The sequence below is a fragment of the Kinneretia sp. DJ1R-11 genome, assembly GCF_025717595.1.
Lineage (GTDB): Bacteria > Pseudomonadota > Gammaproteobacteria > Burkholderiales > Burkholderiaceae_C > Paucibacter_A.
Genome location: NZ_JAJIRR010000003.1, coordinates 113,780 through 170,280 on the forward strand (window position 1 = coordinate 113,780; position 56,501 = coordinate 170,280).

A 56,501-nucleotide genomic window follows, 5' to 3' on the forward strand; every position below is an offset into this window, starting at 1 on the left:
GTCAGGATCAGCTTGCCCAGAGAGGTCAGGCGCAAGCGATAGATCTGGCCCGCGTGTTCGATTTCGACTTCGCGGCGGTCCGCCAGCAGAACCTGGCTGCTCAATCGCGTGGGTTTTCCCAGAGGAGAACTGTTGGCCACAGGCCCGGCTATGGGTTCAGCCGGGCCTGTGGGCAGATCTGGGCTTGCGGCCAGCAGGCTTGCGGGGCTTGTGTGAGTTCGCATGGTTGCATATTAAATGAGAACGATTCGTAATTGCAATATTGATCTGAAGTTTCTTTCCCGTATCCCGGCAAAATCACGCCCGCGGCAGAAGAGGGCGGGTCGCTGAGTGCAAACGCGAGTCCTTGAGTCCGGCGGCGCGGACGCTTGCAACTGCCCGGGCTTTGTGCCCTCACAATGGCGTCTGCCGTCTCAGTTCGCTGCCGCTCTACCTGCTTGAAAGGAACCCGCCATGAAGGGTGATGCCAAAGTCATCGACTATCTGAACGCCCAGCTCAAGAACGAGCTGACCGCCATCAACCAGTATTTTCTGCACTACCGCATGCTCAAGAACTGGGGCCTGGAGCGCCTGGCCAAGCATGAGCACGACGAGTCCATTGAGGAGATGAAGCACGCCGACAAGCTGATCGACCGCATCCTGATGCTGGAAGGCCTGCCCAATCTGCAAGACCTGGGCAAGCTCTACATCGGCGAGAACGCGGTCGAGGTGCTGCACTGCGATCTGAAGATCGAGGTCGGCTCCCACCCGTTGCTGAAGGAAGCGATCGCATATTGCGAGAGCGTCCGCGACTACGTCTCTCGCGAGGTGCTGGTCAGCATCCTGGAAGACACCGAAGAACACATCGACCATCTGGAAACCCAGATCGGTCTCGTCGCACAACTCGGCGAGCAGAACTGGCTGCAGTCGCAAATGTCTTGAGCTGGTGCATGTTTGAGGCCGGCCGCTCCGGGAGGAGTGGTCGCTTCAAAGCCCGAATGAAGCAAGCCCCCTAAAGTCCAGGGGTTCTTGTGATGGCGATTGAGAAGTGTTCGCATTTGCGATAGAGTGGGCTGGTCCTTGAACGCCAGGCCTGCTCTGCCCAGGCCACCGCCACGCGCCATGATTGTCTGCCTCTGCCACCGTGTTTCCGACCGCGACATCCGCCGCCAGGTGGCCGACGGCGTGCACAACTTTGACGTGCTGCAGGACGAAACCCGGGTGGCCGCCGCTTGCGGCAGCTGCCTGGATTGCGCCCGCGAGGTGTTCGACGAAGCGCTGGCCCAGCCTACCTGTGCCGCCCGCTGCGGCGGAGCGCCTTTCAAGATGGACGGCGGCAGCCAGCCGCTGCGCCGCATGACGGTGCGCCCGGAGTTGCTGTTGCCTTGAAGGGGCGGAGCGGGGCGGCCGCGTTTGCGGTCTGTGAACCGTTGAACAGGCGGGTGGGGGCGGTCGCCTGATTGTCTTGATTCCGTCGAATCACTGACAAGAGCGCGTCATACGGGCTGCCTAGCATGGCCAGCTCATGAGCCCTGCCATTTCACCCGTCTGCGAGAGCCGCCTGCCTGATGCGCCCCTCTCGCGAGCGATGCAGCTGGGCTTCCTGTCCCTGGCCACCTTGCTGCTGGTGCTGGCCCTGGCCGTGCGCGGCTCCGGCCGTGAGCCGCTTTGGCTGGCCCAGCTGCAGCCCACGCTGGCGCAGTTCTCGCCCACGCTCTGGTCTTTGCTGAGCGTCGCCGGCCTCGGTTGGGCGGCCCTGGGTTTCGTGTCTGTGCAGAAGCCGGCCCTGGCCGAGCGCCTCTGGCCTGCCAGCTTGTTCGCCCTGCTGCTCGGTGGCTTGCTGGCCCAGGTCCTGAAGAAATGGATCAATGCGCCGCGCCCGCCCTCGGTCTTGGACGCAGGCGAGTTGTGGGTCACCGGAGATCCGCTCTACTTCAACGCCATGCCTTCGGGCCACTCGGCCACTGCCGCGACCTTGGTCTTGCTGATTTGGGCGCTGGCCCGGCCGCCGCGCTGGGGTCAGGTCTTGCTGATCTGGGCTGCGGTGTCGGTCGGCCTGGCGCGCGTCGGCGTTGGCGCGCATTGGGCCAGCGATGTGCTGGCCGGGTGGGCGCTGGGCTTGGTGGTGGGACTGCTGGCGCTGCATGCCGTGCCGCGTGCGCCGCGTTGGATGCAAGGCGTGCGGGGCGTGCGCGGGCGTGCAGCTGTGGGCTTGCTGAGCGGCTGTGTGCTGGCGCTGACGCCCTGGGGCTACCCGCTTGCCGAAGCCGGGCAATGGCTGATGGGCTTGTGCCTGATTGCCGCCGCCGGCTGGCAGCTCTGGCGTCATGGCCAGCTCGCGCGTCCTGCTGCCCTGCTGCGCGTGCTCTTGGGCCTGGTGCTGCTTTTGCTCTTGCTCGCCTGGGCCGCGCCGCAAATCGATCTGCAGCAATGGCGCGCCACGCTCGCCCGCGTTTCGGCTGCCGATTGGTTGCTGGCCGCCCTGGCCCTCTTGCTCAGCCTGGGCCTGCGCGGCTGGCGGGTGCAGCTGGAATGGCGCGCGCGGCGCGAGCAGAGTGGCTTGCCCACGGCATCCTTGAGTTACGGCGCCAGCCTGCGCCTGCTGCTGCTGCACACCCTGGCCTTGAACTGGGCGCCGCTGCGCAGCGGTGAGTTGGGCTACCTCTGGCTGGCTCAGCGTCAGTATGGCGCCACCGCCGGCGAGGCCCTGGCCAGCCTGGTCTGGCTGCGCCTGCAGGACTTGTTGGTGCTGGCCAGCTTGAGCCTGGCCGCGTTGCTGGCCTGGTGGCTGGGGCAGGGCGCAGCCCTGGCCTTGTTGATCAGCGCCTTCTTGTTTCTGGCGGGCTCGGCGTTGTTGAGCGCACTGCTTGGGCGGCTGGCGCTGCAGCACGGCGCTGCGCCCTCCGGCCGCTGGCAGCGCCTGCGGGGCGCGCTGGCTCAGGCACCGTCGCAGGGCGCCCAGCGTCCGATAGCCCTGCTCAGCCTGGCCAACTGGTGGCTCAAGCTGGCGGCGCTGGGCGGCTTGCTGATGGCCTTGCTGGACAGCTCAGCGTTGCAGGGGCTGCTGGCCGCGATTGGCGGTGAGTTGGGCGGCATGTGGCCGATTCAGGCCACCGCCGGCCTGGGCAGTTATGAGGCTGGCGTGGCTGGCGTTGCCGCCTGGCTGGGCACCGAGCTGGCCCTGCCGCTGATTCTGGCCGCCGCCCTGGCGGTCCACGGCTTGGCTCTCTTGCTCAGCACGGCCGCCGGCCTGCTGGTGCTGCTTTTCTACGGACTGCCGGCGCCCGCGTCGGCCGCCACTTTGCGAGTCGCATGACGATGAATCCACCTACTTCCCTGGTTCTTGATCCGCCGCTGGGTACAGCGTCGGTCGGCGAGCCCGCGCTGGCGGCTGCACTCAGCAAGCCGGCCCTGGCTCTTGAGCCGCTGCCGGCGCACCGGCTCAGCGTGGTCGTGCCCATGTACAACGAGCGCGAGAACGCCGCGCCCTTGATCGACGCGGTGCAAGCCGCGCTGGCGGACTATGGCCAGCCTTGGGAGCTGCTGGTGGTGGACGACGGCAGCCGCGACGGCACGGCAGCCTTGCTGAGCCAGCACGCCCGCCGCGTCGGCCCGCACATCCGAGTCATCCGCCTGGCGCGCAATTTCCGCCAGACCGCGGCCATGCAGGCCGGCATCGATGCGGCGCGTGGCGATGTCATCGTCACCATGGACGGTGACTTGCAAAACGATCCGAGCGACATCCCGCGTCTGGTCGAGCGCCTGCTGCGTGAAGAGCTGGACCTGGTGGCCGGCTGGCGCCAGCAGCGGCAAGATGGGCTGTGGCTGCGCAAGATTCCATCGCTGCTGGCCAACCGCTTGATCCGCAAGATCACCGGCCTGCAGTTCCAGGATCTGGGCTGCAGCCTCAAGGCCTTCCGCGCGCCCGTGCTCAAGCAGGTGCGGCTGTACGGCGAGATGCACCGTTTCATTCCCGCCTGGCTGGCCACGGTGACTGCGCCCGAGCGCATGGCCGAGGAGCCGGTGCAGCACCATGCGCGCCTGCGCGGCCAGTCCAAGTACGGCATCTCACGCTCGCTGCGCGTGGTGGTCGATCTGCTGGCCGTCTTCTTCTTCCTGCGCTTCGGGACCCGGCCCGGGCATTTCTTCGGCGTGCTGGGCCTGGGCGTGATGATGGTGGGCATGGCCCTGCTCAGTTATCTGGGCGTGCTCAAGCTGCTGGGTGAGTCGATTGGCGGCCGACCGCTCTTGCTGCTGGGCTTTTTCTCGATTCTGGGCGGCCTGCAGTTCCTGACCACAGGCGTGCTGGCCGAGCTCTTGATGCGTGTGTATTTCGAGGGCCGCCAAGTGCGGCCCTACCAGCGAGCCCTGCACAGCGCCGACGGTGACCCCACGCCCGAGCGCGGCTGGAGCCAGACCGCGCCATGACGGCACTCGCTCCACAGCGCTTCAGCCCGCAGGCCTGGGGTCTCTGGGCCTTGGCCATTGCGGCGCTGTTTCTGCTGCGCCTGGGCGCGGCACCGCTGTTCGACGTGGACGAGGGCGCGTTTGCCGAGGCCTCGCGCGAGATGCTGGCCAGCGGCGACTGGCTGCACACCACGCTCAACGGCCGCGATCGTTTCGACAAACCGATCGGCGTCTACTGGCTGCAGGCCAGCAGCCTGGCCTTGTTCGGCGTCAATGAATTTGCGGCGCGCCTGCCCTCGGCCCTGTGCGGCCTGGGCTGGGTGTTGGCCCTGGCCAGCTTTGCCCGGCCGCGCTTCGGCGATGCGACGGCGATGTTCGCCGCCACGGCCCTGGGCAGCAGCCTGGGTGTGCTCTTGATCGGGCGCGCGGCCACCGCCGATGCGCTGCTCAACTTGCTTTTGGTGCTGACCTTGCTGGACCTGTGGCGGCATCTGGAGTCTTCGGCTGGCCGGCCCTGGGCCTTGCGCCGCGCGGCCTTGTGGGCAGGCTTGGGCGTGCTGACCAAGGGGCCCGTTGCGGTCTTGATTCCCTTCGCCACCTTGATGTTCTGGCTGTGGCGCCAGCAGGGCCTGCGTGCACTGCCGCGCGCGGTTTGGCGGACCCTGGCCGAGCCCGGTGCGCTGGCGCTGTTCTTCCTCGCCTGGGCGCCCTGGTATGCCTATGCCTTGCAGCGCCACGGCTGGGCCTTCATCGATGGCTTTTTGCTTCAGCACAATCTGCAGCGCTTCAGCTCACCGCTGGAGGGCCATGGCGGCGGACCGCTGTACTACCTGCTGATGCTGCCTCTGCTGAGCCTGCCCTGGACGCCGCTGCTGGCTGCGGCCTTGCTGCAGATCCGCCGGCATTGGCAGCAGCCCTTGCCGAGCTTTCTGATTTGCTGGGCCGGCTTTGTGCTGGTGTTTTTTTCGCTTTCGGGCACCAAGCTGCCGCACTATGTTCTCTACGGTCTGACACCTTGGCTGCTGCTGGGCGCGATGTCCCTGAGTTCGCCGCTGAGCCGCGCCTGGCGCTGGGCCTTGGCCCTATCGGCTGCAGTTTTGGCCGTACTGCTCGGCGGGCTGATGGCGGCCGCGGCCTCGGGGCGGCTGACGGCGGGAAAGGCGGGTTTGTATGCTGAGCTGATCAGCGCCGCGCCGGCCTTGCCCAGCTTCGCGCCTGGGTTGTTGGGGCTGCTGCTGGCGATGCTGCTTCTGTTGTGGCTGTGGCCGCGTCTGAGCCTGCCGCAGGCCGCCCTCGCTACGGCGCTGCTCTTGGGTGGCCTGCTGGTGACGGTGGTGGTGCCCTGGTGGGGTCAGGTCTTGCAGGGACCGGTGCGGGCAGCTGCCCTTCAGGCGGCGCAGCGAGATGCTTCATTGCCCGGCCAGGTTTGGCTCTGGCGCAGCCAGACACCGAGCTTTGGTTTTTACCGCCAGCAGTCCACGCCGGGCCTGCCCGAGCCGCGGGCCGGTGACTGGGTGTTCACCCGCGCCGATGAGCTCAAGAGTGCGCCGCCGAGCGCGGCCTACGAAATCCTGCGCCCGGGCCCGGGCTATGTGCTGCTGCAGTGGATGGACAAAGGCGAGCGACCATGAAGCAAGTCTGGAACAGCCCCCGGGCGCGTCATCGTGAGATGCGGGCGTTTGCCCTGTGTCTGGCTCTGTGCTTGGCGCTGTTCGCGGCCTGGCCCACACTGGACCTGAGCCTCAGCCGATCCTTGTACGCCGGACAGTTCGTCCACGCGGACAAAGCCTGGGTGCGGGCTTTGTACGAAGGCGTGCCCTGGCTGACCCGGGGACTGGCGCTGTTTCTGATCTTGCGCTTGCTGGCCGGGCGCTGGCGCCTTTCGCGCCCGCACTGGCGGCGCTTGTGGGTCAGCCTGCTCCTGTTGGTCTTGGTGGTGGGTGCCCTGGTGCATGGTCCGGTCAAACAGTTCTGGTCGCGGCCGCGTCCGGTTCAGGTGCTGGAGTTCGGCGGCAGCGAGGCTTACAGCCCGCCCTTGGCGCCGGCCGGCCTGAACTCCGAACGCAAGCGCTATTCATTCGTCAGCGGCCATGCGGCTTCTGGATTTGCTTTGCTGGCGCCGGCCCTGTTTGCTGCCCCGGCACGGCGGCGGTGGTGGGGCCGTGCGGCCCTGGGCCTCGGGCTTTTGATCGGACTGGGGCGCATTTTGCAAGGCGGTCATTTTCTCAGCGATGTGCTGTTTGCCGGTCTGTTGGTTTGGGGCTCGGCCTTGCTGATCCGCCAGCTTTGGCTGCTGGGCGGCCTGCGGCGCGTGCGTGCGCCGGGGCCCCGGGCCTGGATTCAGAGTTTGAAGAAGAAAGCGGTATGACACGAGTTTCGAAACGCCTGGTAGCCAGCTTGGCCATGCTTCTGTGGGGCGCCCAACTGCCTGCCCATGCCGAAGAAAGAACCGCGCTCAAATCCATGGCCGTGGGCGGCAGCCTGATGAGCTGGGCCTGGCTGGCCTGGCAGGGTGCGCCTATCGACTCGGCCTTGTGCACGAATCAGGGCCCGCGCGGCCTGCGTTTCGAAGCGACCAAGGACCGCGAACTGCACGCCGCCAGCCTGGGCTGGCGCCTGGGCGAATGCACGGCCTGGCGCTCGCAGGCCCTGGCCCTGCAGCTGGCGCCGCGCTTGCAGCTAGGCGCCTGGCAGGCCCGCCAGGGCGAGCCGCGCCACCTTGTCGATGCGGCCTTCATCCCGGCCCTGCGTTGGGACCTGGGAGCGCCGGCGGCGGGCCTGCGCCTCGATCTGGAGCTGGGCATCGGCGCCGGCTTCATCAGCCACAGCCGCATCGGCGCGCGCCAGAAGAGCACGAACTTCCAGTTCTTCGACGTCATGGGCCTGGGCCTGCGCAGCGCCGATGCACGCTGGCGCTTGAGCTTGGACTACCGCCATGTGAGCAATGCCGACATCCGCAAGCCCAATCAGGCGGTGGACCTAGTCGGCTTGAGCCTGGAAGTCCCCATGCCTTGAGTCCCCTGACCGGGCCACAATGCAGCCCATACAGGAGACTTCGCGATGCAGGCATTCGACTGGCAGAACCCTTATCCGAGCACACGCAGCCCGCTGTTCGCGCGCAATATCGTGTCCACCTCGCACCCGCTGGCCGCCCAAGCGGGCTTGCGCATCTTGGCCCAGGGCGGCAATGCGGTCGATGCGGCGATTGCCACGGCCGCCTGCATGACCCTGGTCGAACCCTGCAGCAACGGCCTGGGCTCGGACGCGTTCTGCATCCTCTGGGACGGTCAGCAGCTGCACGGCCTCAATGCCTCGGGCACGGCGCCCCAGGCCTGGACGCCCGAATACTTCTTCAAGACCTACGGCGCGGATGCCAAGACCCCGCCCAAACGCGGCTGGGGCGGCGTGACCGTGCCGGGCGCGGTGGCCGGCTGGGTGGCTTTGAGCGAGCGCTTTGGCAAGCTGCCTTTTGCCGACCTGATGGCCCCGGCCATTGAAATCGCCGAGCGCGGCTATGCCGTTCCGGTGGTGGTGCAGAGCAAATGGGCCATGGCCGCGGAGTTGGCCGATCTGACTGGGCAGCCCGGTTTTGCCGAAGCCTTCTTGCCGCGCGGCCGCGCGCCTCAGGTGGGCGAGCTGTTCAAGTTCCCGGCCGCAGCGCGCACCCTGCGCCTGATTGCCGAGAGCAAGGGCGAGGCTTTTTATCGCGGCGAGGTGGCGGCGGCCGTCGAGGCCTTTGCGCGCAGCACCGGCGGCGCCATCACCGCGGCCGACTTTGCGGCCTACCAGCCCGAGTGGGTGACGCCGATTTCGCAAAGCTATGCCGGCCACGAGCTGCACGAGATCCCGCCCAATGGCCAGGGCATCGCGGCCCTGATCGCCCTGGGCATCCTCAAGCACCGCGATCTCCGCCGCCATGCGGCCGACAGTGTGGCCGGCCAGCATCTGCAGATCGAGGCCATGAAGCTGGCCTTCGCCGATGTGTACCGTTATGTCGCCGACCCGCGCAGCATGGAGCTCACCACGGCCGAGCTATTGGACGAGCAGTACCTGGCCCGCCGCGCCGCCTTGATCGACCCGAGCCGGGCCCAGGATTTCCAGTGCGGAAACCCGGTCAAGGGCGGCACCATCTACCTGACCGCAGCCGACGAGAGCGGCATGATGGTCAGCTTCATCCAGAGCAATTACATGGGCTTTGGCTCCGGCCTCGTGCTGCCCGGTTACGGCGTGTCCTTGCAGAACCGCGGCCACTGCTTCACCCTGGAAGCGGGTCATCCAAACGTGGTCGCGCCCGGCAAGCGCCCCTTCCACACCATCATCCCCGCCTTCCTGACTCAGAACGGCCAGCCGCTCATGAGCTACGGCGTGATGGGCGGCAATATGCAGCCGCAAGGCCATATGCAGACCCTGGTGCGCATGCTGGACTATGGCCAGCAGCCGCAGACTGCCTGCGACGCGCCTCGCTGGCGTTTCAACGAAGGCCTGTCGCTCAATGTCGAGCCGCACATGCCTCCGGCCACGGTGGCCGGCCTGCGCGAGCTGGGCCATCAGATTGGCGACATCCACGACAGCTACCAAGACTTCGGCGCCGGCCAGTTCATTTGGCGCTTGGGCGACCCGGCGGTGGAAGGGTATGTGGCCGCCAGTGACCCGCGCCGCGACGGCGCCGCGGTCGGCTTCTGAAGCGAGGGTCAGGTCTTGCCTGTGTGCCGACCATGCCCGGCCTGATCGAGCGCCTGTCCCTGGGCTGGCAGACTGATCTGATCTTTGCTCGCTTCGACGGGCAGGTGATCGAGCGGCCCGACTGCCTGGTGCTGCGCATGCCCGGCAACCCGCTGTTCTACTGGGGCAATGCCTTGATCCTGCCCGAGCCGCCGCGTGACGCCGATCTGGCGCATTGGCTGCAGCGCTTTGAGGAGGAAGTTGGGCAGCACACGCGCGAGTCCGGCCATGTGGCCATCGGTTTTGATGCGGCCGTGCCGCATGAGCCGCTCTTGAGCTGGGCGGCGGCCGGCTTCGAGATCTTTGGCAGCGCCACCCTGGCTGTGACGGCGGCGGCCTGGCGCCGCCCGCAGCGGGCTTTGGCGCCCGAGTTCCACATCCGAGCGCTGGACTTGAGTCAGGAAAGCGAGCTGGCCGCGGTGCTCGACCTGCAATGCGAAAGCAATGATGTGGGGTACGAGCCCTTCGGCTACCGCGTCCACCGCGAGCGCCAGATGCGGCGCTATGCAGCCCTGCAGGCGGCCGGCCTGGGCGCCTGGTTCTCCGTGTTTGCGGGCGAGCAGATGGTGGCCGATTGCGGCTTGTTCCGGGCCACGCAGACCGGCCGGCCCGAGCTGGGCCGCTTTCAGCATGTCGGCACCCACCCGGCCTGGCGGCGCCGTGGCCTGTGCACGGCCTTGATTGATGCGGTGGTGGGGCAAGGCTTGCAGGCCTGGGGACTGGAGCGCTTGGTCATGTGCGCCGACCCGGAGGACGTGGCCATTGGCATTTACGAGTCGCTGGGTTTCTCGCGCGCGCTCGCTGGCGAGGTACGGGCCTTCGGCGCGCAGCGAAGGCCGGCCCGCGACTTGCCGTCGACCCAAGTTTGAGGGTTCGCGCAGCGCCCCCGATGTGCGGGGGCGTGACCACACGCACTTGCCCCGCGCCGTGGGCCGCTGTTAGCATGGCCGCTCTTGATTCAGATCAGACCATGACCAAGCTCCTCGACCGCACCCGACGACGCACACCCCGTGCGGCGCTCGCCTGCGTGAGAGTCGCAGCCTGGCCCCAGGCTGCCGCCGACTGCCCGCATTGACGCGGCGCTGCCTCGGTTTTCTCCTCCCCCTCGGTGAGCCGCCGTGCCTTTGATTTGCCGGCCCGCTGCTTCGCTTCAAGCTCACCCTGTTTCCTCTCTCGTTTGTCTCTCGCGTTCCGCCGCCTGGGTGGCGTTTGAACGTAGATGCCCTGGTGTTGCCCCTGACCCCGCCCTGCGCGCGGGAGCCAGCGCACCGGGAACCGTTTCGGAGTGTGTTTCACATGGCTTCCCGTTTTTTTGTTTCCCTGTCGCGCCCCGGCCATTGGCCGGGCCTCTTGTTCGAGCGAATGCGCCGCCTGCTGACCCTGCCGCCCGGCGACCTGCTGCGTGACGCGATCTACCGCCGGCTCTGGACCTCCATCCTGATCAGCTCCCTGGGCGGGCAGATCACGATGCTGGCCCTGCCACTGACGGCAGCCGTGCTTCTCAATGCCAGCCCCACACAGATGGGCTTGCTGACCTCGATGGAAATCGCGCCCTTTGTGCTGTTTTCGCTGCCCGGCGGCGTCTGGTTGGACCGCGTGCGCAAGCTGCCGGTCTACGTTTTTGGCGAGGCTTTTCTGGGCCTGGCCGTGGCCACCGTGCCGCTGGCGGCCTGGATGGGTTGGCTGACCATGAACTGGCTGTATGTGGTGGGCTTTGTGCTCGGCACGGTCTACACCATCGCCGGCAGTGCCGCGCAAATTGTGCTGACCCAGGTGGTCAGCCGCGACCGCCTGGTCGAGGCCCATGCCAAGAACGCGCTCGCCTCCAGCGGCGCCGAAGTGGCCGGGCCTGGCGTGGCCGGTGTGCTGATCAAGCTGCTGGGTGCACCCATGGCCCTGGCGGTGGATGCCGTGCTGGTGCTGTTCTCGGCCTTGATTCTGCGTGGCATCAAGGTGCAGGAGCAGTTGGCCCCGGCCGGCGAAGCCGACTTCTGGCGCGACCTCAAGGCCGGCGTGCAGTTCGTGCGCGAACGGGCCTTGCTGGTCAGCCTGGCCTGCACGGTGGGCGGTTGGCAGCTTTGCTACAACGCCGCCCAGGTGGTGCAGATCTTGTTTGCCACCCGCAGTTTGGGGCTGAGTGCACAGGAGGTGGGACTGAGCTATGTGGCCCTGGGCGCTGGCACGGTGCTGGCCAGTGTGTTCGGCCACCGCATCAGCGCGCGGGTCGGGCCGGGCCCCTGTCTGGTGCTGGGTATTGCCAGCTCGGGCCTGGGCTGGTTGCTGCTGGGTCTGATGCCGGCCAATGCCTGGGGCGTGGCGGCCTTTGCCTTCATGCTCTTCATGTTCGGCGTCGGAGCGGTGCTGATCTTCATCAACTTCCTGTCCCTGCGCCAGGCCGTCACACCGGCGCCCATGCTGGGCCGCATGACCAGCACCATGCGCTGGTTGATCTTGATCCCGGCCGGCCCCGGCGCCTTGTTGGGCGGCTGGCTCGGTGAGCATGTGGGCCTGCGCTCCTCGCTGCTGTTCGCAGGCGTTGGCGCGCTCTGCCTGAGCCTGATTGCATGGCGCCACCCCACCATCCGCGAGGTGCGCGAGTTGCCCAAGGTTGCGGACCTGGAGGACGCGAACCCGCAAGGCGTGGCCGGTGCCAGCGGCCTGGCGCTGGATTTGGGGCCCAATAAATGAGCGAAGCAAGACCTGACCCCAGCGTGCCCGACCCCATCCTGATCGAGGTGCCCGAGACGATCACCACCGAGCGCCTGCTGCTGGCCGCACCGCGGCCCGGCATCGGCCCGGCGCTGAGCGTGGCCGTGGCCGAGTCCATCGGCCTGCTCAGCCCCTGGATGCCCTGGGCACAGCAGGTGCCCAGCTTTGAGGAATCCGAAGCGGTGGCGCGCCGTCAATGCGCCGACTTCATCGCTCGCCGTGACCTCTGCTACCAGATCTACGACCGCGCGCCCGAAGGCCGTCGCCTGCTCGGCGGCACCGGCCTGCACCGCATGGACTGGACCGTGCGGCGCTTCGAGATCGGCTACTGGCTGCGCGCCAGCGCCCAGGGCCAGGGCTTCATGAGCGAAGCTGTGGCGGCCCTGAGTCGCATGGCTTTCGAGCAGCTGCGCGCCCGCCGCGTGGAAATCCGCATGGACGAGACCAACCGCGCCAGCCGCGCGGTGGCCGAACGCTGCGGCTTCGAGCTCGAAGGCATCTTGCGCTGCGACAGCCTGTCGCCGCAGGGCGAGCCGAGGAATACCTGCGTGTACGCGCGCTTGGGCCTGTGATCGATGAGCACGGCGGATCTGATTCGTTTTGACATGAGTGGCCCGCCAGACGCCGCGGCCTTTCAGCGGCTGTACGACAGCACCGGCTGGGCCGGCGGCCTGCAGCGTGAGCCCGAGTTCTTTGCGCGCGCCATGGCGGGTTCCTGGGCGCAGTGCGCGGTCTATTCCGGTGAGGAATTGGTGGGCTTCGGTCGGGTTATCTCGGATGGCGTCTTGCATGCCTTCATCACCGAGATGATTGTTTCGCCGTCCTGGCAAGGGCGGGGATTGGGTGCGCAGCTGCTTGATCGCCTGGTTCAGCATTGCCTGCAGCAGGGCTTGCGCGACATCCAGCTCTTCTGCGCCGAGGGCAAGCAGGGCTTTTACGAGAAGGGCGGTTTCACACCGCGCCTGCCGGGGCGACCGGGCATGCAGTACACGCGATGTGCTGAGGCCTCTGAATCGCCTACACCCCCTGACTCGCCTGAATAGCCCCGGCCCAGCGCGGCCATGCCCGCAAACCTATGCTGCGCGCTGAGCGCTTCAAGGACTCGCAGGCATGGATGACGACACGATAGGCAAGAGCTGGCACCGGCCTTCGCAGGCCCATGGCCCTGGGTCGAGGGCGCCAGCACCCGCCACCGAGCCCAGCCTGGCGGCCGCGCAAGCACGCATTGCGGCGGTCGACCCGGCGGCGTATGCGCGCAGCCGCAATGCCCTCGACGGCGCGGTCACGGGCTTGTCGCCCTACATCACCCATGGCTTGGTGAGCCTGACCGAGGTCCTGACCGGCGTGCAGCGGCGCCATGCGCTCGAGGTGCAGCACAAGCTGGTGTTCGAGCTCGGTTGGCGCGCTTACTTTCGCCATGTCTGGCAGCACCGCAGCGAGGCCATTTTTGACTCCCTGCACGAAGGCCCGTTGCCCGATGCGGCCTATGCCCGCGAGTTGCCGGCCGATGTGCGCCAGGCTTGCACGGGCGTGCCGGTGGTCGACCAGGCCGTGCGGACGCTCTACCAGACGGGCATGCTGCACAACCATGCGCGCATGTGGCTGGCCAGCTATCTGGTGCACGTGCGCAAGATCCACTGGCGCACCGGTGCCGATTGGCTCTACGGGCATCTGCTCGACGGCGATCTGGCCAGCAACCACCTGAGCTGGCAATGGGTGGCTGGCACCGGCAGCCGCAAGCCCTATTTGTTCAATGCCGAGAATGTGGCGCGTTATGCACCAGCGGACTGGCACAGCACAGGCACGGTGATCGATGTCAGTTACGAGGCCTTGGATCAGCTGGCGCGTCAGTCGCAAGCGGTGCTGCCGGAGGGTGAGGGCGAGCGCCCGGCTCCGACCGAGGCAGCTGCCTTGCTGTCCGCGCCTCCGCCCGATTTGGAGGTCCAGTCGCCCGATGCGAGCCAGGTTCAAGGCCGCGACGTGTGGATCGTCCATCCTTGGAGCCTGGGCGCGCTGCCTGCCGACTTGCCGCCAGATGCTTTGGTGATCGGCCTTTGGCTGCAGGACTTCCACCAAGCCTGGCCCTGGAGCGAGCGGCGCTGGCGTTTTGTCGTGGCGCGCATGGCCGAGCTCGGTGCGCTGATGTGGTGGGGCGATGCAGCGGTGGTGGGCCAAGCCTTGGCCGGCGCGCGCCGGGTGAGCTGCCGCGCCGAGCCGCATCTGCAAGCCTGGCTCTCGCGCTGGGCCGATTGCCTGCCCGAGCCGGCCCTGTTCCCGGAGGTGTCGCCGGGCTGCGCCTCCTTCTCCGCCTGGTGGACGCGCAGCACGCGCGGCCTGGCCTCAGCCGATGATTTGTTGTCAGCACCTCGCCGATGAAACCGCAAGCTTCTGAACAGCCCAGCGATTCGCTGACCGTGCTCTTCGACGGTGCCTGCCCGCTGTGCCGGCGTGAGATCGCGCTCTACCGCGACCAGGCCGAGGGCCAGCCGGTCTGCTTTGCCGATGTCAATGACCCGAGCCAGGTCTTGCCGGCGGGGCGCACACAGGCGGAGCTGCTGGCGCGCTTCCATGTGCAGCTGCCCGATGGGCGCTTGCTCAGCGGCGCCGAGGCTTTTCTGGCCCTGTGGGCGCGGCTGCCCGGCTGGCGCTGGCTGGCCTGGCTGGGGCGCCTGCCCGGCGTGACTCGCCTGATGGAATGGGCTTACCTGGGCTTTCTGCGTGTGCGGCCGGCCGTGCAGCGCGGATTTCGGCGCTGGAAACCCGACTGAGCTGCGCGCGCAGGCTCAGTGGTCTGGCGCGAAGCGATCCACCGCGTCGGTGATGATGCCGTCCACCCCGTTGGCCCGCAGCCAGGCCACGACCGATTCATCGTTGGCGGTGTAGATCAGGGCTTTCATGCCGGCCGCGTGGATGGCTTGCACGCGCGCTGCGTCCATCAGGCGGTAGTTGGTGATGACGGCCACGCAGCCCAGGCTTTGTGCCTCGGCAAGCCAGCTTTCGCGCGGGCTGTCGAGCAAGAGGCCGCGTGGCACGCCGGGGGCGGTCTCGCGGGCGCCTTCCAGGGCGACGGGCTCGAAAGAGCTGAACAGGGGCAGGAGCGCCTGCCCTTGCCACAGGCGCAGCACCTCGCGGCCCACGACTTGGCCGGTCAGGCGCTCCTGGCCCGGCGTCGGTTTGAGTTCCAGATTGAGGCCGAAGCGGTTGGCCTGAACGAAGCGGGCCACGGCTTCCAGGCTGGCCAGGGGCTCGCCCGCAAAGCTACGGCTGTGCCAGCTGCCGGCGTCCAGACGGCTCAGGTCCGACCAGCTCTGCGCGCTGGCCAGGCCGGAGCCCGTGCTGGTGCGGCGCAGGCTGCTGTCGTGCAGCAGGAAGGGAACGCCGTCCTGGCTCAGCTTCACATCGCATTCAAAAGCCCGGTAGCCATGGGCGGCGCCGAGGCGGAAGGCGGCCAGGGTGTTCTCGGGTGCCAGCTTGCCGGCGCCGCGGTGGGCGATCCAGAAAGGCAGGGGCCAGGGTGTATTGGACGAAGTGTTCATGGCTGCAGCGTCGGTCTAGGGCGGCGCCATATTAGCCCTGGAGAGGGCGCTCCAGATGCAAGGCCAATCGGCGCCAGAGGCCAGGGCAAATGCTGCGCTGCGGTACGATCACGGCCCGAGCGCGCAAGGCCCGGCCGCGCGATCCGCCGGCGGTTGCCGGTGTGGCGCAGGGCCGGCCATGACAGGCCTGGGCCACAAGCCCGTTGCTGCCCTGGGTCCGTTCGTTCCAGCCAATTTCCCAGCCTTGCGGCTGGGCTTTTCGGGCGCCAGAGCCCGAGGGGCCAGGCCGCAGCCAACCATGGGTGTGTTGCCCGCACCTGGCCGCCATGAATGCACCGCATCCGCTGATGCTTGAAGATCCCGCTGCCCCGAACGCCGCTGCCGATGCGGCTCATGCAGCGTCGCCCCGCCTGCGCGAGATTCCCTACAACTACACCTCCTTCTCCGATCGCGAGATCGTCATCCGCCTGCTCGGCGAGCCCGCCTGGGCCTTGCTGGACAAGCTGCGCGAGGAACGCCGCACCGGCCGCTCGGCCCGCATGCTTTACGAGGTGCTCGGCGACATCTGGGTGGTGCAGCGCAACCCCTATCTGCAAGACGACCTGCTGGACAACCCGAAACGGCGCGGCCAGTTGATCGAGGCCTTGCAGCACCGCCTGAGCGAGGTGGAGCGCCGCCGCGACCCGGGCACTGATCCGCAGCGCGATGCCGATGTCGGCCAACTGCTGGCCGCGGCCCAGGCGGCGGTGCGTCAGTTCGCCGGCCAGTTCGAGGTGGTGGCCGAGCTGCGCCGCCGCACGACTCGGCTGCTGGGCAAGACCACGGCGCGCGACAACATCAAGTTCGACGGCCTGTCGCGCGTCTCCCATGTCACTGACGCGACCGATTGGCGTGTCGAGTACCCCTTTGTCGTGCTGACCCCGGACAGCGAGGCCGAGATGGCCCAGCTGGTCAAAGGCTGTGTGGAGCTGGGCCTGACCATCATCCCGCGCGGCGGCGGCACCGGCTACACCGGCGGCGCCGTGCCCCTGGTCTGGAACAGCGCGGTCATCAACACCGAAAAGCTCGAAGGCCTGCGCGGCGTCGAGATGCTGACCCTGCCCGGCATGGACCGCGAGGTGGCCACCATTTGGAGCGAGGCCGGCGTGGTGACGCAGCGCGTCGCTGACCTGGCCGAGCAGCATGGCTTTGTCTTCGCCGTGGACCCGACCAGTGCCGAGGCCTCCTGCGTCGGCGGCAATGTGGCCATGAATGCCGGCGGCAAGAAGGCCGTGCTCTGGGGCACGGCCCTGGATAACCTCGCATCCTGGCGCATGGTCACGCCCGAGGCCAAATGGCTGGAGGTGACCCGCCTCAACCACAATATGGGCAAGATCCATGATGTGGAGACGGCCATTTTCGAGCTGCGCTACTTCGACGCGACCGGCAAGAAGCTGGAGCGCACCGAGCGGCTCGACATCCCGGGCCGCACCTTCCGCAAAGAAGGCCTGGGCAAGGACGTCACCGACAAATTCCTGGCCGGCCTGCCCGGCATCCAGAAAGAGGGCTGCGACGGCCTGATCACCAGCGCCCGCTGGGTCGTGCACAAAATGCCGGCCCATGTGCGCACGGTCTGCCTGGAGTTCTTCGGCAACCCCAAGGACTGCGTGCCCTCCATCGTCGAGATCCGCGACTTCATGTTCGCCGAGGCGGCCCGCCCGGGCGGCGCCATCCTGGCCGGCCTGGAGCATCTGGACGATCGCTACCTCAAGGCCGTCGGCTACTCGACCAAGAGCAAGCGCGCCCATGCAGCCGGTGCTTCGTCCAACGGCTTGCCCAAGATGGTGCTGGTCGGCGACATCGTCGGGGAGGACGCCGACGCCGTGGCCCGAGCCACCTCAGAAGTGGTGCGCCTGGCCAACAGCCGCAACGGCGAGGGCTTTGTCGCCATCAGCGCCGATGCGCGCAAGAAGTTCTGGCTGGACCGCAAGCGCACGGCCGCCATCTCCAAGCACACCAATGCCTTCAAGGTGAACGAGGATGTGGTGATCCCGCTGCCGCGCATGGGCGAGTACACCCTGGGCATCGAGCGCATCAATATCGAGCTCTCGCTGCGCAACAAGCTGGCCTTGGTCGGCGCGCTGCAGCAGTTGTTCGGCAGCAGCAAGCTGCCCCTGGGCAAGAGCGATGACGCCGGCGAAATCCCCAGCGCCGAGCTGCTCGGCGACCGCGTGCAGCAGGCCCTGGCCCTGCTGGCCGAGGTGGGCGCGCAGTGGCAGCTGTGGAAAGATGAGCTGGATCTTGCGAGGCCCGAGGAGGCTGGCAGTTACTTCGACCAGCTGCAAGACCACAGCCTGCGTGCGTCCTGGAAGACGCAGATCTTCAAGCCCCTGCAAACCATCTTCAGCGGCGCGGCTTTCGCGCAGATTCTGGAGGAATGCAAGCGCATCCACCAGGAGGTGCTGCGCGGCCGGGTCTGGGTGGCCCTGCACATGCATGCCGGCGACGGCAATGTGCACACCAACATCCCCGTCAACTCCGACAACTACGAGATGCTGCAGACGGCGCATGAGGCGGTGGGCCGCATCATGAAGCTGGCACGCAGTCTGGACGGCGTGATCTCGGGCGAGCACGGCATCGGCATCACCAAGCTGGAGTTCCTCAGCGATGAGGAGCTGGCCGATTTCGCCGACTACAAGCTGCGCGTCGACCCGGAAGGCCGCTTCAACAAGGGCAAGCTGCTGCGCCCGAATGCGTCCACCCACGGCACTTTCGCCGACCTGACCAATGCTTACACGCCCAGCTTCGGCCTGATGGGGCATGAGTCGCTGATCATGCAGCAGAGCGATATCGGCGCCATCAGCGACTCGATCAAGGACTGCCTGCGCTGCGGCAAGTGCAAGCCGGTTTGCGCCACCCATGTGCCGCGCGCCAATCTGCTTTATTCACCGCGCAACAAGATCCTGGCCACCTCGCTGCTGGTCGAGGCTTTCTTGTACGAAGAGCAGACCCGCCGCGGCATCTCGATCAAGCATTGGGAAGAGTTCGAGGATGTGGCCGACCACTGCACGGTCTGCCACAAATGCGCCAACCCCTGCCCGGTCAAGATCGACTTTGGCGATGTGACCATGAATATGCGCAACCTCTTGCGCAAGATGGGTCAGAAGAGCTTCCGCCCCGGCAATGCCGCGGCCATGTTCATGCTCAACGCCACCAACCCCGAGACCATCAAGATGGCCCGGGCCGCCATGGTGGGTGTGGGCTTCAAGGCCCAGCGCCTGGCGCACGATGTGCTGAAGACCTTTGCCAAGAAGCAGACTGCTGCACCGCGCGCCACCTTGGGCCCGGCGCCGATCAAGGAACAAGTCATCCACTTCATCAACAAGAAGCTGCCCGGTGGACTGCCCAAGAAGACGGCGCGCGCGCTCCTGGACATCGAGGACAAGGACTACGTGCCCATCATCCGCAACTCGGCCGTCACCACGGCCGAGACGGAGGCCGTGTTCTATTTCCCCGGCTGCGGCTCCGAACGTCTGTTCAGCCAGGTCGGCCTGGCGACGCAGGCCATGCTCTGGCATGCCGGCGTGCAGACCGTGCTGCCTCCGGGTTATCTGTGCTGCGGCTATCCGCAGCGCGGCTCGGGCCAGTTCGACAAGGCCGAGAAGATGATCACCGACAACCGGGTGCTCTTCCACCGCGTCGCCAACACCTTGAACTACCTGGACATCAAGACCGTGGTGGTTTCTTGTGGCACCTGCTATGACCAGCTGCAGGGTTACAAGTTCGAGGAGATCTTCCCCGGCTGCCGCATCATCGACATCCACGAGTACCTGCTGGAGAAGGGCATCACGCTGGGCAGCGACAAGAGTTACCTCTACCACGACCCCTGCCACACACCCATGAAGCTGCAGGAGCCGATGAAGACGGTCAAGGCCTTGGTCGGTGACAACGTGGTCGAGAGCAAGCGCTGCTGCGGCGAGAGCGGCACCCTGGGTGTGACTCGGCCGGACATCTCGACCCAGATCCGCTTCCGCAAGGAAGAAGAGCTGCGCAAGACCGAGACCCAGCTGCGCGAGAGCGGCAAGGTCGCGGCCGCCGACAACCTCAAGATCCTGACCAGCTGCCCGAGCTGCCTGCAAGGTCTGTCGCGCTACGGTGGCGACCTGCAGAACGGCTTGCTGGAGGCCGACTACATCGTCGTCGAGATGGCGCGTCAAATCCTCGGCGAGAACTGGTTGCCGGAATACGTGGCCAGGGCCAACAACGGCGGGATTGAGCGCGTTCTGGTTTGAGGGCGGAGCAGGTGAATGGGTGAACGGGTGAATGGTGAATGGTGAAAGGTTCACCAGGCGCGCAGCGCCGCTCACCTGTTCACCTGTTTACTTCTTTCGACCGCCTCACTCCGCCGCCAGCTTGCGCTCCCGTATCAGCCGGTGCCAGATTTCGGTTTCTTGCTGCACAAAGCGGCTCAGGCCGGCGGCGTCTCCGGGCGTCACCTCAAGGCCGAACTCCTCCAGCCTGGCCTTCAGCTCGGGTAGCGCCAAGGCCTTTTGCAGTTCGGCACCTAGCTTCTGGTTCACCGGCTCGGGCGTGCCCCGGGGCAGGAACAAGCCTTGCCAGGCCGACACATCGACGCCCTTGAGCCCCAGCTCCTCAAAAGTCGGCACATCGGGCAGTTGGGCCACGCGCTTGCTGCTCAGCACGGCCAAGGCGCGCAGCTTGCCGGCGCGGATCTGCGGCAGACTGGCGGCGGTGTCGAGGATGGCCATGGGCACGACACCGGCCAGCAGGTCTTGCACCGCGTTGACGGTGCCGCGGTAGGGCACGTGGACGATGAAGCTGCCGCTTCGATCCTTCAGCAGTTCCATGGCCAGGTGGTGCGGGCTGCCCACGCCGGGTGAGGCATAGCTGAACTTGCCGGGGCTTTTCTTCACATCCGACAGCCACTGGCCGACGCTGCTGAAGCCAGCCTGCGGGTTGACCACCAGCAACAAGGGGAAGCGCGCCATCAAGCCCACGGCTTGGAAGTCGCTGACGGCATAGGGCAGCTTCTTGTACATGGCGCTGTTGAACACCATGGCGCCGTTGTCGCCGCTGAGCCAGGTGTAGCCATCGGCGGCTGATTTGGCGGCGGCGTCGGTGCCGATGCCACCGCCGGCACCGGGCCGGTTGTCGATCAGGATCTGCTGCCCGAGCTGCTTGCTCAGCTGCGGCGCCAGCTGGCGGGCCAGGAAATCGGAGCCACCGCCGGCCGGGTAGGCCACGATCCACTTGATCGGCCGGTTCGGCCAGGCCGCCGCGCTGCCGTTCTCTGCCTGGGCGCTAGCAGCCAAGCTCAGCAGACCGAGCAGGCCCAGGCGACGCAGGCTGGCGCGCCGAGCTGGCGACAGATCTTGTGGGTGTGATGACATCGGGCGCGCTCCTCGCAGGCATTGCTACAGTCGGCGCATCTTAGTCAGCCCGGGCTCGCGCTTATGTCGCTTTGTCTCAGTGATTGCCCTTTGTGCCGTGACCCAGTTCATGCGCCACCCGAAGCCGGTGTGCAGCTGCTGCTGCAGCGCCCACTCTACCGCGTGGTGCGGGTGCTGGATGACGCCTTTCCGGCCTTTTACCGCGTGATCTGGCAGGCGCATGTGGCCGAATTCAGTGACCTTGAGGCCGCTGAGCGCAGGGCTTGCATGGACGCCGTCATCGCGGTCGAGCGTGCCTTGCGCGAGCAGCTGCAGCCCCGCAAGGTCAATCTGGCCACACTGGGCAATGTGGTTCCGCATCTGCACTGGCATGTGATCGCCCGTTTCGACTGGGACAGCCATTTTCCAGCGCCGATATGGGCGGCTGCCCAGCGACCGGCCGACGCAGCCCAGCTGGCCACGCTGGAGCAGGCCTTGCCGGCGCTGGACCGGGCAGTCTTGGCCGCGCTGCAGACCCTGCCGGACTGAGCCGTCGCTGTCAGCCCCGGTTTGACCCCATGTCCCGCGCCGCTTGCGGCGCCTAAACTGCCAAGCCATAAGAAGCAGGGCAGGGTGTAGGACCACGAGACTTGGGGCCTGCCATGGCATTGGGATCAGAGTTGGGATCGCCTGCGGCGATCGAAGCGAGTTTGAACGAGGCCGAGGCCCTGTTGGCGGCCGAAGCCTATGAGGCGGTGCTCAGCCGTACGCGCGGCTTGCTGGATGCACTCGAAGCCGCTGCTTCGGTCAGCTGGCGACCGCTGGCGCGCCGCATCTACCAGCTGCGCGGTGACTGCCTCACCCGGCTGGACCGCTTCAGCGAGCTGCTGCAGGACAGTGCGGCCATGCTCGATCTGCTGTCGGTGGACCAGGCCTCCCCCGAGCGCGCCGAGCTGATGATCAAGATGTCCTTCGCCCACGCCAACCTGGCCATGCCCGAGCAGGCCTTGCGCGCCGCCCATGTGGCGCTGCAGGACGCCCTGGCCCTGGGCCAGCGCATGACGGCGGCACAGGCCCTGGAACGGGTGGCCATGGCCTACCTGAGCATGGGGGACGGCGTGGCCGCCGAACGATTCATGTTCGAGGCCCTGGAACACAGCGACGACAGCAGCCCGCCGCTCGAGCAACTGCGCCGCACATCCAATGCCATGCATCTGCTTTGCACCCTGCATGATGCTTATCTGGACATGGGCTTGAGCGAGCTGGCCGATGCGGTCTTGGCGCGCGCGCGTGGACTGCCGGCGCGGGCTGAGCTTTGGCTGCCGCAGGTGCCGGGGCGCTATATGGTCTGCATGTGGTGGGCCAACCAGGCGCGTTGCTGGCGCCGCAGCCAGCGCCTGGCTGAGGCCCAGTCCATGTTTGAAGACTGCGTGGCCGAAGGCGGCGCTCAGGGCTGGCATGCCGTGCGCCGGCCGGTACAGCTGGAGTTGGCTTTGATGGCCGAGGCGCGCGGTGATCTCGCTCATGCATTGCAGCTGCTGCATGCCTTGTTCGAGCCAGAGAATCTGCGCGTGCGCGATGTCGTCGCCTTGCCGGCTTACCGGATGCTCGAGCGGGTCTGCCGTGGCCTGGGCCAGGCCGAGGCGGCGGAGCAGGCCGGGCGGCAGCTCCGGGCCCGGCAGCTGGCGCGCCAGCAGGCCAGCCTGGAAGCCGCGACCCAAACTCAGGGTCTGGCGCCCATGATTTTGGCGGCCCTGGCAGCGGCCGATCGCCAGCGTCTGGAGGCGGAGATTCAGCGCCTGCGCAGCGAGCCGGAAGCCGGCGCCCGGCTGCGCATGCTGGATGGTGAGGCCTGGTTCAAGCTCGGCCTGCCCTGAGGCGCTGGGTCAGGCGGCCGCTTGCACCGCTTGTACTGCCACGGGAGCCGCCGCCGTCGCGAGACCCAGTTGACCGAACAAGTCCTTGGGGTCGGCCATTTGCGGGATCAGGCTGACGTCTTGGCCCAGGCCCAGCTCGCGAGCCAGATCGCGCAGCAGGCGCAGGGCCGAAAAGTCTTCCAGGGCAAAGCCGACGGAGTCGAAGAAGGTGATCTGTGCTTCGCTGTCGCGGCCGGCGCTCAGGCCCTTGAGCACGCGCCAGAACTCGGTGACCGGGAACTCGGCCGGCATCTGTTGCAGATCGCCTTCGATGCGCGATTGCGGCTCGAACTCGACGAAGACCTTGGAGGCTTCCAGCACACCGCGGTGCATCTCGGTCTTGCCGGGGCAGTCGCCGCCGACGCCGTTGATGTGCATGCCGGGCTCGATCATCTCGGGCGTCAGGATGGTGGCGTTGGTCTTGTCAGCGGTCACGGTGGTGACGATGTCGGCGCCGCGCACGGCCTCGGCCGTGCTCTTGCAGGCGATCAGGCGCAGGCCAGGCAGGGCGCTCAGATGGCGCTGCAGCTTGGCGGTGGCTGCCGGGTCGATGTCGTAGAGGCGGATCTCGCTGATGCCCAGCAGGTGGTAGAAGGCCAGGGCCTGGAATTCGCTTTGCGCGCCATTGCCGATCAAGGCCATGCTGCGGGCGTTCTTGCGCGCCAATTGCTTGGCGGCCATCACCGAGGTGGCGGCGGTGCGGATGGCGGTGGTCAGCGTCAGTTCGCTGAGCAGCTCAGGCCGGCCGGTGGCCACGTCCGCCAGCAGACCCACGGCCATGACGGTGGGCAAGCCGGCACGGGTGTTCTTGGGGTGGCCGTTGACGTATTTGAAGCTGTAGAGGTTGGCGTCGGCGATGGGCATCAGCTCGATCACGCCGTCCTCGGAATGGCTGGCCACGCGAGCGCATTTGTCGAACTCATTCCAGCGCAGGTAGTCGGCTTCGAGATAGCCGACCATGCGCTTGAAAAACTCGGCCATGCCGAGGGTCTGGGCCATTCGGGCGACGTCTTGCGTGTTCAGCAAAGTGGTCATGGGAAGTCTCCGTTGTTCTGTTGCCATGGATTCTTCCCAAGCTCGCTGCTAGCGAGAAGAGCAAGAACTGATCAATTAGTGATGGGAATTTGTCATTTTGGTAGAGTCGATTGGCGAAATGGCAATTTTTGATGGAGAGGTGAACGAGTGAACAAGTGAACGGGTGAACAAAACACCCGGCGTCCTTGCCGCCCCTTCACCCCTTCACCTGTTCACCAATTTACCCATTTACCCATTCACCTTCCCCCCCCATGGACACCCTCGACCAACAACTGATGGCCCTGCTGCGCCTCGACGCCCGTGCCACCGTGGCCACACTGGCGGCCAAGCTCAAGGTCTCGCGCGGCACCGTCACCAATCGCATCGCCAAGTTGGAGGACGCCGGTGTCATCGTCGGCTACACCGTGCGCCTGAGGCCCGATGTCACACCCAATGAGATCTGCGCGTGGATGAGCATTGCTGTCGAGGGCAACAAAACCCGCGAGGTGATCAGCATCTTGCTGGGCGAGCCCGGGGTCTCCGGCCTGTTCGACACCAACGGCCGTTGGGACCTGCTGGCCGAGTTGCGTGCGGCCACCCTGGCCGAGCTGGCGGATGTGCTGGAACGGGTGCGCCTGATCAAGGGCATCGGTGCCACCGAAACAAGCATTCATTTGCAGACCTACAAAGCGGCGTGATGGCGCGCCGGCCATGTACATTGGCAGCTGTCCCGATGTGGCCGGAGTCGGCAGCCGCAGGGGACAGTTCCCGACCCGCGAGTCGAGCGCTGATCCAAGATCGCCCTGCTCGCACAGCCCCACGATGAACGAAGACCTGCCCTCAGCCCCTGCGCCGATTGCCGACGTCGACACCCAGCTCGAGCTGGCGCTGCGCGAGCGCGACATCATCCTGGCCAATGCTGGCGTGGGCATCGTCTTCGTCAAGCAGCGCATCATCATGCGCTGCAACACCCGTTACGCCGAGATCTTCGGCTATGCCGATGCCCAGGCGCCGATCGGCCGCAGCAGCATCGAGATCTATCCCGACGAAGCCGCCTTCAAGCAGCTGGGCGCCGAAGCCTATCCGGTACTCGCCAGTGGCCAGCGCTACAAGACCGAGCGCCTGATGCGGCGGCGCAGCGGCGAGCTGTTCTGGAGCAGCATGACCGGGCGCCTGATCGCGCCCGAGGACCCTGGACAGGGATCGATCTGGATCGTCGACGACATCACCGAACAGAAGCTGGCCCAGGACGCCTTGGCCGCCGTCACTGCCGAGCAGCACCTGATCCTCGACCATTCCATGGTCGGCATCGTCTTCCTGCGCGAGCGCCGTGTGACGCGTTGCAACCGCAGCTTCGAACAGCTGTTCGGCTACGCTCATGGCGAGCTGGACGGCAGCTCCTCGCGCCAGTGGTATCTCACCGATGCCGACTGGGAGGCCGCGGGTCAGCGCTGTTACGAGCCCTTCAAGCAGGGCCGCGCCTTCGAAGGCGAAATGCTGCTGCGCAAGAAGGACGGCACTCCGGTGCACTGCGAGGTGCGTAGCAAGGCCATCGATGTCAAGGACCTCTCGCGCGGTTCGATCTGGATCACCATGGACATCAGTGCGCGCAAGAACGCCGAAAGCGCCTTGGTCCAGGCCAAGGACGACCTGGAGCATCTGATCAAGAAGCGCACCCGCCAGCTGCAGCAAACCGTGCTGGCCATGGAGCAAAAGGTGCTGGAGCAGCAGCGTGCCGAGGCGCACATCCAGCGCTTGGCTCATTTCGATGCGCTGACCGGCCTGCCCAACCGCGTGATGTTGGCCGAACGCTGCCACCAGGCGCTCGAGATCGCCCGCCGGCATGGCGAAAGCCTGGCCCTGGTCTTTCTCGACCTGGATCATTTCAAGAACGTTAATGATTCACTGGGCCACCGCTTTGGCGATGAGCTGCTGAAGATCCTGGCACGCCGACTCAAGACCGCTGTGCGCGAGCAGGACACGGTCTCGCGCCTGGGCGGCGACGAGTTCGTGCTGGTGCTGCCGGGCACCGATGCCGCTGGGGCCGGCCATGTCGCCGAGAAGGTCATGGAGCTGGCCGGGGAGCCTTTCCAGATCGAGCAGAACGAGCTCAATGTCACGCCCTCGATCGGCATTGCCATGTACCCGGCCGACGGTGACGGCTTCGACGCCTTGTGCAAGTGCGCGGACATCGCCATGTACCGCGCCAAGCAGGACGGCCGCAACAGCTACCGCTTCTTCACCGCCCAGATGCAGGCCGAATCGGTGCGCGTGCTGCAGCTGGAGAACTCGCTGCGCCGAGCCCTGGAACGCGAACAGCTGAGCCTGGTCTACCAGCCTCAGGTGTCGCTGCTGAACGGCCGGGTCATCGGTGCCGAAGCCTTGTTGCGCTGGCAGCACCCGGAGCTGGGTTGGGTCTCCCCGGCCGAGTTCATTCCAGTGGCGGAAGCCAGCGGCTTGATCGTGCCCATCGGTGAATGGGTGCTGCGTACCGCTCTTGCCCAGCTCAAACGATGGCTGGACGCCGGCATGGCGCCGCTGGTGATGGCGGTCAATATCTCCTCGGTGCAGTTCAGGCATAACGACCTGCCGGAGCTGACAGGGCGCATCTTGGAACAGGTCCAACTGCCGCCCGAGCTGCTCGAGTTGGAGCTGACCGAGGGCGTGGCCATGCGCGACCCCTTGGGCGCCATCGCGGTGATGAGCGATCTACACCAGCGTGGCATCCGCCTGTCCATCGACGATTTCGGCACCGGCTACTCTTCGCTCAGCTATCTGAAGAAGTTCCGTGTCTACAAGCTCAAGGTCGACCAGAGCTTTGTCCGCGACCTCGGCGACGACCCTGAGGACCGCGCCATCGTCAGCGCCATCATCAGCATGGCCCACAGCCTCGGCTTGCGCACGATCGCCGAGGGGGTGGAGACCATGGACCAGCTGCAGTTCCTGCGCAGCCAGGGCTGCACCGAGGTGCAGGGCTATTTATTCAGCCGGCCGCTCTCGGCCGAGGCCTTTGCCGCCTTTGTGGCCGCCGGCCTGCATCTGCCGGCTGAGCACAGCGAACTCGGGCCGGAGAGCGGCTGAGAGGGTGAGACCCCTTCCGCCCGTTCTTTCCTGCTTCAGGGCCGGGCGGCGGGCCGCGCCTCCAGCTGGTGCTGCGCCGGCCCGGCCAGCAAAGGCGTGGGCCGCGCCCGCATGAAGTCGGCGTGCCCGGCACCGTAGTAGGGCGAGAGCGGGTGGCCGCTCTGGCCGCCGGGCATGCTCAGAAGGCCCTGGTCTTCATGGCCGGGCGACACCACCAGACGCTGCGACTGGCCGTGGCGCTGCTGCATGACCTGGGGCAGATTGGCGTCGCCGTCCATGGGCTCTTGCGGCATGTCCAGCCAGGGCGCCAGGGCCGGAATCGCACGCGACAGCACATGCTGGATGCGGCTCGGGTTGGCCTGGCCCCAGGTGGCTTGGGGCAGCGGCAGCTTGCCGCCTTCGCTCAGCTCGGCCACAGCGGCATCGACCTGGCTGCGCTCGAAAGCCTGCCAGCTGCTGAAGCCGGGCGGCAGCAGATGGGCGGGCTTGAGCTCCAGGGCCTGCACCGCGCTGTATTCGAAGTTCTTCTTCCAGGCCATGCGGGTCTTCTCATCGCCCTGCATCTCGGCCCCCAGCAGCGGCCGGGTCCAGGCCAGCCAGAGCGCGTCCAGCGTGTGCAGGCGCACGCTGCGGGCCAGGCGGTAGCCGACCTGGTCAGCGGCGGCTTGGCCGTTCCATTGCTGCAGCAGGCGCAGCACCTCGGCATGGGGCGCATGGCCGGCAGCGCCGGCCTCGATGCGCCGGGCCCAGGTCTTGATGAAGCGCGCCTCGTGGTCCAGATGGATGGCGGCCAAGCTGGCCTCGTCATGCTGCGGCCGCTCGCTCAGGCGCTCGCGCACCTGGCGCGCACGCGCGCCGAGGTCAAAGCCGCCGTCACCGATCAGCTCGCCCCAGGCGCCGGCGCTCTGGCGGTTGTTGGCGGTCCAGAGCTGGCCGTCTTTGGGGTTCTGGATCAGGGGATAGTCGGCCGGCGCCAGCCAGCCGCGCGCCGGCGTGTCCAGGTTCTGGAAGCGTGCATAGCGACTGCCCAGCCCGGACTCGCTCCAGAGGCGGCCTGCCACCGTCCAGGCGATCTGGCCTTTGCGGTCGGCCATCAGCATGTTCTGCTGCGGCAGGCCGGCCGTGCGCGCTTGGGCCAACAGCTGCTCCAGTGATCGTGCCTGGATGAAGTCGTCGACGCCGAGGTTGTAGGCCTCGCCCTGGTGCGCCACCCAGCGCAGGGCATAACGTTGGCCCTGAATGGTTTTCATGATGGGCGCGCCGTCCACTTCCTGCACGCGCAGCGTGCGCGCCGCGCCGCCCTTGACGGCGATGCTTTCCTCGAAGACGCGCAGCCGCCCTTCAGGCAGCTCGGCCGGCAGCCGGATCCAGTCGAACCACTGGCCATAGGCATTGGTGAAGCCCCAGGCAACATGGCCGTTGCTGCCCACGACCAGGCTGGGCGCACCGGGCAGGCTCAGGCCCGCGGCGCGCAGGGCGCCGTCGCCACGGCCGATTTGCAGCTGGGTTCGGTACCAGATGCTGGGCACGCCCAGGCCCAGGTGCATATCGTCGGCCAGGATGGCGCGGCCGTCGGCCGTGCGGCTACCGGCCACGGCCCAGTTGTTGCTGCCCAGCACGGCCTCGTCCTCCGGTGCGCGCGGACGCAGTCCCGCCACCGCTTCGGGCTGATGGGCGGCCTTCTGAAGATTGATCAGCTCCGGGCCGGGCAGGGCCAGCGGCGCCAGCTGGCTGCCGTCCAGGGCTGCATCCCAGGCGCCACCGCGCGGCGTCAGCCAGTCGAACAAGGTGTCTCCAGCTTTCTCGCGCAGCAGGGCGCGTTCGAAGCCGCCCTGGATGCCGCCGCTTTGCAGCATGGTGAACATTTCGCCGATCACCAGCAGCGAATCCACTGGCTGCCAGTCCTGGGGCTGGGCGCGCAGCAGCAGGTACTGCCAGGGCCGAACCCGCAAGGCCGCCAGGCCGGCATTGACGCCGCCGGCATAGGCTTGCAGCAGCGCGCGGTCGGCGTCGCTCATGCCGGCCAGGCGTTCGCTCAAGCGCGCCCGCAGGCGGTGCAGGCGGCGTTCCTGGTCGCGTTCCACGGCTTGCGGCCCGAACAAGGCGGCCAGTTCACCGGCAGCCGAGCGGCGGCTCAGGTCCATCTCGAAAAAACGTTCCTGCGCATGGACAAAGCCCAGGCCGCGTGCCAGATCGAGCCGGTTCTCGCCCTGCAGCACGGCTGTGCCCAGGCTGTCGCGGGCCAGGCTCAGGGGGGCGCTCAGGCCCGGCAGTTCGATGCGTCCGTCCAGCTGCGGCAGGCTGGCGCGCAGCAAGGCCCAGAGCGTCATGGCCAGGAGCAGGACCAGCAGGAGCAGGCCGATCAGGCTGCGGCGAACGATCAGGCGCCAGGTGCGCGGGGCGGAGGTCGGAAGGGACATGGCAGAAGGGCAGCGGGGCGGTGGCCAAACGGTGAGGGCGCCGCGATTGTGGCCGGCCGCTGGCGCAGTCCGATTCGGGGTTTTGCAGGGTATCCCTAGAATCCGCGCCATGCCTCTGACCGCCCTCCAGATTTCCGCCCCGCTTGCTTCGGCAACGAAGACCCATATCTCGCGACTGGCCACGGCCGTCCTGGCCCTGGCCCTGGCCGCCTGTGCCCAGCTGCCCCTGATCGGCGGCGGTCCTGCTGTACCTTCGAGCTCACCCAGTTCGCCGGCGCCGGCCGACCCGGTGGCGCCGCCGCCTGTGCCAGTCGTCAAGGCCCCGCCTGTGCCACCCAGGGTCGGGCTGGCCCTGGGCGGCGGGGCGGCGCGTGGCTTTGCCCATATCGGTGTGATCCAGGTGCTGGAAGAGCAGGGCATCAAGGTCGACCTGGTGGCCGGCACCTCGGCCGGCAGCTTGGTGGCGGCCTTGTATGCCTCGGGCATGGGCGGGCGCGAGTTGGCCACGCTGGCCGAGAACATGGACGAGGGCGCCATCACCGACTGGGCCTTTCCGACTCGCGGCCTGATTCGCGGCGAGGCCCTGGCCAAGTACGTGCGCGACAAGACTGGTGGCAAAAACATCGAGCAGATGCGCATGCCGCTGGGCGTGGTCGCCACCGACCTGTCCGACGGCTCGGGCACTTTGTTCCGCCGCGGTGACACCGGGGTGGCGGTTCGCGCGTCCAGCTCGGTGCCGGCGGTGTTCCAGCCGGTGCGCATTGGCAGTCGCGACTATGTGGACGGTGGCCTCGTCGCGCCGGTGCCGGTGCGCTATGCGCGCCAGATGGGCGCCGAGTTGGTGATCGCGGTCGACATCTCCTCGCCGCCGGAGGAAAAGCCGGGCACGGGCGCCATTCCCATGCTGATGCAGACCTTCTCCATCATGGGCCGCAGCATCAATAACTTTGAGCTGCGTGAGGCCGATGTGCTGATTCGCCCCAAGCTGGACGGCGTTGGCAGTGCCGATTTCAGCGCCCGCCGTCGCTCCATCCAGGCGGGCCGCGAGGCCGCTCAGGCGGCGCTGCCGCAGTTGCGCGCACGCATCGCTGAAAAGTCGCGTTAGGCCCTTGCGGCCGGATTTGCTGCCGGTCTGGGCTAGGCTTGGGGCCTTGCCACCGGCGCGGCTGCCGGCGGCGCCGCGTCCTGGCCCAAGGTGCACCGCCCGTGATCAACGAATCTGCCACGCCTTTGTTTCCGCTGCAGTCCGTGCTCTTTCCCGAGGGCTATCTGCAGCTGCAGATCTTCGAGCCGCGCTACCTCGACATGGTGCAGCGCTGCTGGCGCGAAGGCCGGCCATTTGGTGTGCTGAGCTTGCTGGAAGGCGGCGAGGTGCGGCGGCGTGACCCGGCGCGCGGTGAAGCCTTTGTGCAAGAACGCTTCCAGAGCGTGGGCACCTTGGCGCAGATCGAGCATTGCGAGACGGTGCAAGCCGGGCTCCTGCGCATCCGCTGCCGCGGCACCCGGCGTTTTCGTCTGCTGAGCAGCGACTGCCTGCCCGGTGGGCTCTGGGTCGGTCAGATCGAGACCTTGGCCGACGATGCGGCCGTGGCCGTACCAGCCGACCTCAAACCTACCGCCGCCTTGTTGCAAAGCCTGCTGCACAGCCTGGAGCAAGGTGCCGCGGCCGTGGATGTGCCGATGCAGCCGCCCTATCGCTGGGATGACAGCGGCTGGCTGGCCAACCGCTGGTGCGAGCTGCTGCCCCTGCCTCCCGAGGAACGCCAGCGCCTGATGCAGTTGGACAACCCGCTGCTGCGCCTGGAACTGGTGGCCGATCAACTCGACCAGCCGGGGGTGTTGGCGGGGCAGGGCTGAGATTCGGCAAGGCCAGTCGATTGCTTCTGTTGACCGGATTCGGCACGAAGCGGAAATTCAATTGCAACCACAGAGGCACGGAGGCACAGAGCAAAAACCAATTCGGCTTTGTATTTCTCTGTGCCTCTGTGCCTCCGTGGTTGCCTTTTGCATTCGGCTGCTTTGTGCCGGCAGCTGACTTTGCAAACAGACGAAAAAAAGCCCAGCGAATGCTGGGCTTGAAGGGCAGGGTCAGAAGCCAGGCTGGGCTGGCTTCATCGGTGCCGAGGAGACAACTGATGTCGCTCAGGCGGCAGCGCGCTTGGAAGCGCGGGTGGCGGTCTGGCTGGCCTTGACGGCGCTGTTGGTGGCGGCTTCGAAGTTGGCTTCGGCCACTTCGGTGGCTTGCTTGGCAGCCTTTTGCACGGTTTCAAAAGCGTTGTTGGCGGCGGCCACAGCGCTCTTCACCAGAGCGACGGCGTTTTCGGTACCGGCCGGTGCGTTCTTGGCAGCGTTCTCGACCACGGCCGAGAACTTCGACTGGATGTCGGCGATCTGGGCTTCAGCGACCTTGGCCACTTCGGCATTGGTGCTGGTGGCGATGTCGTACAGGTGACGGCTGTAGGAAGCGGCCTTCTCGGCGCTCGGCTGCAGCAGGGCGCTTTGCAGGGCCAGCAGTTCTTGAGCGTCCTTCACCGACAGGGCGGCTTGGGTGGATTCCACCACTTCGCCCAGGGCGGTCTTGGCCACTTGCATGTTCAGCTCGACCAGCTTTTCCACGCCTTCGAAAGCCTTGTTGGTCAGACCGAACAGGGTTTCGACATTGGCTTTGTGGGCGGCGATGATTTGTTCTGTAGTCAGCATGGAGCACTCCTTGTGGGGGGTGACCCCCGTTGATTCGATGGATGAAATCGTTCGACAGCGTTTAATGTTGCACTGCAACAAAACGAAGTATAGGGATGTCGAGCGGCATTGCAAGTGTTATTTGCTGCGGTGCAACAAATTAGGGGTGCCACCCGGAATTCCTGCCTTCGGCTTCAGCTTGGCGCCTGGCGGTGACAGCCCCATGACAGCGGCGGAAAGCCGCTGCGGCTACTCTCTCCCCCCATGCAGGCCTTTCATTCCGACGCCCACAGTCTGGCCCTGCCGCCGGGCCACAGTTTTCCGGCCAGCAAGTACCGCCTGCTGCGCGAGCATTTCGAGGCCGACCCCGGCTTGCTGCAGATGTGTGCTGCGCCGGCCGCGAGCGCGGCCGACTTGGCCTTGGTGCACACCCCGAGCTATATCGATGCGGTGCTGCGCGGCGAACTCAGCCCGGCCCAGCAGCGCGAGATCGGTTTCCCCTGGTCGCCTTCGATGGCGACGCGCTCGCTGCATTCGGTCGGCGCCAGCATCGCCGCCGCCCGCGCCGCCCTGGCCGAGGGCGTGGCCGCCAATATGGCCGGCGGCACCCACCATGCGTTTGCCGACCGCGGCTCGGGCTATTGCGTGTTCAACGATGTGGCGGTAGCCGCCCGCCTGATGCAGCGGGAGTGGCAGCAGCTGGGTCATACAGAAACGCTGCCCGTGCTCGTCATCGACCTCGATGTGCACCAAGGCAATGGCACGGCCGCCATCTTTGAAGGCGACGACAGCGTGTTCACCTTCTCCATGCACGGCGCCAAAAATTTCCCGGCCCGCAAGGAACGCAGCGACCTCGACGTGGAATTACCCGACGGCTGCAGCGACGTGCCGTATCTGGAGGCGCTCGACCGCGCGTTGGAAGAGATCTGGGCTCGCCACACGGCCGGCCGCACCCAGCCCGGCCTGGCCTTCTATCTGGCTGGAGCCGACCCTCACGAGGGCGACCGGTTGGGTCGGCTCAAGCTGACGAGCGCTGGCCTGGCGGAACGCGACCGCCGTGTGCTTTCGGCCCTGCGCGAGCGTGGCATTCCTGTCGCCCTGAGCATGGCCGGCGGTTATGGCCACGACATCGCCAGCACAGTCGCGGTGCAGGCCAACACGCTGAACGAAGCGGTGCGGGCCTGGTCGTGCTGGCGGGTGCGCTGAAGGCTGCGGCCGCGCGCATTGTTTCTTTGTGGTTGAATTTCGCCCAAACCGCCGGCCCATTCCAGTCCGGTACGTCCCTTGCCCTTTGTCTTTTGCCCACCAGGACGCTGCGCGCGCTTTATGACCTCACCCAACCTGTTCCAGCAACCCACGCCCGCCGACACCGTCGCCGTCGACACCGCCATCGTGAGCCGGCGCTCCATGCGCGCGTTCTTGCCCATCGAGGTGCCGGAGAGCCAGATCGAGGAGATCCTGAACGTGGCGTCCCGGGCGCCTTCGGGCACCAACACCCAGCCCTGGCAGGTCCATGTGCTGACCGGCGCGGCGCGGCAGCGCTTGGTGGACCGCATCCAGGCGGCCTACCTCGACCCGGCCGAGTTGGCGAAGCACACGGAGGAATACGCCTACTACCCGACCGAGTGGGTCTCGCCCTACATCGACCGCCGGCGCAAGGTCGGTTGGGATCTGTACGGCCTGCTCGACATCGCCAAGACCGACAAGGCCCGCATGCAAGCCCAACATGCGCGCAACTTCCAGTTCTTCGATGCGCCCGTGGGCCTGATCTTCACCATCGACCGCTTGATGCAGCAAGGCAGTTGGCTGGACTACGGCATGTTCCTGGAAAACGTGATGATCGCGGCGCGCGGCCGCGGCCTGCACACCTGCCCTCAGGCGGCCTTCACCCAGTTCCACCGCCTGATTGCCGAGGAACTGCAGCTGGCCCCCGGCCAGATGGTGGTTTGCGGCATGGCCTTGGGCCACGCTGACCCAGCAGCTGTGGAGAACAGCCTGCTGACCGAGCGCGCTCCGGTGGCTGAGTTCACCCGTTTCTATCGCTGAGCCGGGCTGGCCATGAGCAAGGCTGCTGCCCCGACCCGGCCCCAGGTGCTGTTGGCGCGCCGGATCTTTCCCGACATTGCAGCGCGCCTGGACCAGGCCTTTGAGCTCGACTATGCCGACGACGACCAGCCTCTGAGCCCCGAGGCGCTGCGCCAGCGCCTGCAGGGCAAGGCCGGTCTGTTCGCCTCTGGCACCGAGCAAATCACGGCCGAGCTGCTCGATGCCTGCCCCGAGTTGCGCGTCATCAGCCTGATGACGGTGGGCTACAACAATGTGGACCTGCCCGCCTGCAGCGCGCGCGGCGTGCGCGTCAGCAATGCGCCCGATGTGCTGACCGAAACCACGGCCGATTTTGGTTTCGCTCTGATGATGGCCGCCGCACGGCGCATCAGCGAGAGCGAGCATTACCTGCGCCGCGGCGACTGGAAGCAGTGGCGCGTGGACCTGTTCGCCGGCGCTGACATCCACGGCAGCACCTTGGCCATTTTGGGTATGGGCCGCATCGGCCAGGCGATCGCCCGGCGCGGCGCCCTGGGCTTCGGCATGAAGGTGATTTATCACAACCGCAGCCGGCTCGCGCCCGAGCAGGAGGCGCCGATCGGTGCCCGCTGGGTCAGCAAGGAGGCACTGCTGCGCGAGGCCGACCACCTCGTCATCGTCGTGCCTTACACCCCGGCCACCCACCATCTGGTGGCAGCGCTTGACCTGGCCCTGATGAAGCCCAGCGCCACGCTGACGAACATTGCGCGCGGTGGCGTGGTGGACGATGTGGCCTTGGCACGTGCCCTGCAGCAAGGGCAACTGGCGGCGGCCGGCCTCGATGTCTTTGAGGGCGAACCGCATGTGCACCCCGATTTGCTGGCCTGCCACACGCTTGTGCTGACACCGCACATCGCCAGTGCGTCTGTGCCGACGCGCCGGGCCATGTGCAATCTCGCGGTGGACAATTTGCTGGCGGCTTTCGCGGGCCTGCCCATGCCGACGGTGTTGAACGAGGCCGATCTGAAACGCTGAGCTGAAAGGGTGAGCTGAGGGCGGCGAGGGTTAGGGCAGCCGCTGCAAGCACGCTGCGGGCCTGTACGATCGCGCAGCCATAACACCAAGACCCGAGGGAGGGTTGTCATCCATGCCGCAAGAGCTGTTTCGTTTCTCAAAACTTCGCCGCGCCCTGCTGGCCATGAGCTGCGTGGCTGCTGCAGCGCCAGCATGGGCCCAAACTGCCGTCCCGGCTGTCCCCGCCGGCCCGGCCGCGCAGCTGCCCGCTGTAGCAGCAGCACCCGCGGCTTCGGCTGCGCGCACCGTGGCCCTGATCTCGGCCATCGGCGACCGCATCACCATCGTCCGCCAGCGGCCCAGCGTGGGCAGCCATATGGAGCCCTATACGCGCCGCGAGATCAAGTTCGACCCGCGCCTGCTCAACCGCATGGTGCTCAGCGGGCTCGATCAGGGCCTGGCGCAGACCGAGCCCGACAGCCAACGCGTGCTGCTGGACTGGCTGCCCGAAGGGGCCGAGGCGGCACAGATCGACGATGCGCGCCGGATGCAGCGCGAAGCGCGCATCGAGGCGCTCTTGATCGAGCATCTGCGCGCCGTGCCCGCGCGTCAGCAATGGGACGAGATCATCGCCGTACTGCCCAAGTGGACCATGCCCTCGGTCAAGGGCATGGGCGAGAAGCTGGCCGGTATCGGCATCTATGTGCAGCCGCTGCGCCGCCAGGCTCTGGAGGACCTTGGCACGGGTGAGCTCAGCGTCAGCGCCATCACGCCCGACGGTGACCATGTCACCCTGGACCCCAACACCGGCGAGAAGGAGGCCAGCTCCATCTTTGTGGCGGTTTATATGTATATGCAGACCCTGACCCTGGATGCCAAGACTCTGGAGGTCAAGAAGCGCGAACTGCGCCGGGACAACATCAAGTACTTCGACCCCAAGTCACCGGCCAACGATGTCGGCCGCATGTTCGACAACCGCTTCCTGCTCGGCGCCGTGGCGCAGATCGCCGAACGATCAGCCCAGCGCGCCATCACCGGCGACGTCAACGTCAGCCCGGCACGCAAGCTGGCGGAGCCGGCCGCGGCAGCCCCGGGCGCGTCCAGCCCGCGCTGAAGCTCGAGCTTACTGCCCCGCGGGCGGCTGCCAGAGTTCGATGCGGTTGCCGTCGGGGTCCATGACCCAGCCGAACTTGCCGTACTCGGACTCATCCACTTTCTCGTCCACCGTGCAGCCCTCGGCCCGCAACTGGGCCAGCAAGGCGTGCAGATCGGCGACGCGGTAGTTCACCATGAAGGGCGCCGTGCTGGGGTCGAAGTAGCGGCTGCTGGCTTCGAAGATGCTCCAGACCGTGCTGCCCTGGCCTTCGGGGTTGTGCTCGCCACGCCAGCGAAAGGCGCTGCCGCCCCAGGTCTCGATGGGGATGCCCAGATGGCGCTGGTACCAGGCGCGCATGAGTTCGGGCTGGGCGGACTTGATGAAGATGCCACCGATGCCGGTGACGCGGCTCATGCTGCTCATGGGGGAGGGCTCCTGATTCAGTGCTTGCGCTTCGATGTTCGCACGGCGGCCTTGGGTTTGGCCGCGGCTTGCTTCTCGGCTTTGGCAGGCTTGGCCTCTTTGGAGGGTTTGCCCGCCTTGGTAGATTTTTCGGGCTTGGCAGGCTGGGCCACGCTGGCTTTCTTGTCTTTCTTCTTCGGCGCCAGCGCGGCGGCCGGCATGGCGCGGCTGAGGCTGGCGCTCTCGGCCTGGCTCAGGATATCCAAGGCTTTGGCATAGAAGGCCTTGCGTTCTTCCAGGCCGCGGTTGCCGCCGTTGACCGTGTAACTGATGAACTCGACGGGTGACAGATCCAGCACGCTGCCGCGGTACTTCTTCTTCAGGCGGTCGCTGTCGGGGTGGTTGGCGGCGTCGTTGAGGTTGCGGGTCAGCCAGTATTCGCAGGCGCTCCAGACCGCCATCTCGGCGCTCTCCAGCAGCTCGGGCTGCTTGATGAACAGATCGCGCGAGCCCTTCTTGATGCCCAGCTGCAGGTAGTTGGCCCGGCCCGTGGTCTGGAAGATGCCGCGGCCGCGGAAGCGCGCGCCGTCGCCCGGCTGGCTGTTGCCCAGGTCGGCCCGGCCTTCATAGGCATTGCCCGAGGCGTACTCGCGCAAGGTTTTGAAATGGTCGGTCTCGTGGCAGGCCTGGGCCAGGAAATGCGCGAACTCCTGGGCCGTGTCGATCTGGTACTGCGGGCACAAGGTGTTCATCCACTCAGCCAAGGCCGGCATCAGCGCGGTCTTGCGGCCGGCGATCAGGGCCAGGTGTTCGGCAGTGATGGCAAGAGTCATGGCGGTGGGGCTCCGGGTGATGGGGGGTCAGTGGTCTGCGGAGCCGGCCCAGGCCGGTCTTGCAGTGCGGGACCATCATCGGGTGGCCAGGACAATTGACCAACCCCTAGCACCTGCACTCGGCCGCTCATCCCCTAGGGCATCAAAGCGTGGTGAGCTTCGCAGGTTGTGCGCCGTGCTTGGTGTCCTCTCATGAGCGCCTGCGGCGCGTGCCGACAGCCGGTGCAGACGGCCTTCCTTTCGTCAGTCGAGTCCAGGCAGGCCAGCACGCTCGCATCCCATGTGTCGCCCTTGAATTGGATCGCTTGCAGACCTTGGACTCCGTGGTGCTGAGCGGCTTACCGCTTTCGGTGGCTTCGGTCATTCGGGTGCGAAGAATGGCCGGCTGCAATATGCCCAAAGCTGTCCTCGCCTATCCCGTAGTGAACTACCTGAAAGCTGAGGCTCGTCTCCCGGCCAAACAATCATCGGAGTTCAATTCTCGACTTGTACGAGCCGCCGGCGCTTTCGTTGTCGATGGCTGCTTCGTGCTGGTCAAGGAGCTTCAGTTCCCAGGGCCTGTTGAGGCAAAAGCTGCCTTCAAGCCTGGATCGCAGAAATCAGCACGGCACCACCGTGACCAACTCGCGGTACAGCCGGCTGGGTGACACGGGCTTGTGCAGCAGTGGCAGCCCGCTGCCCACGGCTTCGCGCAGGCGCTGTGGCGCGGTGTCGCCAGTGATCAACAAGGCGGGCAGACCGCGCCCGACCGCCGCGCGCAAGGCCTCGATCACTTCAACGCCGGTGCGCTGGTCGCGCAACTGGTAGTCACTGATGACGACTTCGGGCACCCAGCCGCGCGCCAGGCTCAGCGCATCTTCGATGGACTCAACGGCGTGGCACTCGCAGCCCCAATCGCGCAGGAGATGCTGCATGCTCTGGCGCACCGATTCATCATCGTCCACCACCAGCACCCGCAGGCGCAGCGGCTGTGCCATGCGCGGTTCGGCCGGCGCGGGCCTTGCTGCGGGGGCTTCGGTGGCCAGCGGCACCGCCAATCGGAACACGCTGCCACGCGCCCTCCGGGAGTCCAGCGACAGTGCGTGCCCCAAGGTGCGGGCCAGGCCATCCACAATGGCCAGCCCGAGCCCCAGCCCCTTGGTCCGGTCACGCTCCGGGTTGCCGAGCTGATGGAACTCGCGAAACACGGCACGTTGCTGCGAGGCCTCGATGCCGATACCCGTATCGAAAACCTCCAGCACAACTTGGCTGCCGCGGCGCCTGCAGGCCACCAGGAGTCCGCCGCGCTCGGTGTAGCGGATGGCATTGGAAACCAGATTGCGCAGGATCAGCTCAATCAGCGCCGGGTCTGAATGCACAGCCAATGCGCTCTCGCGTGATCGGTATTCCAGGCCCTTTGCGTCGGCCTGCTGGGCGAACTCGCGCTCGATTTTGTTCAGTAGCGGCTGCACCATGAATGCCCGAATTTGCGGCTTAATCACACCGGCTTCGATCCGAGAAAAATCCAACAAGGTGTTGAGCATCTCTGCAGATGCGCTGCACGCCGCGGCAGCGCTCGCCACCAGTTCATGCTGTGCGGAGCTCAAGTTCGTGCGTTGCAACACATCCAGAAACAGGCCCTGCGCATGAATCGGTTGGCGCAGGTCATGACTTGCAGCGGCCAAAAATCGTGATTTGGCTTGGATGGCAGACTCCGCAATGTCTTTTTGCACCTGCAGACTGATTGACAATTCTTCGAATTCGAAGTTTTTGCGAATCGACTCCAAGAATTCGCGGTGGGCCGTGATGCCGAAGCCGATGCACCAGGCCATGTAAAGGATTGTGCCTACCCCAATATTCAGGCTGTACGGGCCGGGGTAAGCGAACGCCATGACCACGATACTTCCAACACAGGGAATGAAAAAACGGAAAAGCGCAGGCAGGTGTGCCTTCAATGTCTGAAGCGAGCCCTGGGATATGCCGGCAATGACAAGGATGAGCAAGAGCTGTAGTTCCAAATTGTCCGGAACCCACATGATCCATATACCCGCTGCCCACAGCAGACCATTGATGGTCGGCAGAGCCGTAGAAACGCGCAGTCGTTGAAGCGCGTTGCTCGCATCCAAGGGCTGTCGGCGCAAATACAAGGTTCGCGAGACCGCAGAAATGTTGAAAATGACCTGCGCCGTTAACCACGCGAGTAAAAGCCATTGATTGGCGTCGTGCCGGCACAGCCAACTTGCTGCTGCTCCCTGGATGAAGGTCGCTACTCTGGCGCCTGTCGATGCTCTTTCAAGCGCCTGTACCTGCTGTATGAGAACTTTGTCAGCAGTACTTTTACTGTCAGTCAGGGGAGGCAACGCTGGCATGTAGTGACCTGTATTTTTTTCCGAGCAGAACCGCCGGCAACACCGACGTGCCGATGCTATCCAGCAAGAGACGCAATTGTTCCACCAGGATTTTCACGAGCGCAAAGTGAAGCACTCTCGTCCTCATGGGCGGCGCAGATTCAACACTTCTTCCGCTAACCGATCAGTCGCTGCTGCCGCGCTGCCGCCACCGCCTCGGCGCGGCTGCCCACGTCGAAGAATTCCAGGATGTCCTGCACATGGCGGCGCACGGTATTGTCGGAAAGTGCCAAGCGGCGCGCCATGAGCTTGTTGCTCAGGCCCTGGTTCAACAGGTCCAGCACCTCGCACTGGCGCGGCGTCAGGCTCCGGGCGGGGGGCGGATGGATGGCCGAGGGCAGTCCTTCGGCAGGCGGGCCTTGCAAGACCTTGCAGATGGCCTGCACGATGTGGTCAGCCGTCTCGGCTTTGGAGACAAAGCCCGCGGCGCCCCGGGCCAGCGCCAGGCGCACGGTCTCGGGCTCGGTTTGAGACGACACCATCAGCACGGGCACCTCTGGCCATTTGCGCTTGAGCAGCACCAGGCCCTCCAACCCGCTCAGGCCCCGAAGGTGGATGTCCAGCAGCACCACATCCAGGCGGTCGGGCGTGGCGTCGACGGCCTCTTGAAGCGAGCCCGCTTCATGGATGACCGCTTCAGCCATCGCCGACAAAATCACCAGTTTCAGCCCGGACCGGAACATTGCGTGGTCGTCGATCAGCAGGACATGGGGCGTACTCATGGCGGCAATTACACCACCCCGATTGCGGGGGGGCTCTGGTCTAAATGGACCAGTTCAGCGCCGGTGCGGCATCACTATCATCGATTTGACAAAAAGAGGAGCTGAGTTGACGCCAGTTCTGCGTCGCCAGGTCTTCACAAAAAACCAACCCTGCTTGAGAGAGTTCCGCGCCATGGCAAAAGCCACGTCAAATACCACACGTCATCTGCCTGCGAAGAGCTTGCTGGCCCTGAGCCTGCTTATGGCATTCGCCCCAGGTATTGCGGCAACCAGAACCTGGAACGGCGGAGCGCTGTCTGACAACAACTGGGACAGTATCTCAAACTGGGGTTCCCCTCGCGCGCCCTTGAACGGCGACGCGTTGATATTTGCAGGCAATACGCGTCTCAGCAATAGCAACAATATTACCAACCTGTCAGTCAACAGCCTGACCTTCGCCGCGGGTGCCGGTGCGTTCACCTTGAGCGGCAATGCGCTCACCTTGAGCAACTTGTCAGGTTCCGTCCTTGAGAATAAGAGCAGCAATCTGCAAACCCTCAACCTGGGTATGACGGTGCAGGGGAAGAGCGTTTGGCAAGGCGGTAGCAAGGGGATGACATTCAATGGCGCTGTGGCCCTGGGCGACGGTGCCAACCTTACCTTGGCAAGCAACATCACGGTCAACAACCAGAGTACTGACCGCCAACTTGGTGTATCCGGCACGGCCACCCTCAGCATACTGAGCGGGAGTGTGGTGAACGACGGAGGCAGCCAACTGGGCGTGAACAGTGGCTCCACGGGCACCGTCAGCGTTGACGGGGCGGGCTCCACATGGGTTACTAATAAGACCCTCCTCATTGGTCAGGGCGGTTCCGGCATTCTGGGAATCACCAACAATGGCCTGGTTACAAGCAATGCCGCAGGATTGGGATTTGACGCAGGCGCAACTGGCGTTGTAAATGTGACAGGAAGCGGCTCAAAGTGGAGTACGGGTGGACTCTATGTTGGCGTTGGCGGCACTGGGACCATAAATGTCTCGAGCGGAGGCACTCTTGAAAGCCATGACACGACCTATATTGGCATCCAGGATGGCGCCAGAGGTGTGGTAACAATCTCAGGAGCCAATTCGCACTGGGATAGTCGCGGGCATGTTATCTACCTTGGTGGAAATGGCTCCCCTAGCAGGGCTTTGCTGAATATTGAGGACGGCGGTTCCGTTACGACGGACGCAATTTTAATCAGTGCTGCCAATGGTAGAAGCAATACCGTCAATGTCACCGGCGCTGGCTCACGATTGAATGCCAGCCTCATTTTTATCGGCTCCCCAGGCTCCGGAGTTCTTAATATTGGCAGCGGCGGGTCGGTTGCGAATGCGGTCGCAGAGATCGGCTTCGACCGTAGCCCTGCTATTTTGGACCTCAGCAGTGTCAATGTCAGGGGCGCTGGCTCGCAATGGACGATCAGTGATTCGCTTTCGGTAGGAACGAGCAGCGCAGGACAGCTTTATATCGATGGGGGCGGCCGGGTCGATTGGGGAACGATGGCCTATATCGGCGATGCATCACGGGGTGCAGTTCAGGTCGTCGGCACGGGATCTCAGTTGAATTCAAGCAATGGCACCCTCGTCGTTGGCTTCAGATCCAGTGGCATCTTGCAAATTCTGAGCGGTGCAGGGGTCAGTGATTTGCACGGGTATATCGGCTCGGCGCCGGGATCGTCCAACTCGGCTACGGGGGATGCCACGGTCACAGGCGCCAATTCTTTTTGGAACAACGGAACACTCGACGTTGGAACCGTCGGCGCGAGTACGCTGAGCATTCTCGATTCGGGCACCGTGAAGGCCGCGACGCTGACGCTTGGGCCGTTTGGCGCGATCACGCTGGACCGCGGTGTATTGCAAATTGGCAGCGGGAATGTTTCAAAGGGTGGATCATTCAACTGGGCCAGTGGTGCCCTGGCGTATTCCGGGGATGCCAGCCTCGGGGCCGGTCTGCTGGACGCCACGCTGCGACTGAGCGCCGGCAGGACCTTGAAGGTGGCAAGCACGCTGACATTGGGTGACGGCACCAGCCTGCAACTGGCCGGTGGTGCACTCGGCGCCAATGCCTTGAGCTTTGCGGGTGGCGTACTGCAATACAGCGCTGCTGATACTGCCGACTATTCACGCACCTTCAGCCAAGCAGCCAACCAGCTCTACAACATCGACACCAACGGCCAGAACGTCACGCTGGCCTCGGCCATGAAAAGTGCCGGCGGCTTGCTGTCCAAACAGGGTTCGGGCACGCTGACCTTGACCGGCAGTAACACCTACAGCGGCGGCACCCAGATCAATGCGGGCCGCGTGCAAATCGCGTCCACAGCCAACCTGGGTACCGGCGGCGTGAGCTTTGACGGCGGCACCCTGTCCGTGGGCGCCAACAGTTTCAACCTGGCCAAGAGCGTGCAGCTGAATGCGGGCGGTGGCAGCTTTGTGGTGGACGCGGGCGCGACGCTGACGCTGGACCAGCCGGTTACCGGCACTGGCGGGCTGACCCGGCTCGGCGCCGGCACGTTGCAAGTGGCAAGCNTGTGAGCTTTGAAGGTGGCACCCTGTCCGTGGGCGCCAACAGTTTCAACCTGGCCAAGAGCGTGCAGCTGAATGCGGGCGGTGGCAGCTTTGTGGTGGACGCGGGCGCGACGCTGACGCTGGACCAGCCGGTTACCGGCACTGGCGGGCTGACCCGGCTCGGCGCCGGCACGTTGCAAGTGGCAAGCGGCAGCTTCGGCGGTGGGCTGACGAATGGCAGCGGCGGCACCTTGGTCGTCACGAACCTTCAAGCCGGCGGCGCCGTGTCGAATCAAGGCACTGTGGCGCTGACGCGTAACTCGAGCCTGGGCGGCAGCACGCTGCGCAACGACGGCACCATCAATGTCTCGGGCAGCGACTTTTTCAATCCCGCGAGCCTCACGGCCACGGCGGCGGGGCAGGCCATCGTCAACAACGGGCAGTTGCTGGTGAGCGGCTCGACACTGGCCGTGTCGGGTGACTTCTCGAACACCGCCGGTGGCCGCGTGGCAGTGTCGGGCCCAGCATTGGCCGTCTTCTTGAACAGTGCCGACTTCATGGGCGGCCAGTTGGACGTGTCTGCCAACTCCACCGTTCTGTTTCAAGGCGCCGTCAACCAGCTCACCGGCGCGATCTTCACCGGGACGGGCACCAAGATCTACCAAAAGAGCTTCTCTTTAGGCGCTGCGCTGCCGGGCCTGGCCAGCGATGCCGGCGCGGTGAGCTTTGACTCAAGCAATGTGTTCACAACGCTCATCGGTGGCACTGCGGCTTGCACCAGCGCCTGCGCCGACAACCCCGGGCTGCAAGCCCTGAGCTACAGCCACTACAGCGTGGCGGGCAAGCTTCAATTGGGCGGCACCTTGAAGCTCGGTTCGGTGGGCAGCTTCGTCGCCCAGGCGGGACAGAGCTTTGACTTGCTGGACTGGGGCAGCTTGCAGGGTCACTTTGGCAGCATCGACGCCAGCGGCCTGCAACTGGCCGCAGGCACCCAGCTCGACTATTCGCAGCTCTACACCAATGGCACCATCAGCGTGACGGCTGCTGTGCCCGAGCCATCGACATACGCCATGCTGATGGCCGGCTTGGCCTTGATGGGCATGGTCGCGCGTCGCCGTCGCAAGGCAATCGTGANGCACCAAGCTCGACTATTCGCAGCTCTACACCAAGGGCACCATCAGCGTGACGGCTGCTGTGCCCGAGCCATCGACATACGCCATGCTGATGGCCGGCTTGGCCTTGATGGGCACGGTCGCGCGTCGCCGTCGCAAGGCAATCGTGATGCACTGAAGTGCCGGCTCTGAGCTCGCCACAGTGACCAAAACACAGGCATCGTGATCAACGCTCTGGGCTGCGTCACCAATCTCATTGGCGCTCACGAACGGCCCGCTGCTCACCAGCAAGCAGTCAGTCCATGCAGAGCTGGCCCGGAAGCAGAGCTAACCGTCTCAGCCAGCGCAGAAGCGATCACTCGTTTCAGCCCGGACCGGAACCTAGCGTGATCGTCGATCAGCAGGACATGGGGCGTACTCATGGCGGCAATTNCGCCTGCTCTGGGCTGCGTCACCATCTTGTTAGCGAGCACGAATTTTCCCCTGCCATGAAGCTGCCGTTCGCATGCGCATTCCAACAGGTCACCGTGGCTGCTGCGCAATGCGGCGGCAAGGCCGTGGCGACTCAAGCAGTGTCGACTTTTCCTGGACCTTGCCCGCGATCAAAAACCAGATATCACGCGACGCCGTTGTTTGAAAAGGTTTCCGCCTCCGATGGCGGTGGAACGAGTTTTGCCCCCTACACACAGCACATTTGCAAGTCACCAAACTGAAGGAGTCACCCTATGAAAGCATTGAAGACATGGACGGCTGCGGCCGCGATGCTGGCGCTGGCCGGTACGTCGCAGGCATCGCCGATGACGCTGGTGGACAATGGCCTCGGTGTGCTCGACAGCAGCACCCATCTGGAGTGGACCTCCAACATGAATTTGGGTGGCCGAATGACCTGGGCTGCAGCCAACGCCTGGATTGCCACTCTGAACACGAGCAACTATGCCGGCCACAACGATTGGCGCCTGCCCACGCTCAACCTCGCAGACACGAGCTGCAGCAGCGCTGTCGGCTCTGTGTATTACGGACAGGGCTGCACCGGCGGTGAACTGAGTGGTCTGTTCGTCACCAAGCTGGGCAACAAGGGCGGTGAGTCCGTCCTGAATCAGGTGGGCGACACGGCCGAGCAGATCGCCAACTTGGCCCTGTTCAGCAATGTGGGGTCCGGCGCCTACTGGTCCGGTACGGAGCAGGTGGGGTATCACGGCGGCGTGTCGGTCGGCACCTGGAGCTTCTACACCACCGTCGGCACCCAGCTCGGGAACCTCAAGACCAATGCGTCGTATGCCGTGGCTGTGCGCCCCGTTGATGTGGCCGCCTCTGTACCAGAGCCACAGACGCTGGCACTGGCACTGCTGGCATTGGGCGCGACGGTGGTGGCACGCAGAAGGCGGCCAGCTTGAGGCTTCGGCGCATCGAGGGCTTCGCGTCCTTCTCGGTGCGTTGGGGGCGCTAGCCCCCAACCGCACAAACTTTTTGGGCAGGGCTCATGGCCCGCTACGAACATCTGCCACTTTACAAGGCAGCGCTGGACATGACGGCGCATTTCGAGCAGCTGGTGGCGGGCTTCTCTCTGCATCACAAGTACACGCTGGGCACCGAATGGCGCGAAGGTACCCGCGCGGTGCCGTGGCAGGCTTTCTGTGAACGACCGGTTGAATCCGCCGCCGATTGTGGAGATTCACAGAGCGCAAGTGAATACCCGCAATGGGCACCTTGCTGCCCCTGGCGATCCAATGCCGACGGGCTTCTTTTGGCAGAGCCGGTCATTGAAGCCGGAGCGCATCCATGGCTGGCGCAGCAGCTTGGGCGCGCCACTTGAGCAGGCGATGTCACTGTGACACGGGGCGCGCATCCCTTGTAGCGCCAGCCCCTCCGAGACATTGATCTGCCTTGCGCGCCAGAGCCATGGCTCGGACGTCACGCGCATCCCGCCTCAGCGCGAGCTGCGCAGCAACTGGATGCGGCAGCCCTCCGGCCCCAGTGCGCCCAAGTGAAAGCGGCCTGGTCCCAGCAGCAGGACTTGCTCGCCGCCTCGCAGGTGACTGTCCTCGAGCCGGCCCTCCTCGGTCAGCCAGAGCTGGCCGCGCAGAACTTGCAGACGGGCGCTCTCGTGGCGGTGCAGCTGCAGCAGCTGGCAGGCTTGCTTCGGCATCAGGTCTTGGGTTTGCGGCTGTGAACCTGGCAGCGCGGTTTGTGGTGCGGTTCGGAAGGTGGTGTCCATGGCGCTCAGCTTAGGCAGGCCAAGGCTGGCACAACAGCCACAAGGCCAGGCCGATCTGTACCGTACAGAGCGCTGGAAAGCGGTGCTGTACTGCCCGTACAAACCCGCATCTGTATGGCCATGGAATGCTGTGCAGCCTTCAGAATAGGGCGATGAACGCAGCCGACCCGCACGACCCGCACGACCAACGCGACCCTCAGGACCCCGGCGAAGCAGCCCTCGGCGAAGCCGGCCGGCAGCCCGCGCTCTATGTGCAGCTGGCTGAAAAGCTGGCTCGCGCCATCCGGGCCGGCACCCTGGCGCGTGGCGAACGCATGCTCTCGGTGCGCGAGCTGGCCCGGCAGCAGCAGGTCTCGCAGTCCACGGTGGTGCAGGCCTACCGCTGGCTGGAGGATGCTTTGCTGATCCAGGCGCGGCCGCGCTCGGGCTATTTCGTGGCCCAGCGACCCAAGTCCTTGCCAGAGCCTCAGACCTCGCGCCCGAGCCGGCTGTCGCGCAAGGTGCAGCTGGACGATCTCGGCCAGCAGGTGCTGCGCCTGTCGGTGGCGCCCGACATCATCAGCTTCGGCGCTGCCGCCCCCGAGCCCGAGTTGTTCGACCAGGAGCGTGTGCGCCGGGCCTTGATCCGCACCGTGCAGCGGCACCGCGATCTGCTCTGCACTTACCAGCTGGGCAGCGGCCAGGAGGCGGTGCGCCGTGCCGTGGCCCGCCATGCGCTGGGCATGGGCTGCGAGCTGGAGGCCGATGACATCATCATGACCAACAGCTGTCTGGAGTCCATCACCCTGTGCCTGCAAGCGGTGACCCAGCCGGGCGATGTGGTGGCGCTGGAATCGCCGACCTACTTCGGCTTTCTGGAGATTCTGCAGAGCCTGCATCTGCGGGCCCTCGAGATTCCAACCCACCCGCGCCATGGCGTCTCGCTCGACGCCTTGCAGCTGGCGCTGGAGACCCAGCCGGTCAAGGCTGTCTTGCTGGTGCCCACCCTGTCCAACCCATTGGGCTGCTCCATGTCGCTGGCCGACCGTCGCCGCCTGGCGCAATTGGTGCAGGCGCGCAATGTGGCCTTGATCGAGGACGCGGTCTACAACGATCTGGCCGAGCAGGAGGACAAGCGCCGCGCGGTCAAGTCCTTTGATCGCAGCGGCCAGGTCATGTTGTGTGGCTCCTTCAGCAAGACCTTGGTGCCCGGCCTGCGTCTGGGTTGGGTGGCCGCAGGGCGCTGGACACCGGGCCTGCGCAAGATCCAGACCGTGCAGTCGGGTGTGCAGACCGCTGTGCTGGAGCTGACCTTGGCCGAGCTGCTGGGGCAGTCAGGCAATGAGGCCGCGCTGCGCCAGCTGCGTGCCACCCTGGCCCAGCGTGTCGACCTGGCGCGCCGCCTGATCGCTGAGAGCTTTCCCAAGGGCAGCCGCATCACCGACCCGGGCGGTGGCTTCATCCTCTGGGTGGAGCTGCCGGCCGGCATCGACGCCCTTCATCTGTACGAAGCCTGCCTGGCCGAGAACATCTGCATCGCCCCGGGCCAGCTCTTCAGCGCCGGCCCGCGTTTCAAGCATTGCCTGCGCCTCAGCGTCGGTGGCCGTTGGGGCCCCGCCCATCCTCAGGCCTTGTGCCGCATCGGCGAGCTGGCGCGCGAGCTGCTGGGGCGGGGCAAGTTGTCGTTGGCGGCTTGAGCTTCAGGCCAGGAGGATGAGGGCGAAGGGATCGCAAGCCGCGCCCTGGCTTCTATGGCTGGCTTCACCCGAAAGAGCTGGAAGGACTTGAGTGGCCTGTGGCGGCCATCTGCTCAAAGCCGCACTCGATCCTTGGCCCACAAACTGGGCAAGATAACTGCGAATTCCCGTGGGCGTTTCAGCGGGTCGGCACCGAAAACCGATAGTCCAGCCCGATCACCAGGTTGTTGGCGCTGTAGCGCCCGCCGCTGGCACTGCGGGCCTGGATGCGGCCGCCGCTGAGGCTGAGGGCCAGGCGCTCGTCCAGCAGGTAGCGCAGGCCGGCGTTGATCTTGGCGCCTTTGCCATGCACATTGGCGCCCGCCATCACTTGTCCAAATGCCTGCACGCGTTCCCCGGGCGCCAGCTGCGTCTGTACACCCAGGCCCGCAAAGATCTCGGCGTAGCCGGGGTAACCGAGGTAGGACGTGTAGGCCGCCGAGGCCTGCAGCGGCAGGTACCAGCGCTCGCTCACGGGCATGTCGATCTGCAGGCCCAGCATGTGCAGGGCGGGCCGGTCGACATCGCGGAAGCGCAGCTGGGTGTCCGACTGGTGCAGCAGCGTGAGCCGCAGGCCCTCGTAGCTGGCCGGGGCCGGTGCGGCGTCGCCGCCCTGGCCCGAGCGCAGGTGCCGGGTCAGCGTCAGGCCATAGGTCGGGTTGCGCGAGCTGCCCTTGGGCGCACTGAGGTACCCCGCCGAAAACGCCAGGCCCAGGTTCTTGCTCAGGGCAAATTCGGCCGAGAGCTTGGGATAGACCAGCAGGCCCGGGCCGGTATTGATCTGCTCCGGCGCATAGCCGCCCGAGCCCAGGCCGAGCTGGGCGTAGAGCCGCCAGGACGGCGCCAGGCGCCAACGCCAGCCGACGCCGCCGAGGAGCTGGTTGTAGGTGGGCAGGCCGGCGTAGGCGCTGGCGAAATTGGCGAACCAAAACAGGTCAGGCGTCAGGAAATGCGAGAACTGGAACTCTCCCGTGCGCACCGTGCCGGTGTAGCTGCCCTGGGCGCGGAGCTGGTGGTAGTTGTCCAGCGAAACGCTCAGCATGGTTTCGCCCATCTCCCGGGCGGCGCGCTGGTCGTCCGCGCCCGACAGCGGCTGGCCGCGCTGTGCGTAGGAGCCGCTGAGGTAGCTGAAGGGGATGTCCAGGAAGAGATTGAGCTGGCTGCTGTCGATGAGCGAGCGACGGAACTTGATGCTGGACATGCCGGCGCCGAACAAATAGTCGCCGGCGTCGTAGCCCAGTGCGAGCTGTCCCCGCACGAAGCTGCCCGTGCCGGACAGCTTCTTGGCATGCTCGGGGCTGCGTCCGCCGGCGCCACCCCCGGCCGCCAGTGCCGCCAGAGCCACGACGGGGCCGCCCAGGCGGAAGCGCCCCTGGACGCCGACGCTGGCCCCCATGAAGCCCCCGTACTGTCCGGCGATCAGCGGCCCCATCAGTCCGGCCCCTACGGAGATGCCCTCGGTCACCGGCACGTAGACATGAAAGCCCACCAGGTCAATGGGACTGTCGCCCTGCACACGCACAGTCTGGTAGTCGAGCATCAACCGCGCATCGTTGCGCTGCAGGCTCGAGGCTTCGGCGGGCGCGGCTTGCTGGGCTTGGACCCTTTGGCAGGCCAGTGCGCCGGCACCAAGCACGAGCGACGCAGCGAGCGCAGAGCGCAGGCGAGAGCCATGCCATCGGCCGCCAAAGCCTAACGCCGGCCGCCCCCAGACCCTCAAAGCACAGATGTTCATGGTCGTTTCCTCCCTCTGAATTGCGCCGGGTTCGCCCCCGGTCTCAACACCGCCGTGCAGCAACTCCTGCCGGTACATAGACAGGAGACTCAACGGACCCACCGCAAGTTTGCCGACCCTGTACCGGGCGCCTCATCCGGAATTCCCCTTGGCAGGGCCGGCTTCTCGCTGGGTTGAAGCGCTGTCGCAGACGGTTTGAACTTCAGGCGATGTGGATGAGGTCGAAGGTGTCGCAGGCCGTGCCTTGGTGGAAACGCATCTGCCAGACCTGGCCCACGTGTTGCCACAGCGAGCTTCGTCGGCTGTGGCGGTGGACCTGCTTTTGCGCGTCGATATGAGCCGAGCGGTAGAGCAACAAAGCCAGGTCGGGCGCCAGGACTTGCAGCTCGAAGTCTTGTGCATGGATGCGAGGTGGCGTCGGCGCGCCATCGGGCTCCTCGCTGAGCAGGAGCGAGAGCATCTGCTGCAAGTCGTAGCGCCGGCCTGATCGGCCGATTTCGGTGAATTCCGCGTGCAGCAAGCAGCGCAAAGCCGTGCCGTCACGGCGCACGCCGGGCTCATGCAAGGCTTGCTCCTGTTGGCGCAACAGCTCCAACAGCGAGGGTGAACGATCCTGCGCCATCATTCCGCCACCACCTGGGCCGATGCCGGCAAACCAAACACCCGGTCAAAGGCCCAGGTGAAGACGATGGCGTAAACGAAGAAAAACGCCAGGATGGCCAGATCGGCGATCAGGGCTTCGAGCAGGCTGATGTCCAGCCACCAGGCCATCAGCGGCACGAGGAACAGCACGAGCCCGCCTTCAAAGCCGATGCCGTGCAGCAGTCGGCGCCCCAAGGATCGGCCCTTGACCGTTTGACGCGCCTCCCAGCGCTCGAACAGGGCGTTGAACACATAGTTCCAGGCCAGGGCGATGCTGGACATGGCCAGGGCCAGCAGGGCCGAGGACTGCAGCGACGCGGCAAACATCCAGGCTACGGCCGGGCCCATCATGGCCACGGCAATGGCTTCGTACAAAAGGGCTTGAAGGACGCGGCGTTGGCGGGGGCTCATGGGCCCGAAGTGTCGCAGGGCGGCGGGGTTTGCCCGGGCTTCTTGACTGTGACGGTGGCCTGCCGCCGCCCCAGCACCCAGATGCTGAGCAGCAGCAAGGCGCCGCCCAGCCATTGGCTGGACCTCAAGCTCTGGTTCAGGAGCAAGGCCGAGAGCAGTACAGCGGTCAGCGGCTCCATCAAGGTGGCCACGGTCAGGGTGCTGGGGCTCAAGCGCGCCGCGCCCCAGCTGAAGGCCAGCAAGGCCAGCGCGGCGGTCACCAGGCCCAGGTACAGGAACCAAGCTTGCGGCGGAATCGAGTCGGGCCAGTGAAAAGGGCGGATCAGCGCGAACAGGCTGGTGCTCACTGCCGCGATGACGGTGAGGCAGGCGCTCGATGGACCCGGCCCCATGCTCACCGAGAGGCGTGAACTCACCAGCGTGAAACCGGTGTACAGCAGGGCCGATGCCACCGAGAAAGCAACGCCGATCCACAGGTTTTGTGTGTGCCCGACATCGATGCCGGCGCCATGGCCGAGCACCAGCATCACCGTGCCGGCCAGGGCCGCACACAGGGCGGCAAACAGGCCCAGGCCCGGCGCCTCGGTGCCCCGGGCCAGGCCGATCAGCGTCACCAGCACGGGCGGCAGGCACAGCGCAATCAAGGTGGGCACGGCAGGCCCGATGCGCTCTATCCCTAAGAACCAGCACAGCACGTAGCCGGCCATGGCGGCGCCGGCCGCCACCAGGGTCAGCCACAGGCTTTTCAACACGACCCAGTCGATCTGCCGGCCGTACACGGCCAGCAAGACCAGGGCGCCGACGCTGAAGCGCCAGAAGGAAATGTTCTCGGGCGAAAAGCCGTGCCGGCTGACCAGCACATCGACCACCAGGGCGCCGGTGCCCCAGAGCATGCCGGCCGAGCAGGCCGCCAGCAGGCCCAAGAGGGCCTGGCCTTGGCGGGGCTGCTGTGTGCTTGGATTCATCAAGATGTGTGCCTTGTGGTGTTGCGGTTGGCGCAGGGTTCAGGTGTCAGCGCCGCCTCTGGGGCTCGCGGCTTTGCGAGGCGGCGCCTCGCGCCACAGCCCGCCTTCGCTGAAGCAGTCCCAGCCCCATTTCAGCCAGCGCAGAAGGGAGGCGGCCAGCCACAGGGCCCAGAGCAGCATGGCCAGGCGGTACAGCCACAGCGGCGCGCTGATCACCCAGGCTTGGGCCGTGCCGGCGCTGGCGGAGAAGCGGTCGGCATACCAGCTGAGCAGACTGGCATGCGAGTCATGGCCGGTGATCATCAGATCCGGCAGGCCCAGCAGGCCAACTTGCAGTGCCTGCAGCAGCACGGCCACACAGCCCAGTGCCCAGAAGCCCAGCAGCACTTGCAGGCCGATGAAGGGGCCGCGTGCCAGGCCGGGGCCATGGCGCTTGCGCAGCAAGAGCAGCAAAAAGCCCGCCACCACCCAAGCCAGGCCGGCCAGGGTCACCGGCGCCAGACCCAGGCCCAGCAGCAACCAGGCCGAGAGCTTCAGCGGCAGGCCCGGCACGCGGCTCAAGCCCAGGGCCAGAATCGCCACCGCCAGCAGTGCGCCCCAGAACAGCACGGCCGGGCCCAGCAGCGGCCCGCCCAGGGCCAGCACGATGCGGTCGCCCGGCACATGGATCTGCAGGCTGTCGTTCACGCCGGCCGCGCCCAGCTGCACGCTGGGGCTGCGGAACCACCAGCCCATGCCGCCATCGTCGGCGCGCCAGCGCAGCTCCAGCCGGTGCTCACCCGGGGTGATGGGCAGCTGCAGGGCGCCGTTTTTGGCTTGCAGGGGCAGGTCGGCGCCGTCCAGGCTCAGGCCTTGCAGGGCCGCGCCGGCGGGCAGCTGCAGCGTCTGCTGGCCGCCCAGGCTGGAGCGTAGGGTGGCGCTGAGCTTGAAGTCGCTGCTGCGCGCGCCGGGCGTCACCTCGGTCAGCACCTGGTCCCAGGTCAGGGTGGGGCCGGCCACGCCAGCCGGTCTGCTCAAATTCAGCGTCAGCTGCTCGCCGGGCCAGGGCCGCCACAGCGGCTGCCAGCGGCCGCCCTGCTGGTGCACCACCGGGGCCAGGCCCTGGTGTTCGACATGCCAAAGCGTGGAGGCATCCAGCGTCCATTGCTCGATCTGCTGGGTGGCCGGATGACTCTTCAGCGTCAGCTGGGCTTGCGGGCGCAGCTCGCTGTCGAACTCCAGCACCTCGGCCGCGCCCAGCTGCACGCTGGCCAGGCCGTCGTTGATCTGCACGCTGTTGTCCTGCACCGCCTCGCCGGGCAGCAGCTGCCACTGCACGCGCAGCGGCGCGCGGCTGGGCGCGATGCGCTCGATGCGGGTGTGCACGGTCCAGCGCAGGCCCAGCTCCAGCTGGCGCTGGATGCGCACAAACGCAGGCAGGGCATCACGCGGGTTGTTCTGCCCGTCGGCACCGCCGGCGCTTGACTTGTCCTCGCCCGCGCTCTGCTCGCGCAGCAGGCTCAGCGCGGCGCCGGGCAGGCCCTGGGCATTGAGGCCTTGCAAGCGCCAGCCGCGCAGCTGGCTTTTGAGCTCGCGCACCGGCAGGGGCAGGCTGATGTCCAGCTCCTGCACCGGCGTGGCGCCCAGATCGGCTTCCATGCTGATCTGGCTGATGCCGGCTTTCAGGGCGATCCAGAGCTGGCCCTGGGCATCGCGGCGCAGCGGCGCGGGCTGGCCGTCCAGCAGCACCTGGCTCGGTTGCCAGGCGCCGGCCTGGCCGGGCAGGGGCAGGGCCACGTCGGCCTGAGCATGGGCTTCCAGGCGCAAGAGCACGCGCGAGCCTTCGGCCTGCAAGTTCAGGCGCGCCAGCTCGGCGCAGCGCGGCAGGCAGTCCGGGGCGGGGCGCAGGCGCTGGCGCATCTCGGCCAGCAAGGCGTCCGACGGCGGCTGCAGGCCGCCGGACTTCAGGGCCTTCTCCGCAGGCGTGGGCTTGGCCGCTTCGTTCTCGGCATGGGCCGGGTCGGCAGGCAGGCTCAAGCCGAGCGCGAAGGTCAGGGCCAGTGCGGCGGTGGTGCCAGCGCCGGCCGTGGCCCGCCGGGGCCACCAGGGCTGACCCGTGCGGCCGCTGGCCAGGGCCAGCAGGGCCGCCAGCATCAGGAGCAGGCTGGCCACGCGCAGCAGCGCCGTGCCGGCCGGCGGCAGCAGGTACAGCTGCAGCGCTTGATCGGCCTGCACCGGGCCCTGCCAGATCAGGGCATGTTGCTGCCAATGCCAGCTGGGCAGGCCGGGGCCGGTCTGCACGCGGGCGCTGGGGTCGGCTTGGTCCAAACGTCGCGCCTGTTTCAGCGGCTCGGGGGCGGCATCGCTGACCGCTTCCTTGAGGCGGCTGTAGCTGGAGCCGGCAGGCGCGGGCACGGCCATTTCGGGCGGCGGGATGAAGGGCGGGGCCGCCGCAGGCACTGCCGTTTCAGCCTGGGGCAGGCCATGCGTCATGGCCGGCTGGTCCAAGGCGGGATACATGGCATAACGCAGCTGGGCCACGCCATAGGGCAGCAGCAGCAAGGCGATGGCCACCATGCAGGCCTGCTCGGCGCGGCGCAGCAGCAGGGCCAGGCGGGCGAACTTTTCGGTCATGCTGCCCAGGGCCTTGTTGACGGCCATCAGGCCCAGCCAGAACAGCCAGAGGAACTGCGGCGCATCGCGCAGATGCCAGCTGCACACCAGGGCCGCGCCCAGCAGCAGGCCGCGCGGCCAGCCCAGCAGACGGCCGGCGGCCAGGGCGCTGAGCAGCACGAAGAAAAAGTCCCAGAGCGACCAGGCGCCCAGCCAGGAACCGTCCACCCGGTCGGGCCCGCTGGCGTGCAGCAGGCGCCAGCCGGGCGGCAGGTGCAGGACGCTGCGGGCCGATTGGAAATCACCGCTCCAGCCGCTGGCCGGAAGCGTCGCGCCTGTGGCCCAACGGCTTTCGGCGGTGATGTTGGCCGTGCCTTGACGCACCTCAATGCCATCGGGCTGGGCCGGCGCCGATGCAGCAGCGCTGGGCCCTCGCCGCGTGATCAGTTGGTCCTGGCCATCGAGCTCGGCCCGGCCCAGGGCGCCAGGCGCGGCCAGCTCCAAACGGGTGGAGCGGCTGAGCTCGCCCTCGATGCGGTCTTGCGCGGTGTAGCCCTGGCCATCGAAATCGAGCCAGAGCTGGCGCGTGAGGCGCAGCTGATCGGGCGATGGCTCGGGGTTGCCGCGCCGGCTTTGCTTGATTTGCAAGGTGGCGCCGGGCGCCATGCGGTAGGCCGGAAAGCTCTGCCAGCTCTCGGGCATGACGGTCTGCTTGGGGTCCACGGCGGGCGCGCCTTCAATGCTGACCACGCGCAGCTCGTTGTGTGCCGAGAAGGCCCAGACCTCCTCGCCCAGCGGACTCTCGCCGGGCTTGGCTGTGGCGGCGGGCAGCTGCAGCGCCTGCGTGGGCGCCATGCCGCGGGCCAGCAGCTCCACGGTCCAGCGGCCTGGGCGGGCCTGCACCAGCAGGGCGCCGTCCTCGCGCAGCCGGGCGGGCAGGGCGCTGCTCAGCGCCTCGGCCACCAGGCCAGGCAGGAGGGCTTGGGGCAGCACCAATTCGCGGGCGCGGCCCGAGACGGCCAGCTCGATATGGGTGTTGATGCGCATGGGCACCTGGTCGTCGATCAGGCGGGCGGTGCGCACACTCAAAGCCTCGCCGCTGGCGCTGTCCTCGCGGCTGGCCTTCAGCCAGAGACGGCCCTGGGCATCGGGCGTGCGCTTTTGCGCCTGGCCGTCGAGCCAGAAATTGAGCAAGCCCAGATTGGGCGGCAGCAGCAGGCCTTGGGGCGTGCTGGTCCAGGGGATCTGGCCTTCGATGACATGGCGGCCCGGCTCCAGCCGCACGCTGGGTCGGCCCTGGGCCAGTACCACGGCCAGCGGTTTGCCGGCGCTTTTCACGTCTTGCGGCCAGAGGCTGGGCTTGCTGTTGCCCGCGCCCGGCGCATCGTCGGCCGCTTCGCCGGGCAGGGGCAGCAGCTGGGCCGCGCCGTAGACCTGCACCTCCAGTCGGAAGCTGGCACCACCGGGCCCGGCGCGCAGCTCCAGCCGTGCCGGCCAGAGGCAGTTGCGCAGCTCGGCGTCACCGGGGCGGCCCGGCTGCAGCGGGCAGAGCTGGCTCTCCTGGCCCTGCAGGGCCCAGGGCAGCCAGTCGCGCAGGGCGGGCGGCAGCTCTTGCGGGCTCAGGGCGCCGGCTGCGGCGGCCCAGGCGCTGCTGCCGAGCAGCAGCAGGCCCAGCAGGCGTTGCTTCATGCGGCCTTGGACTTGCAAGGATTGGGATTCAAGGCTCATGCCAGTGCTCCTGGGCTCCATCAGACCGCGCAGCTTAACTGCCGGATCACACGGCATGCCAGGGGGCTGCTGCGGAGAAGCCCTGGGCGCATGTGCGGCCACCGCCCGTAGCGCGGGCCGCTGCCGCCATGGCTGAGACAATGCGGGCCATGAGTCTTGTCGAGTTGCTCTTGCTGTCTTTGTTGGTCTTGATGCTGCTGGCGCTGTTCCTGCTCTGGCGCCAGGGGCAGGCCAGCCAGGTGGGCGAGCAAGACCCGACCCTGCTGCTTCTGCAGCAGCAGCTCAGCCAGGGCAATGAGCGCCTGGAGCGCGAGCTGCGTGACGAGCTCAGCCGCAGCAGCGCCGCCACGCGGCAGGAGCTGCAGCAAAGCCTGGGCCGCTTCCAGCAGGCGCTGAGCCAGGGCTTGCAGCAGAGCAACCAGTCCCTGGGCCTGCAGGCGATTGCCGCTCGCGAGGCGCAGGACGCCGCCGGCCAGCGCCTGGGCGAGCAGCTCGGACAGCAACTGCGCGCCCTGGCCCAGACCGTGGACCAGCGCCTGGGCCTGATCCAG

At 66.5% G+C, this 56,501-nt stretch carries 47 protein-coding genes and 1 pseudogene (2 of these 48 running past the window's edge); 32 read left to right on the plus strand and 16 right to left on the minus strand.

Going from position 1 to position 56,501, the window contains the following annotated elements:
* Positions 1-104, minus strand: partial view of a hemin uptake protein HemP gene (gene hemP, locus LNV23_RS07230; RefSeq protein WP_411910550.1) — the 5' portion only. 7 nt of this gene lie to the left of the window's left edge; 104 of the gene's 111 nt are visible here — the first part of the coding sequence; it begins with the start codon at positions 102-104; the stop codon falls past the left edge of the window.
* A gap of 349 nt (positions 105-453) precedes the next feature.
* Between hemP and bfr the strand changes: the two genes are divergently transcribed.
* From bfr to LNV23_RS07300, 14 genes are all read left to right on the plus strand, one after another.
* Positions 454-921 carry a bacterioferritin gene (gene bfr, locus LNV23_RS07235; protein ID WP_263562358.1) on the plus strand — a complete coding sequence of 156 codons (468 nt, stop codon included), beginning with the start codon at positions 454-456 and terminating at the stop codon, positions 919-921.
* Between the two features lie 180 nt (positions 922-1,101).
* Entirely contained in the window at positions 1,102-1,368 is a 267-nt protein-coding gene (locus LNV23_RS07240) for a (2Fe-2S)-binding protein (RefSeq protein ID WP_263562359.1), read from the plus strand.
* A 136-nt stretch (positions 1,369-1,504) separates the two neighbouring features.
* The gene (locus LNV23_RS07245; protein WP_263562360.1) at positions 1,505-3,295 is read left to right on the plus strand and encodes a phosphatase PAP2 family protein; all 1,791 of its coding nucleotides are present in this window, start codon (positions 1,505-1,507) and stop codon (positions 3,293-3,295) included.
* A 2-nt stretch (positions 3,296-3,297) separates the two neighbouring features.
* Positions 3,298-4,407, plus strand: coding sequence for a glycosyltransferase family 2 protein (locus LNV23_RS07250; RefSeq protein WP_263562361.1), 1,110 nt, complete (start codon positions 3,298-3,300; stop codon positions 4,405-4,407).
* Complete coding sequence (locus tag LNV23_RS07255; RefSeq protein WP_263562362.1) at positions 4,404-6,017, plus strand: ArnT family glycosyltransferase; 1,614 nt, start codon at positions 4,404-4,406, stop codon at positions 6,015-6,017. The genes LNV23_RS07250 and LNV23_RS07255 overlap by 4 nt, the downstream gene beginning before the upstream one ends.
* Positions 6,014-6,754, plus strand: coding sequence for a phosphatase PAP2 family protein (locus tag LNV23_RS07260; RefSeq protein WP_263562363.1), 741 nt, complete (start codon positions 6,014-6,016; stop codon positions 6,752-6,754). Before LNV23_RS07255 ends, LNV23_RS07260 begins: the two co-directional genes overlap by 4 nt.
* Positions 6,751-7,401 carry an acyloxyacyl hydrolase gene (locus LNV23_RS07265; protein ID WP_263562364.1) on the plus strand — a complete coding sequence of 217 codons (651 nt, stop codon included), beginning with the start codon at positions 6,751-6,753 and terminating at the stop codon, positions 7,399-7,401. Before LNV23_RS07260 ends, LNV23_RS07265 begins: the two co-directional genes overlap by 4 nt.
* A gap of 45 nt (positions 7,402-7,446) precedes the next feature.
* Complete coding sequence (locus LNV23_RS07270) at positions 7,447-9,069, plus strand: gamma-glutamyltransferase family protein (protein ID WP_263562365.1); 1,623 nt, start codon at positions 7,447-7,449, stop codon at positions 9,067-9,069.
* Between the two features lie 32 nt (positions 9,070-9,101).
* The gene (locus LNV23_RS07275; RefSeq protein WP_263562366.1) at positions 9,102-9,977 is read left to right on the plus strand and encodes a GNAT family N-acetyltransferase; all 876 of its coding nucleotides are present in this window, start codon (positions 9,102-9,104) and stop codon (positions 9,975-9,977) included.
* A 427-nt stretch (positions 9,978-10,404) separates the two neighbouring features.
* Positions 10,405-11,796, plus strand: coding sequence for an MFS transporter (locus LNV23_RS07280; RefSeq protein ID WP_263562367.1), 1,392 nt, complete (start codon positions 10,405-10,407; stop codon positions 11,794-11,796).
* Positions 11,793-12,389 (plus strand): GNAT family N-acetyltransferase, encoded by a 597-nt coding sequence (locus LNV23_RS07285; RefSeq protein ID WP_263562368.1) that lies wholly within the window; start codon positions 11,793-11,795, stop codon positions 12,387-12,389. The genes LNV23_RS07280 and LNV23_RS07285 overlap by 4 nt, the downstream gene beginning before the upstream one ends.
* A gap of 33 nt (positions 12,390-12,422) precedes the next feature.
* Positions 12,423-12,860, plus strand: a complete 438-nt coding sequence (locus LNV23_RS07290; protein WP_263562369.1) for a GNAT family N-acetyltransferase — start codon at positions 12,423-12,425, stop codon at positions 12,858-12,860.
* 67 nt (positions 12,861-12,927) lie between these two features.
* Entirely contained in the window at positions 12,928-14,193 is a 1,266-nt protein-coding gene (locus LNV23_RS07295; protein ID WP_263562370.1) for an FAD-binding domain-containing protein, read from the plus strand.
* Positions 14,190-14,585 carry a thiol-disulfide oxidoreductase DCC family protein gene (locus LNV23_RS07300; protein ID WP_263562371.1) on the plus strand — a complete coding sequence of 132 codons (396 nt, stop codon included), beginning with the start codon at positions 14,190-14,192 and terminating at the stop codon, positions 14,583-14,585. Before LNV23_RS07295 ends, LNV23_RS07300 begins: the two co-directional genes overlap by 4 nt.
* Positions 14,586-14,600: 15 nt before the next feature.
* Here LNV23_RS07300 and ugpQ read toward each other — a convergent pair whose 3' ends face one another.
* Positions 14,601-15,353: a glycerophosphodiester phosphodiesterase gene (gene ugpQ, locus LNV23_RS07305; protein ID WP_263562372.1), complete on the minus strand. Its 753-nt coding sequence runs from the start codon at positions 15,351-15,353 to the stop codon at positions 14,601-14,603.
* Positions 15,354-15,679: 326 nt separating this feature from the next.
* Here ugpQ and LNV23_RS07310 point away from each other — a divergent pair, with 326 nt between their 5' ends.
* Positions 15,680-19,624 carry a DUF3683 domain-containing protein gene (locus tag LNV23_RS07310; protein WP_411910551.1) on the plus strand — a complete coding sequence of 1,315 codons (3,945 nt, stop codon included), beginning with the start codon at positions 15,680-15,682 and terminating at the stop codon, positions 19,622-19,624.
* Positions 19,625-19,729: 105 nt separating this feature from the next.
* Here the strand turns inward: LNV23_RS07310 and LNV23_RS07315 are convergent, their stop codons facing one another.
* A complete protein-coding gene (locus tag LNV23_RS07315) occupies positions 19,730-20,743 on the minus strand; it encodes a Bug family tripartite tricarboxylate transporter substrate binding protein (RefSeq protein ID WP_263562373.1) in 1,014 nt (337 codons plus the stop codon).
* A 63-nt stretch (positions 20,744-20,806) separates the two neighbouring features.
* On the opposite strand from LNV23_RS07315, the gene LNV23_RS07320 reads away from it, so the two are divergent.
* Together LNV23_RS07320 and LNV23_RS07325 are read left to right on the plus strand one after the other, a co-directional pair.
* Positions 20,807-21,271: an HIT family protein gene (locus tag LNV23_RS07320; RefSeq protein ID WP_411910552.1), complete on the plus strand. Its 465-nt coding sequence runs from the start codon at positions 20,807-20,809 to the stop codon at positions 21,269-21,271.
* 113 nt (positions 21,272-21,384) lie between these two features.
* A complete protein-coding gene (locus LNV23_RS07325) occupies positions 21,385-22,599 on the plus strand; it encodes a hypothetical protein (RefSeq protein ID WP_263562374.1) in 1,215 nt (404 codons plus the stop codon).
* A 9-nt stretch (positions 22,600-22,608) separates the two neighbouring features.
* Here LNV23_RS07325 and ocd read toward each other — a convergent pair whose 3' ends face one another.
* Positions 22,609-23,673, minus strand: a complete 1,065-nt coding sequence (gene ocd, locus LNV23_RS07330) for an ornithine cyclodeaminase (protein ID WP_263562375.1) — start codon at positions 23,671-23,673, stop codon at positions 22,609-22,611.
* A 251-nt stretch (positions 23,674-23,924) separates the two neighbouring features.
* On the opposite strand from ocd, the gene LNV23_RS07335 reads away from it, so the two are divergent.
* On the plus strand, positions 23,925-24,350 hold the full coding sequence (locus LNV23_RS07335) for an Lrp/AsnC family transcriptional regulator (RefSeq protein ID WP_263518580.1): 426 nt from the start codon (positions 23,925-23,927) through the stop codon (positions 24,348-24,350).
* Between the two features lie 124 nt (positions 24,351-24,474).
* Positions 24,475-26,733 (plus strand): sensor domain-containing protein, encoded by a 2,259-nt coding sequence (locus LNV23_RS07340; protein WP_263562376.1) that lies wholly within the window; start codon positions 24,475-24,477, stop codon positions 26,731-26,733.
* Positions 26,734-26,768: 35 nt separating this feature from the next.
* On the opposite strand, the gene LNV23_RS07345 is transcribed toward LNV23_RS07340, so the two are convergent.
* Complete coding sequence (locus tag LNV23_RS07345; protein ID WP_263562377.1) at positions 26,769-29,153, minus strand: penicillin acylase family protein; 2,385 nt, start codon at positions 29,151-29,153, stop codon at positions 26,769-26,771.
* A gap of 109 nt (positions 29,154-29,262) precedes the next feature.
* Here LNV23_RS07345 and LNV23_RS07350 point away from each other — a divergent pair, with 109 nt between their 5' ends.
* Positions 29,263-30,258 (plus strand): patatin-like phospholipase family protein, encoded by a 996-nt coding sequence (locus LNV23_RS07350; RefSeq protein ID WP_263562378.1) that lies wholly within the window; start codon positions 29,263-29,265, stop codon positions 30,256-30,258.
* 101 nt (positions 30,259-30,359) lie between these two features.
* The gene (locus tag LNV23_RS07355; RefSeq protein WP_263562379.1) at positions 30,360-31,010 is read left to right on the plus strand and encodes an LON peptidase substrate-binding domain-containing protein; all 651 of its coding nucleotides are present in this window, start codon (positions 30,360-30,362) and stop codon (positions 31,008-31,010) included.
* A 285-nt stretch (positions 31,011-31,295) separates the two neighbouring features.
* On the opposite strand, the gene phaP is transcribed toward LNV23_RS07355, so the two are convergent.
* Entirely contained in the window at positions 31,296-31,853 is a 558-nt protein-coding gene (gene phaP / locus LNV23_RS07360; protein ID WP_263518571.1) for a TIGR01841 family phasin, read from the minus strand.
* A 243-nt stretch (positions 31,854-32,096) separates the two neighbouring features.
* Here phaP and LNV23_RS07365 point away from each other — a divergent pair, with 243 nt between their 5' ends.
* The 4 genes from LNV23_RS07365 to LNV23_RS07380 all read left to right on the plus strand — a co-directional run bounded on the left by LNV23_RS07365 (position 32,097) and on the right by LNV23_RS07380 (position 35,985).
* Entirely contained in the window at positions 32,097-33,038 is a 942-nt protein-coding gene (locus LNV23_RS07365; RefSeq protein WP_263562380.1) for a histone deacetylase family protein, read from the plus strand.
* Between the two features lie 120 nt (positions 33,039-33,158).
* Positions 33,159-33,878, plus strand: a complete 720-nt coding sequence (locus tag LNV23_RS07370; RefSeq protein ID WP_263562381.1) for a nitroreductase — start codon at positions 33,159-33,161, stop codon at positions 33,876-33,878.
* A gap of 12 nt (positions 33,879-33,890) precedes the next feature.
* The gene (locus tag LNV23_RS07375; protein ID WP_263562382.1) at positions 33,891-34,892 is read left to right on the plus strand and encodes a 2-hydroxyacid dehydrogenase; all 1,002 of its coding nucleotides are present in this window, start codon (positions 33,891-33,893) and stop codon (positions 34,890-34,892) included.
* Between the two features lie 112 nt (positions 34,893-35,004).
* The gene (locus tag LNV23_RS07380) at positions 35,005-35,985 is read left to right on the plus strand and encodes a hypothetical protein (protein WP_263562383.1); all 981 of its coding nucleotides are present in this window, start codon (positions 35,005-35,007) and stop codon (positions 35,983-35,985) included.
* Positions 35,986-35,994: 9 nt separating this feature from the next.
* On the opposite strand, the gene LNV23_RS07385 is transcribed toward LNV23_RS07380, so the two are convergent.
* The 4 genes from LNV23_RS07385 to LNV23_RS07400 all read right to left on the minus strand — a co-directional run bounded on the left by LNV23_RS07385 (position 35,995) and on the right by LNV23_RS07400 (position 40,311).
* On the minus strand, positions 35,995-36,390 hold the full coding sequence (locus tag LNV23_RS07385; RefSeq protein ID WP_263562384.1) for a VOC family protein: 396 nt from the start codon (positions 36,388-36,390) through the stop codon (positions 35,995-35,997).
* A gap of 17 nt (positions 36,391-36,407) precedes the next feature.
* Complete coding sequence (locus LNV23_RS07390; protein WP_263562385.1) at positions 36,408-37,202, minus strand: glycoside hydrolase family 19 protein; 795 nt, start codon at positions 37,200-37,202, stop codon at positions 36,408-36,410.
* A 599-nt stretch (positions 37,203-37,801) separates the two neighbouring features.
* A complete protein-coding gene (locus LNV23_RS07395; protein ID WP_263562386.1) occupies positions 37,802-39,307 on the minus strand; it encodes an ATP-binding response regulator in 1,506 nt (501 codons plus the stop codon).
* 398 nt (positions 39,308-39,705) lie between these two features.
* Positions 39,706-40,311, minus strand: a complete 606-nt coding sequence (locus LNV23_RS07400) for a response regulator transcription factor (protein WP_263562387.1) — start codon at positions 40,309-40,311, stop codon at positions 39,706-39,708.
* 592 nt (positions 40,312-40,903) lie between these two features.
* Here LNV23_RS07400 and LNV23_RS07405 point away from each other — a divergent pair.
* The 5 genes and pseudogenes from LNV23_RS07405 to LNV23_RS07430 all read left to right on the plus strand — a co-directional run bounded on the left by LNV23_RS07405 (position 40,904) and on the right by LNV23_RS07430 (position 45,760).
* A complete protein-coding gene (locus LNV23_RS07405) occupies positions 40,904-42,862 on the plus strand; it encodes a beta strand repeat-containing protein (RefSeq protein WP_505191014.1) in 1,959 nt (652 codons plus the stop codon).
* Between the two features lie 1,001 nt (positions 42,863-43,863).
* Positions 43,864-43,962: pseudogene (locus LNV23_RS24075) on the plus strand (PEP-CTERM sorting domain-containing protein); the annotation flags it as partial.
* A gap of 473 nt (positions 43,963-44,435) precedes the next feature.
* Positions 44,436-44,660, plus strand: a complete 225-nt coding sequence (locus LNV23_RS07420) for a hypothetical protein (protein WP_263562389.1) — start codon at positions 44,436-44,438, stop codon at positions 44,658-44,660.
* A gap of 12 nt (positions 44,661-44,672) precedes the next feature.
* On the plus strand, positions 44,673-45,341 hold the full coding sequence (locus tag LNV23_RS07425) for an Lcl C-terminal domain-containing protein (protein WP_263562390.1): 669 nt from the start codon (positions 44,673-44,675) through the stop codon (positions 45,339-45,341).
* An 86-nt stretch (positions 45,342-45,427) separates the two neighbouring features.
* On the plus strand, positions 45,428-45,760 hold the full coding sequence (locus LNV23_RS07430; RefSeq protein WP_263562391.1) for a hypothetical protein: 333 nt from the start codon (positions 45,428-45,430) through the stop codon (positions 45,758-45,760).
* 114 nt (positions 45,761-45,874) lie between these two features.
* Here the strand turns inward: LNV23_RS07430 and LNV23_RS07435 are convergent, their stop codons facing one another.
* Positions 45,875-46,162, minus strand: a complete 288-nt coding sequence (locus tag LNV23_RS07435) for a DUF2917 domain-containing protein (RefSeq protein ID WP_263562392.1) — start codon at positions 46,160-46,162, stop codon at positions 45,875-45,877.
* Positions 46,163-46,314: 152 nt separating this feature from the next.
* On the opposite strand from LNV23_RS07435, the gene LNV23_RS07440 reads away from it, so the two are divergent.
* Positions 46,315-47,838, plus strand: coding sequence for an aminotransferase-like domain-containing protein (locus tag LNV23_RS07440; RefSeq protein ID WP_263562393.1), 1,524 nt, complete (start codon positions 46,315-46,317; stop codon positions 47,836-47,838).
* Positions 47,839-48,016: 178 nt separating this feature from the next.
* On the opposite strand, the gene LNV23_RS07445 is transcribed toward LNV23_RS07440, so the two are convergent.
* From LNV23_RS07445 to LNV23_RS07465, 5 genes are all read right to left on the minus strand, one after another.
* On the minus strand, positions 48,017-49,612 hold the full coding sequence (locus LNV23_RS07445) for a hypothetical protein (protein ID WP_263562394.1): 1,596 nt from the start codon (positions 49,610-49,612) through the stop codon (positions 48,017-48,019).
* A 202-nt stretch (positions 49,613-49,814) separates the two neighbouring features.
* A complete protein-coding gene (locus LNV23_RS07450; RefSeq protein ID WP_263562395.1) occupies positions 49,815-50,237 on the minus strand; it encodes a nuclear transport factor 2 family protein in 423 nt (140 codons plus the stop codon).
* Positions 50,234-50,665 carry a PACE efflux transporter gene (locus LNV23_RS07455; RefSeq protein WP_263562396.1) on the minus strand — a complete coding sequence of 144 codons (432 nt, stop codon included), beginning with the start codon at positions 50,663-50,665 and terminating at the stop codon, positions 50,234-50,236. The genes LNV23_RS07450 and LNV23_RS07455 overlap by 4 nt, the downstream gene beginning before the upstream one ends.
* Complete coding sequence (locus LNV23_RS07460) at positions 50,662-51,630, minus strand: DMT family transporter (RefSeq protein ID WP_263562397.1); 969 nt, start codon at positions 51,628-51,630, stop codon at positions 50,662-50,664. The genes LNV23_RS07455 and LNV23_RS07460 overlap by 4 nt, the downstream gene beginning before the upstream one ends.
* Before the next feature lie 39 nt (positions 51,631-51,669).
* Entirely contained in the window at positions 51,670-55,950 is a 4,281-nt protein-coding gene (locus LNV23_RS07465; protein WP_263562398.1) for a hypothetical protein, read from the minus strand.
* 128 nt (positions 55,951-56,078) lie between these two features.
* On the opposite strand from LNV23_RS07465, the gene LNV23_RS07470 reads away from it, so the two are divergent.
* On the plus strand, positions 56,079-56,501 hold the start of the coding sequence (locus tag LNV23_RS07470) for a DNA recombination protein RmuC (protein WP_263562399.1). 999 nt of this gene lie beyond the right edge of the window; only the first 423 of its 1,422 coding nucleotides appear in the window; the start codon lies at positions 56,079-56,081; the stop codon falls past the right edge of the window.

What these genes read in the sequence shown, in the direction of transcription:
- bfr (WP_263562358.1), top strand. Translation starts at nt 454, where the DNA reads ATGAAGGGTGATGCCAAAGTCATCGACTATCTGAACGCCCAGCTCAAG.
- LNV23_RS07240 (WP_263562359.1), top strand. Translation starts at nt 1,102, where the DNA reads ATGATTGTCTGCCTCTGCCACCGTGTTTCCGACCGCGACATCCGCCGC.
- LNV23_RS07245 (WP_263562360.1), top strand. Translation starts at nt 1,505, where the DNA reads ATGAGCCCTGCCATTTCACCCGTCTGCGAGAGCCGCCTGCCTGATGCG.
- LNV23_RS07250 (WP_263562361.1), top strand. Translation starts at nt 3,298, where the DNA reads ATGAATCCACCTACTTCCCTGGTTCTTGATCCGCCGCTGGGTACAGCG.
- LNV23_RS07255 (WP_263562362.1), top strand. Translation starts at nt 4,404, where the DNA reads ATGACGGCACTCGCTCCACAGCGCTTCAGCCCGCAGGCCTGGGGTCTC.
- LNV23_RS07260 (WP_263562363.1), top strand. Translation starts at nt 6,014, where the DNA reads ATGAAGCAAGTCTGGAACAGCCCCCGGGCGCGTCATCGTGAGATGCGG.
- LNV23_RS07265 (WP_263562364.1), top strand. Translation starts at nt 6,751, where the DNA reads ATGACACGAGTTTCGAAACGCCTGGTAGCCAGCTTGGCCATGCTTCTG.
- LNV23_RS07270 (WP_263562365.1), top strand. Translation starts at nt 7,447, where the DNA reads ATGCAGGCATTCGACTGGCAGAACCCTTATCCGAGCACACGCAGCCCG.
- LNV23_RS07275 (WP_263562366.1), top strand. Translation starts at nt 9,102, where the DNA reads ATGCCCGGCCTGATCGAGCGCCTGTCCCTGGGCTGGCAGACTGATCTG.
- LNV23_RS07280 (WP_263562367.1), top strand. Translation starts at nt 10,405, where the DNA reads ATGGCTTCCCGTTTTTTTGTTTCCCTGTCGCGCCCCGGCCATTGGCCG.
- LNV23_RS07285 (WP_263562368.1), top strand. Translation starts at nt 11,793, where the DNA reads ATGAGCGAAGCAAGACCTGACCCCAGCGTGCCCGACCCCATCCTGATC.
- LNV23_RS07290 (WP_263562369.1), top strand. Translation starts at nt 12,423, where the DNA reads ATGAGTGGCCCGCCAGACGCCGCGGCCTTTCAGCGGCTGTACGACAGC.
- LNV23_RS07295 (WP_263562370.1), top strand. Translation starts at nt 12,928, where the DNA reads ATGGATGACGACACGATAGGCAAGAGCTGGCACCGGCCTTCGCAGGCC.
- LNV23_RS07300 (WP_263562371.1), top strand. Translation starts at nt 14,190, where the DNA reads ATGAAACCGCAAGCTTCTGAACAGCCCAGCGATTCGCTGACCGTGCTC.
- ugpQ (WP_263562372.1), bottom strand. Translation starts at nt 15,353, where the DNA reads ATGAACACTTCGTCCAATACACCCTGGCCCCTGCCTTTCTGGATCGCC.
- LNV23_RS07310 (WP_411910551.1), top strand. Translation starts at nt 15,680, where the DNA reads ATGAATGCACCGCATCCGCTGATGCTTGAAGATCCCGCTGCCCCGAAC.
- LNV23_RS07315 (WP_263562373.1), bottom strand. Translation starts at nt 20,743, where the DNA reads ATGTCATCACACCCACAAGATCTGTCGCCAGCTCGGCGCGCCAGCCTG.
- LNV23_RS07320 (WP_411910552.1), top strand. Translation starts at nt 20,807, where the DNA reads ATGTCGCTTTGTCTCAGTGATTGCCCTTTGTGCCGTGACCCAGTTCAT.
- LNV23_RS07325 (WP_263562374.1), top strand. Translation starts at nt 21,385, where the DNA reads ATGGCATTGGGATCAGAGTTGGGATCGCCTGCGGCGATCGAAGCGAGT.
- ocd (WP_263562375.1), bottom strand. Translation starts at nt 23,673, where the DNA reads ATGACCACTTTGCTGAACACGCAAGACGTCGCCCGAATGGCCCAGACC.
- LNV23_RS07335 (WP_263518580.1), top strand. Translation starts at nt 23,925, where the DNA reads ATGGACACCCTCGACCAACAACTGATGGCCCTGCTGCGCCTCGACGCC.
- LNV23_RS07340 (WP_263562376.1), top strand. Translation starts at nt 24,475, where the DNA reads ATGAACGAAGACCTGCCCTCAGCCCCTGCGCCGATTGCCGACGTCGAC.
- LNV23_RS07345 (WP_263562377.1), bottom strand. Translation starts at nt 29,153, where the DNA reads ATGTCCCTTCCGACCTCCGCCCCGCGCACCTGGCGCCTGATCGTTCGC.
- LNV23_RS07350 (WP_263562378.1), top strand. Translation starts at nt 29,263, where the DNA reads ATGCCTCTGACCGCCCTCCAGATTTCCGCCCCGCTTGCTTCGGCAACG.
- phaP (WP_263518571.1), bottom strand. Translation starts at nt 31,853, where the DNA reads ATGCTGACTACAGAACAAATCATCGCCGCCCACAAAGCCAATGTCGAA.
- LNV23_RS07365 (WP_263562380.1), top strand. Translation starts at nt 32,097, where the DNA reads ATGCAGGCCTTTCATTCCGACGCCCACAGTCTGGCCCTGCCGCCGGGC.
- LNV23_RS07370 (WP_263562381.1), top strand. Translation starts at nt 33,159, where the DNA reads ATGACCTCACCCAACCTGTTCCAGCAACCCACGCCCGCCGACACCGTC.
- LNV23_RS07375 (WP_263562382.1), top strand. Translation starts at nt 33,891, where the DNA reads ATGAGCAAGGCTGCTGCCCCGACCCGGCCCCAGGTGCTGTTGGCGCGC.
- LNV23_RS07380 (WP_263562383.1), top strand. Translation starts at nt 35,005, where the DNA reads ATGCCGCAAGAGCTGTTTCGTTTCTCAAAACTTCGCCGCGCCCTGCTG.
- LNV23_RS07385 (WP_263562384.1), bottom strand. Translation starts at nt 36,390, where the DNA reads ATGAGCAGCATGAGCCGCGTCACCGGCATCGGTGGCATCTTCATCAAG.
- LNV23_RS07390 (WP_263562385.1), bottom strand. Translation starts at nt 37,202, where the DNA reads ATGACTCTTGCCATCACTGCCGAACACCTGGCCCTGATCGCCGGCCGC.
- LNV23_RS07400 (WP_263562387.1), bottom strand. Translation starts at nt 40,311, where the DNA reads ATGAGTACGCCCCATGTCCTGCTGATCGACGACCACGCAATGTTCCGG.
- LNV23_RS07420 (WP_263562389.1), top strand. Translation starts at nt 44,436, where the DNA reads ATGAAGCTGCCGTTCGCATGCGCATTCCAACAGGTCACCGTGGCTGCT.
- LNV23_RS07425 (WP_263562390.1), top strand. Translation starts at nt 44,673, where the DNA reads ATGAAAGCATTGAAGACATGGACGGCTGCGGCCGCGATGCTGGCGCTG.
- LNV23_RS07430 (WP_263562391.1), top strand. Translation starts at nt 45,428, where the DNA reads ATGGCCCGCTACGAACATCTGCCACTTTACAAGGCAGCGCTGGACATG.
- LNV23_RS07435 (WP_263562392.1), bottom strand. Translation starts at nt 46,162, where the DNA reads ATGGACACCACCTTCCGAACCGCACCACAAACCGCGCTGCCAGGTTCA.
- LNV23_RS07440 (WP_263562393.1), top strand. Translation starts at nt 46,315, where the DNA reads ATGAACGCAGCCGACCCGCACGACCCGCACGACCAACGCGACCCTCAG.
- LNV23_RS07445 (WP_263562394.1), bottom strand. Translation starts at nt 49,612, where the DNA reads ATGAACATCTGTGCTTTGAGGGTCTGGGGGCGGCCGGCGTTAGGCTTT.
- LNV23_RS07450 (WP_263562395.1), bottom strand. Translation starts at nt 50,237, where the DNA reads ATGATGGCGCAGGATCGTTCACCCTCGCTGTTGGAGCTGTTGCGCCAA.
- LNV23_RS07455 (WP_263562396.1), bottom strand. Translation starts at nt 50,665, where the DNA reads ATGAGCCCCCGCCAACGCCGCGTCCTTCAAGCCCTTTTGTACGAAGCC.
- LNV23_RS07460 (WP_263562397.1), bottom strand. Translation starts at nt 51,630, where the DNA reads ATGAATCCAAGCACACAGCAGCCCCGCCAAGGCCAGGCCCTCTTGGGC.
- LNV23_RS07465 (WP_263562398.1), bottom strand. Translation starts at nt 55,950, where the DNA reads ATGAGCCTTGAATCCCAATCCTTGCAAGTCCAAGGCCGCATGAAGCAA.